We start from the raw sequence: 55,104 nt of genomic DNA, 5'->3' as shown, positions 1-55,104 counted from the left end.
CACGACCACCAGCGGCTGCGGCGGGCCTGGCACCGGGCCGCCGCGATGGACGGCCCCGCCGAGTCGCTCGCCGACGAGCTGGCGGCGGCCGCGGCGGCGGTGACCTCCTCCGGCGGCCACCCGGCGACCTTCCTCGCCTTCGAGCGGGCGGCCGAGCTGACCGAGCACGGCGACGTCAAGGCCGCGCGGCTGGCCGCGGCCGCCAATCGCGCCTGGCACGCGGGCCTGCCCCGCCGCGCCCGGTCGCTGCTCACCCGCCTGCAGTCGCTGACGATCTCCGAGGAGGTGCGCAGCCAGGCCGAGCTGATCCGCGGCAGCCTGGAGCTGCGCAGCGGGAAGACCGGCAGCGCCGGGGACGACCTGATGGCGGCGGCCGAGTCGCTGCTGGACAGGGACCGGGGGCAGGCCGTCCGGGTGCTCATCCGCGCGGGCGAGGCGAATTACCTGGCCGGCGACAACCTTCGCTACCTGGACATGGCACGGTGGGCCGCCACGCTGCGCCGCCCGGACGACCCGGCGGCCACCCAGCTGATGTTCGAGTACCTGGCCGGTACGGCGGCGACGTTCGACGGCCGTCACCGGGAGGCGGCCGATCCGCTCCGCCGGGTGCTGGAGCTCGCGCCCTCGGTGCGCACCCCCTCGGTGCTGGTGTGGGCGGGCGTGGCCAGCCTGTTGCTCGGCGACGACGCGCAGGCGGTGCGGCTGTGCGGCCGGGCGGTGGAGACGGCGCGCGCCCGCGGGGCGGTCTCCACCGTGCCGCAGGTCCTGGAGTTCATGATCCATGCCGAGCTCTGGATGGGCCGCTACGCCTCCATCACCGCCAGCGCCGTCGAGGGACTCCGGCTGGCCCAGGAGCGCGGGCGGCCCAACAGCGCGGGCCAGCACCTGGGGTGGCTGGCCCTCACCGCGGCCGTCGAGGGGGACGAGGAGACGTGCGCGATCAGGGCGGCGAGCGCCATCGAGCTGGCGGGCGCCCACGGGGTGTGCGTGGCGGGAGCCCTCGGCAACTGGGCACTGGCCCATCTCGACCTCGCGGCGGGCCGCCACGCCGACGCCACCAAGCGGCTGCGGGCCACGACCAGGGCGGACGGGACCAACGGCCACCTCGTCATACGGGTGATGTCCACCCCTCTGTTCGTCGAGGCCACCGCCCGCACCGGTGACCGGGAGCGGGCCAGGGAGGCGCTGCGGGTGCTCGACCGCTGGGTGGGCAGCACCCGCAGTCCCGACCGGCGCGCGCTGGCCACGCGCTGCCACGCGCTCCTGGCCGCCCCCGGCGACGCCGAGGAGTACTTCAGGGCCGCGCTCGACCTGCACCACCAGGGGTTCTCCGAGTTCGAGACGGCCCGCACCCAGCTGCTCTTCGGCAGCGCGCTGCGCAGGAACCGGCGTCCGGGCGCGGCCAGGGAGCACCTGCACAGCGCGCTGGAGACGTTCGAGCGCTCCGGCGCGCGGCTCTGGGCCGAGCAGGCCCGCGCCGAGCTGCGCGGGGCGGGAGAGGCCGTCCGGTCGCACCGCCCGAAGGCCACCGAGAAGCTCACCGCGCAGCAGTACCAGATCGCGCGCATCGTGGCGGACGGCGCCACCAACCGGGAGGTGGCGGCCCGGCTCTTCCTGAGCCCGAGGACCGTCGAGCACCACCTCAGGAACATCTTCGCCAAGCTCGACATCCGCTCCCGGGTGGAACTGGTGCGGTTGATGTCGTGATTCACCGGTGTTGACCGGTGCGATGGAGTACGGGTGATTTCACCGATGCACTCCGGGGCTGACAGGGAGAAAGTGGCGTCTGTCAGGAACCCGAGGGGTCACCCCGGTGCGCTGACCGTACCGCCGCCGTTCCCGGTGGCGGGCCGACGCGCGACGAACGGCCGTCAGCCTCGACCGCCGTATCGCCGTGGTTCCCCCCACAGGAACGGAGTACAGCAACGTGCAGCCGTACGGCACCACCCCCCAGGCCCCCGCGCCCAGGCGTTCCCGCCGGGCGACGACGGTCGCCACGCTGACCCTCGCACTCGCTCTGCTCGGCACCGGCGGGACGCTCGCGCCCGCCGCGCAGGCCGTCGCGGCCCCCGCCGCGCAGGCCGCCTCCGCCGGTCCCTACGACCGCGGCCCCGACCCGACCAACTCCAGCATCGAGGCGGCCAGAGGACCGTTCTCGATCTCGGAGACCACCGTCTCCTCGCTGCGGGTGAGCGGCTTCGGCGGAGGCACGATCTACTATCCGACGTCCACCAGCGAGGGGACGTTCGGCGGGATCGCCATCGCCCCCGGCTACACCGCGAGCAGGTCTACCATGGCCTGGCTCGCCTCGCGGCTGGCCTCCCACGGCTTCGTGGTCTTCAACATCGACACCCTCACCCGCTCCGACCAGCCCGCCAGCCGAGGACGGCAGCTGCTGGCCGCGCTCGACTACCTCACGCGGGAGAGCTCGGTCGCGAACCGGGTCGACGCGAGCAGGCTCGGCGTCGCCGGGCACTCGATGGGCGGCGGCGGCACGCTGGCCGCCGCCGACAGCCGGCCGCAGTTGCAGGCGGCCATCCCGCTGACCCCGTGGCACACGACCAAGAGCTGGTCGGGCGTGCGCGTCCCGACAATGATCATCGGCGCGGAGAACGACTCGGTCGCCTCGGTGGCCCTGCATTCCAAGCCGTTCTACAACAGCATCCCCTCCTCCTCGGAGAAGGCGTACCTGGAGCTCAACGGCGCCAGCCACTTCGCGCCCAACTCCTCCAACACGACGATCGCCAAGTACAGCGTCTCCTGGATGAAGCGCTTCATCGACGACGACACCCGCTACGAGCAGTTCCTGTGCCCGGCGCCCCAGGTCAGCCTGAGCATCTCCGAGTACCGGGACACCTGCCCGCACTCGTAGGACCGCGGGGCCGCCATCGGGCCACGACACCGGCCGCGGCCTCCGCCGCCGGCCGGTGGTTCCCGGCGACAGCCGGTGGCGCTCGGCGACATAGGCCAGCAAACCATCTGTTAAGCCAGCGAAAGGCTTGTTAAGCCCATAAAACCCCTGACCCGACGGCGGCCGCAGCATACGGCCGCCGTCGGCGTACCCCTCGAAGTTCCCCGGCGCCGCCGTCATATGACGGATTTTCTCCTGGTTTGATCAGTTACCGCCGCGGGGCAATAAGGTTTACGGTCTATGTCCAGGAACGCAATGAGACGTGACCCTAAGACCGTTCTGTGGCTTCTCGCGCTGAGCATCGTGGTCACCTTCACGGCCGGTGGGGCCACGGTGCTGAGCGGTCACCTCGAACCCGTTCCCGACAGGCCCGTGCCTCCTGACGCCGCCCCGCCCGGGATACCGGCGGTGCCCGCGACGCCGACCCCGCCGCCGCAACCCCAGGACCTTCGAGACACCGCCGCGCCCGCGAACTCCGCCGGTCCCACGCCCCCGTCACCGGCCCAGGAGCCGCTGCTGCTCGCCAACGGCCGGCAGCAGCCGCTGAAGGTGAGGGTTCCCCGGTCGGCCAAGGGCCGCTACACCGTCGCCCCCGGCGAGGCCCGGCCTCCCAGGGGGAAGGGCAAGGTGATCCGGTACGCGGTGGAGGTCGAGCGGGGCCTGCCGTTCGAGGTGGAGGAGTTCGCCGCCGAGGTGCACCGGATCCTCAACGACCCGCGCGGCTGGGGATACCGGTTCAAGCGGGTGGCCCGCGGCCCGGTGAGGATCAGGGTCTCGCTGAACAGCCCCGAGACGACCGACAGGCGGTGCCTGCCGATGCGGACCAACGGCATCCTCTCCTGCTGGAACGGCGGGCGCGCGGTCATCAACGCGGTCCGCTGGAACAGCGGGGCGACCGGCTACGGCCGCGACGTGGCCTCCTACCGCGAGTACGTCATCAGCCACGAGGTCGGCCACGGCCTCGGCCACGGCCACGTGCCCTGCCCGGGGCGCGGCCGGCGGGCGCCGGTGATGCTCCAGCAGACCAAGTCCCTGTACGGCTGCCGCCCCAACCCCTGGCCGTCCCCCCGGCGCTGACTCCCCCGTCTCCTCGCCGCCCCTCGCGGGCGGCTCCGGGAACCCGTCGCCCGCCGTCCGGGCCGGCCCGGACGGCGGGCGACGAACCCGTCCTCCGCGTCCGGCCGGGCCGGTGGACGACGCCCCCGAACGGCCGGACGCGGCGATCGAGTGTCGCCGGATCGTCCCCCCGTACGGCAAAGCAGTCGTGAGGATGGATTCACCGGGCCCTCCCGGGGCACCCGGTAGGCATGCGAGTAGTAGTCGTCGGCGCGACAGGAAACGTGGGCACGAGCGTGGTGTCCGCCCTCGCGGCCGATCAGGATGTCACATCCATCGTGGGCCTGGCCCGCAGGCAGCCGGACTGGAATCCGCCCAAGACCACCTGGCGGACCGCCGACGTCGCCGGCGGCGACCTGGCGCCACACCTGGAGGGAGCCGACGCGGTCGTCCACCTGGCGTGGCTGTTCCAGCCCACCCGTGCCCCGGTGACGACCTGGCGGAACAACGTCCTGGGCAGCATCAGGGTCTTCGAGGCCGCCGCGCGGGCGGGTGTCTCCGCGCTCGTGCACGCCTCCTCGGTGGGCGCCTACTCCTCCGCTCCCAAGGACCGGGCCGTCACCGAGGAGTGGCCGACCCACGGCTGGCCCGGTGCCGCCTACGGCCGGGAGAAGGCCTACGTGGAGCGGGTGCTCGACCTGTTCGAGCGTGACCACCCGGACATCAGGGTCGTACGGTTGCGGCCGGGGTTCATCTTCAAGCGGGAGGCGGCGGTCGGGCAGCGGCGCCTGTTCGGCGGGCCGTTCGTGCCGCAGCGGCTGGTACGGCCGAGCCTGATCCCGTTCGTGCCCGACACTCCCGGGCTCCGCTTCCAGACGGTCCACACCGACGACGTCGGCGAGGCCTACCGGCTGGCGGTCACCCGGCCGGTGTCGGGTGCCTTCAACATCGCCGCCGACCCGGTGATCGAGCCCTCGGTGCTGGCCGAACTGCTCGGTGCCCGGCTGGTTCCCGTCTCGGGCTGGGCGCTCAGGAGCACCGTCGCCGCGGCCTGGCACATGAGGCTGATCCCCGCCTCGCCGGGCCTGGTCGACCTGGTGCTCAGGATGCCGATCATGGACATCGGCCGCGCCCGCGCCGAGCTGGGCTGGCAGCCGCGCCACACGGCGGTGGAGGCGATGAAAGAGCTGTTCGAGGGACTGCGGGGCGCCGAGGGCGCCCAGGGCATGGACACCCCGCCGCTGTCGCCGAGCACCGGAGGGCCCGCGCGCCTGGGTGAGCTGGCCGGCGGCGTCGGCGGAAGGCCTTAGCGGCCCGGCGGCGTGACGGCCCCGCCCCCGGCCGGCCCCCCGGCCGGGGCCGTCACCGAGCGGCGGACGGCCGGCGAGGGACGGGGCCCGGCGCGAAGCCGGGGCTCGGAGGTCGGGGGCCGGGCTCGGGCGAACGGGGCCCGGGGCTCAGAGCTCGGGGAACGGGAACCCGGGCGGACATCGGACTCGTCAGGGAGGACGCGGGTATGGGCAGGATCCTCGTGGGCACGGCCTCGTGGACGCACCGGTCGCTGCTGGAGTCGGGCTGGTATCCCGCCGACGCCTCCACCCCGGCGAAACGCCTGGCCTACTACGCGACGAGGTTCCCGATCGCCGAGGTGGACGCCACCTACTACCACCCGCCGTCACAGAGCACCGTGGAGGCGTGGCGCGACCGTACGCCCGCGGACTTCACCTTCGACGTCAAGGCGTTCTCCCTGCTGACCGGGCATCCCACCCGGCCCGCCTCCCTCTACAAGGACCTGCGGGAGGACCTCGGCGCGCCCCCGCAGCGCAACCTCTACCCGAAGGACGTGCCGCGGGAGATCGCCGACGAGGTCTGGCGGCGGTTCCTCGGCGCGCTGGAACCGCTGCACGAGGCGGGCAAGCTGGGGGCGGTGCTCTTCCAGTTCCCGCCGTGGTTCCCGATCGGGGAGGGCAACAGGCGCTACATCCTGGAGTGCGCCCGGCGCTGCGCGCCGATGCGCGTCAGCGTCGAGTTCCGCAACCACACCTGGATGGACGAGGAGAACCGCGAGGACACCCTGGCCTTCCTCGCCGAGCACGATCTCGCGTACGTGGGGGTCGACATGCCCCAGGGGCACACCTCGTCAATCCCGCCGGTCCTGGCCGCGACCTCCGGCCTCGCCGTGCTGCGGCTGCACGGGCACTCCGACAAGTGGACCAGCAAGAACGTCGACGAGCGCTTCGCGTACATGTACTCGGAGGCGGAGCTCGCGCGGTGGGCGGCCAGGGTCCTGGAACTCGCGGAGGGTGCCGAGGTGACCCACGTGCTCTTCAACAACTGCTGCGCGGACAACTCCCAGCGCAACGCCGCCCGCTTCCGCGCCCTCGTCGGGCAGACCGGGGAGCGCGGGGAGACCAGGGAGCGCGGGGAGCGGGGTGGAGCCGACGAGCCGGGCGGGCAGCTCGCCCTGGACTACGCGCCGGGCGGGCAGGGTGGGGCGGGCAGGTCACGGAAGGACCGGATGGCCGGCTGACGGCCGACGCGGAAAAGGACCGGGACGCGGGGACCCGGAAAATGCCGGAGAGGGCCGGGACGGCCCGTCGCCGCGGAAGGCGTTATCTGACCCTGCGCCTCTCCCCGGTCATGGCGGCCCTGCGCTCCTCCGGGGTGGTTCCTCCCCAGACGCCGTACATCTGCTGGGTGTTCAACGCGTACTCCAGGCAGCGCCCGCGCACCGGGCACCGGCGGCACACCGCCCTGGCGCGCTCGTACTGCTCACGGCCCGGTCCCTCGTAGGACACGGGGAAGAAAAGCTCGGGGTCCTCGCTGAGGCAGGACGAGCGGCGGGACCAGTGGATGATCGGAATGACGTTGCTCTTAACAGGCATGGCGATCCAATTGGGAGTAGGAACGGCTCAGGTGTCGGCGGCTCAGGTTGAGGATCGCGTGCCCGCTGTAATGGCATTCATACCTTTTAAGCGGAAAAATCGGGCGACCTTGACCGAGGATTTCGTGCTGCCCTGATCGTCCTGGTCAGAGGGTGGCCCGGGGCGAACGGACTGTCTGCCCGCCGCATCGGGACACCGTCCCGATGCCGTCGCCCCCGTTCGCGACTCCTCTCCGCGCCGGACCGGAGCGCGGCCCGCTCCGGTCCGGCGGCGGCTGCTTACAGCTGCGCCCGCGTCCTCTCGTCGGGCACGCAGTGGGTCATCTTCAGGCCGGTCACGTCGCGCGGCCCGTTCTTGCCGAGTCGGGACATCCGCTCGCGGTCCTCCTCGCTCAGGTCCTGGCTGGCCAGCGGCTCCAGGTGGGAGACGTCGTCGGGGCCGATCCCGAGTCCCTCCCCGACCCTGAGCCCGAGGTCGTCCTCGACCATCAGGAAGTGCCAGACCATGCGCTCCTGGACGGCGCGGTCGGCCTGCGTCAGCATGCCGACGAAGTTGAGCACGAGGTCGTCGCGCTCCCACTCCTCCATCAGCAGGTAGCGCTGGCCCGCCTGGGTGTAGTCGTTGGTCCGCGGGATGCGCTTGCGGGTCAGCCGCCCCGAGACGACCGGCCCCTGCTCGTCGTGGGTGGGGTACCTCCCCTCCCTGAGCCCCCCGGTGATGGACGGCTCGTAGTTGACGTGCGGGTTCTCGCCCTGCCCGTCGACGTGGTAGGTCATCTGGCCGTCGCGCTGGTTGGTGCGCACCTCGGCGTTCTTGGCCTGGTTGACCGGCAGCTGCAGGTAGTTCGGGCCCACCCGGTGGCGCTGGGTGTCGCTGTAGGAGAACGTGCGGCCCACCAGCATCTTGTCGTCGGAGAAGTCGAGACCGTCGACCAGGACGCCGGTGCCGAAGGAGATCTGCTCGTTCTCGGCGAAGTTGTTGGCCACGTTGCGGTCCAGGACCATCCTGCCGACCGGCATGGGCGGGAACTCGTTCTCCGGCCACACCTTGGTGTCGTCCAGCGGGTCGAAGTCCAGCTCGGGGTGCTCGTCGTCGCTCATGATCTGCACGAGCAGCTCCCACTCGGGGTGGTCGCCCCGGTCGATCGCCTCGCGCAGGTCCTTGGTGGCGTGCCCGAGCTCCTGCCCCTGTACGGCGGCGGCGTCCTCGGCGGTCATGCTGCGCACGCCCTGCTTGGGCATCCAGTGGTACTTGACCAGGTGGGTCTCGCCCTGGTCGTTCACCCACTTGTAGGTGTTGACGCCGAACCGTCTACAAGTGACCGGTTGGGCCCGATACGTACTGGGGAAACACCACTGTGAGACCACATTTCATGGGCATGATCACGGGCAGCGCCAGTTTTCCGACCCCCCACCTCGGCTGAGGAGGGTCACTATGCGTAACCCCCTGAAGGGCACGATCACCACCTACGAGACCAAGCAGGGCACCAAGTACAGGGTGCAGATGCCCCCCGTCCTGGACCCAGTCTCCCACTCCCCGTTCAGGCCGACAAAATCCTTCGACAGCGAAGAAGACGCCGTCGCCTGGCAGATTGAGCAGAACCTCAAGCACGCACTCCACCAGTCTCTGCCGACCAATGCGACATTGGAAGAGGTCATCGAGTTCCGACTTGCCCAGTCGGGACTTAAGGAGTCCACCATCAGCGGGAACCGTAAGGCGCTACCCCACATCCCCCGCGCGCTCTTGAAGACCCCGCTGAGCAAGATTACTCAGGGAATGATCACCATCTGGGTCACCGAGGACTTAGTCCATCGCGACCTCAAGGCCAGCTCGATGCTCAATTACGTCTCCGTGGTCTCCGCCGCGTTCGGCTTCGCATCGGACAACGGCCTGCACGTGGGTAACCCGGTGAAGGCGGCCGGGGCTCGGCGCCTTATTCACCAGCTGGTCTTTAACGATGATGAGGATGAGATGGACGAGCTGGGCGAGGAGGACTGGTTCAGCCACCTCTTCGGACGCGGGCCGGTCTGGACCGCCAAGCAGCTCCGCATATTCCTGGATCAGGAGCACTATCCCCACCAGGGACTCCTGACCTTCATCGCCCTCCAAGGCACGCGCCGGGGAGAGAGCATCGGCTTGAAGTGGTCCAGCCTGGATGACCGGGGATTCGTGCGGTTGCGCGAGAACATCACCATGGGCCAGGGCCGCACGATCTACTCCCCCACCCCCAAGAGCGGCAAGCCCCGGCGCATGTGGCTCGACCCCATGACCAAATGGGTCCTGGAGCGCCACAGGCAGCAGCAGGAGCAGGAGAAAGCCCGCTACGACACCTGGGATGAGGGCGACTGGATTTTCACCCGCAGGCGTTGGCACCTTTCCAAGCCCGAGGCGCCCGGAGCCCACACGATGCCCAACACGGTGACCGCTCGGGTGGGCAGAGGGGCTGAGAAGCTCGGATTCCCCGTCATGGGCCCTCATGGGCTCCGTCGCTCCTGGGCGACGATTGCGGAGCGTGTGGGCGTTCCTAAGGCCGTACGGAGGGACATCCTGGGGCACTCCCCCGAGTCCATGACCGACCGATACACCCGCACCACCCGCGAGGAGATCCTGGCGGGCCTGGCGGCCGTGCGAGCCGAGATCTTCCCCGACTGGACCCCAGACATGTGACGGAGGTCACATCAGGGGTGTGCACGGTCTCCGACAAAGCGCACCTATATACATGTGGGGAAGGGGGGTAGGGGGGTTGGGGTTCCGCTCCGCTCCTACCGTCTAAGGAGTCCTCAAGACTCCTACTTAACTAGTTACCGGTAAGAGCCCCTTAGGGCTCTAGTACTAACTCCGTTAACGAGGGGCCTCCAGGCCCCCGAAGAGAGATTCACCCCCAGTACCGTCTCCGACTGCTGGGGGTGTTTCCATGCCTAGGGCTCCTAAGAAGTGCCTCCAAGCTGGCTGTCCAAAGCCAGCGACTAACGCAGGACGATGCCAGGCGCACTACGTGCCTTGGGCTCAGACAAGTCCCCGTAACCTCACGCGGCCGAGTAACGCCGCGACCCTGATGCGCAAGGCCCGTCATCGAGACCGAGAGCGCTGCTACGTCTGTGGCGGCCCCGGTCGGATCGTGGACCACGTCATCCCCGTCGCCGAAGGCGGCTCCTGGGATCTGACCAACCTCATGTGCATCTGCGACTACTGCCACAACACCAAGTCTCGAACGGAGGCCGCGCGAGGGAGGGCGCGTCACCTATGAGCGATGGAAATTACCCCTCGGGCAACTGCCCAGGCAGCAGTTGCGGCTCTTGTACCGCTCCTTGCCAGCCTCTTGATCAAGACTCCTTCGACACCCTCGTCGCTCGTGGCCCACTCGACTCCGACTACGTCGACCTCGCCGACGCCCAGTTCGACTCCGACACCGACGCGCTCAGCTGCGCCCGCTGGGACGACCCCTCGGCCGAGTGCGACGTCGAGTCCTGCATCGACAACTACTTCTGCTTCAACAAGTTCGCCGACCTCGAAGACGCCCCCTACGCCCCCGAGGGCGACGGCTACTTCTAAGCCGACTCCCAAGCCGACCTCGGCAAGCAAGGTCAGCGCCCTCCTCAAGGTGGCCGCTGGGGAGATAGGCACCTCCGGGGTGCCCAACAAGTACACCCGCTGGTACACCAACGACCTGAACATGGGGAGTTACTTCCTTCACGCGCCCTGGTGTGCCATCTACATCGCCTGGGTCGCCGAGCAGGTCGGTGTACGGGCCAAGGTCGGCACGGACGCCTACACGCCCACCTGGGCCTCCTGGTACGCGGCCAAGGGCCGCTGGGGCACCACGCCCCGGCCGGGGGCGATGGTCTTCTTCGACTGGGGCGGCGGCAAGAGCCGCAGCGGGATCGACCACGTGGGCATCGTCGAGAAGGTCCACAGCGACGGCTCGGTCACCTCGATCGAGGGCAACTCAAGCGGCCGGGTGCAGCGGGTCCATCGCACCAGCAGCATCGTCGGCTACGGATATTGGGCCTGAGTCCGCTACTCCCGGACTCAGTCCCTCAGTACATGGGCTGTCAGCAGGATCAACCGCGCCGTAGGGCCGGTGGGGCTGACATGGCGCACGCGAGGGCGGGTTCCGCGCGCCTCATACTTCTTTCTTCTTCCATCGGAGGACGCACATGGCAGTAGCAAGGGCCAGACGTACGGCCACCACCCCCAAGGCTGCGGCGGCGAAGACGCCGAAGACCGAGACCGAGGCCAAGCCCACTGACAAGAACGCCGCCATGAGCGTGAGCGACGTGCTCGCCGGCCGATACCGGCTCACCGGCAGGTGAGCTGATGGCGGGCAACGGGCCCCCTCCGAAAGAGAACGCGGTCCGCCGCAACGCTGTGGACCTGAGCCACCTGGAAGTGGACGAGGACGTCCCTGACAAGGTTAAGAAGCTGTTCAAGCGCGATGGCTACAGCGTCGCCACGCAGCGCTGGTGGGACACCTGGGTCGCCTCTGAGCAGTCCGAGGCGTTCCGCGCCACCGACTGGATGCGCCTTCAGATGCTCGCGCCTCTGGTGGAGGCGTACTTCCGCCGCCCCGGCCACAACGCTCTCGCCGAGATCCGGCAGAACGAGTCACTCCTGGGCGCCACGGTCACCGACCGCATGCGCCTGCGGATGAACAAGGCCGAGAAGAAGGACGACTCCAAGCCCGACAAGCTCCCCGAGAACGTCGCCGACATGGACCTGTACCGGCACCTCGGAGGCGCATGATCCGGGGTCATGCTAGCTCCTTCAATTCGGAGATCCGGCTCCCGCCTTAGTCAAGGTTCCCGTCTCCGGTCCTCGGGCACCCACGTAATCCCAGCGGAGCGAACCGCCCGAGTCATATATGAGCTTGAGTCCGGCCCTGTCATGGCATTGCCCGCCCGAAATTTTTAGCCATAGCACCAAATTTTTTGGGGTGGCCGACCTTAGTTTGAGTTCCCCTTCGCATTGTCCGTTGAGATATCTGATGGTTCCGACAAGCTCGTCGACACTCCCTCTCGTGATATTCACTTCAACCGGATAGTCCCTGGCTGCGTACTCGATACTACCCGTCCAAGTGCCAACGAAATGGTCTGACACATCAACAACTGTGGCCGAAGGCTTAGCTGAAGGCGTACCGCTGTTTTGATCAACGGGAGAGGACAGAGACTCGCTCGTGGCTGGGCTTGTCTTGGCTGCCTCGTTCGCGCGCTGCCTTTCGTCTGCTGCGAAAGAGAGCGCGCTCACGACTAGGGCTAGGACCGCAAGTATGACTGCCGAGACTGTAGCTGTCCACGCAAAGAGCTTACCGATATGCCTCTCATAGACCGGCTGTTTCTCACTGCTCAATTAGCACCTCACTGGCCGGGCTGCCGCATATTGGCGAAGCGATTTTTGTGTGCAGTCCTCCGAGTGCTCTCGGCTACCGACACGACAGTTCCCCCCTGTGAACGATAGGCCACCTTGGCTAGTTCCGCACGGGACTCAAAGACAGTAGAAGAGCGGCGCCCGCCAAGGGCGGCCTGATTCCAGAAGGGAGATGACCCCACTCCCTTGCAAAGTGGAAACCTCCCCGAGGGTGTTCCCCACCCGAGCCGCAGTCTGGGTTACCGGATCCTGCGCTGGGCCGAGACATACATCGTTCAGCCGGACGGCGAACACGCTGGCCAGCCGTGGCAGTTCACCGCTGAGCAAAAGCGGTGGATCTTGTGGTTGTACGCGATCGACGAGCGCGGCAAGTGGCTCTACGACACCGCGTGCCTGCGCCGGTCCAAGGGCTGGGGAAAGACCCCCGTCCTGGCCGCGCTCGCGATCATTGAGTTCATCGGCCCGTGCCGGTTCTCCCACTTCGACGAGAACGGCTACCCGGTCGGCAAGGCGGTTCGGCTGCCGCTGATCCAGATCGCCGCCACCTCGATCGACCAGACCGCCAACACCCGAGACATGGTGCGCGGCATGCTGGCCAACTCGCCGGCTGAGGTCGAGTACGACATTGAGATCGGCAAGGAGCGCATCCAGTTCCGCAACGGGCGCCCTGGGCGCATCGAGCCGGTCACCAGCTCCAGCAGGGGTCTGGAAGGCGCACGACCGACGTTCGTGGTTCTGGACGAGACCCACCACTGGGTGTCCTCCAACGGCGGCATCTCCGTCTTCGAGGTGCTCGACCGCAACGTGCGAAAGACCGCTGGCGCGGGCTCGCGCATCGTGGAGTCCACCAACGCCTTCAACCCCAACGAGGAGAGCGTCGCTCAGCGCACCTACGAGGCGTACCTGAAGAAGCCCAACGGGCGGCTGCTGTACGACTGCGTGGAGGCCGACTCCGACGAGATCGACCTCAAGGACCTCAAGGCCGTTGAGCTGGGCCTGCGGCAGGCGTACGGCGACTCGCACTGGGTGGACATCCCAGGGCTCCTAGAGGCGATCCAGGACCCGCGTACGACTCAGGCACAGGCGTACAGGTTCTACCTCAACAAGATCCAGGAAAGCGCCGACTCGTGGATGTCCAAGCCCGTCTGGGATGGGCTGCTGTCCAACGTCGACCCGATCAAGCCGGGCGATCAGATCAGCATCGGCTTCGACGGGAGCTTGTACTCCGACTCCACGGCGATCGTGGGCTGTCGCCTGCGGGATGGCAAATTGTTCCTCATTCACCTGGATGAGCAGCCGGACCCGAAGCTCTCCAAGTTCGCGGCCGACTGGCAGGTGGACACGCTGCTCGTGGATCGCAAGATGCGCGAGGCGTTCGCCACCTACCGCGTGATGTGGGTCTACGCCGACCCCAGCTACTGGCAGAACGTGGTGGGCACCTGGGCCTTGGACTTCAAGGAGAAGGACCCCGAGGGGCGAGACATCGTCTTCGAGTTCTCCCCGCAGCGCGCCACGCAGATGGCGCAGGCGGTCGAGCGCATGCACACGGCGGCGCATCTGGGCGAGGACATCTGCCACGACGGCAACCCCGACCTGGGCCGCCATGTGGCCAACGCGGTGACGTACGAGGTTCCTCAGGGGACCTTGATCCGCAAGGAGAGCAAGAAGTCCCGCAAGAAGATCGACGCCGCCATTGCGGCGATTCTCGCTTACGAGGCGAGGGCTGAGGCCATTGCTGACGGACGCATGAAGGTCCGGCGAAAAGCGCGTTTGCGTAGTTACTAGGGATTGGCCCCCTTTTTTGCCCCGATATATGAGTTCGGTAGCTAGGAGTGTGGCACTAAATGGTAAGCATCGGGGGCCGCCCTGAAACCCCGCTGGACTGGATCGTCTACCTGGAAGGCAAGCTGAACGCGCAGCGCTCAGCGGGCCAGAAGTACGTGGACTACTACGACTCCGAAAACAAGAACCTGCAATTCGCGCAGCAGAAGTTCTCGGAGATCTTCGGCGGGATGTTCACCGGCTGGAGGGACAACTTCTGCGCGCTGATCGTGGATTCGATCAGTGAGCGGCTGCGCGTCCAGGGCTTCCGCATGGGCCCTGACGAGCCCGCCGACAAGGACGCCACCGAGATCTGGCAGCGCAACTTCCTCGACGCCGACAGCAACAGCGCTCACATCGACGCCCTGGTGCAGGGCAGCTCGTACGTGACGGTGTGGGGCGACTCCGACGACCAGCCGCAGATGGTTCCCGAGAGCGCCCAAGACGTCGTGGTGCAGTACGAGCCCGGCTCTCGTCGCCGTCTGGCCGCCGCCATGAAGCAGTACACCGACGACTGGGGAAGCGAACACGTCACCCTGTGGACTCCTGAGCAGGTGTTCACCACCACCCGACTGGGTGATGGCATGAAGTGGCAGTCCCCGACGGACGTTAAGAATCCGCTCGGAGTTGTTCCGGTTGTCCCGTTGAACAATCGTTCCCGACTGCGTATGGCGCCATTCTCTGAATTGGCAGCGATCCTTCGCGTTCAGGACGCGATCAACAAAGTAAGCGCTGACGCGATCGTCGCCTCGGAGTTCGCAGCCTTTCCGCAACGGGTAATCAGCGGGGTCGAATCCCTGCCCGATGACGCGACCCCTGAGGAAGAGGCAGCCGCACGAGCGGATGCCGTGCGCGCCTACATTGACCGCATTCTCACCTTGGATAATCCCGAGGCGAAATGGGGGCAATTTCAGGCTGCCGATCTCAGCAATTATGTGACTCTCATCGACATGCTCGTCCAGCATATGGCGTCGCAGTCGAGAGTTCCATTCCATTACTTCCTGCTCAATGGCGGTCAGGCTCCCTCCGGGGAATCAATCACCGCCGCTGAAGCAGGGCTCGTGGCCAAGGCTCACGAGCGGATGCTGCATTTCGGGGAATCCTGGGAAGAGTCCATGCGGCTTGCATTCCTGGTCAAGGGCGACACGTCCAAGGCCAAGGCGTACAACGCCGAAACGATTTGGTCCGACCCCGAATACCGCAGCAAGGCCGCACTGGCTGACTCCCTGCTGAAGATGAAGGAACTCGGTGTTCCCATCAAGCAGCTCCAGGAGGAGTACGGCTACACCCCGACCCAGATTCTCCGCTTCGAAGCGATGCGTGAAGAGGAGATGAAGGAGACCAAGCGCCTGGAGGAGAAGTACGGCCTGGCCCCGGTTGTGGGCCTGGACGGCAAGCCTGTCCCCCAGGGTGCCAGCCAGTCGCCGGCTCGCGGTGAGGCCAAGCCGAAGACGGCTCAGGACAAGGTCGCCTCGGTCGAGCGCCAAAAGCGCGCCGCATAGCAATTCCCCTTTTTCGATGGGCCTCAGCCGACATGGCTGGGGCCTTTTGTATGCCCCAATCCGACATGGAGAGGTCCCGTAAGACGATGGATACCCCTACGCCCAGCGAAGCCACCAGCACCACCCCCGCAAGCACTCCGACCGATGCCCCGGCTGCCCCGCAGACCGAGGAGAAGGACTGGAAGGCAGAGGCAGAGAAGTGGCAGCACTTCTCCCGCCTGCACGAGGGCAACTGGAAGAAGGTTTCCGCCGAGGCTGATTCACTGCGCAAGGCCCAGATGACTGACTCGGAGAAGGCCATCGCCGAGGCGGAGGGACGTGGCCGTAAGGCCGCGCTGGAGTCCATCGCAACCGAGCGCGCGCAGCTCAAGCTGGAGACGGCAGCGGCCAAGGCCGGGGTGGATATCACTCCGGTTCTGGAAGTGCTGGACGTCTCCAAGTTCATCAGCGAGGGCGAAGTCAACAACGACGCGATCGGCGACTTCGTCACTCAGTTCTCCGCCCAGTTCGCGAAGCCGAAGGAGCCGAAGTTCCCCCAGGGATTGGGGATCGGCCCGCAGAGCAGCCAGACCAAACCGGGTCAGCTTACCCGCGCTGACCTGGGACGAATGTCTGCGGCGGAAATCGTCGAGGCCGATGCCAAGGGCCTCTTCGACGACATCAAAAACGGGCTCGCCTGAGCCTCTCTCCATGCCCACATACATAAGATTGGTAGAATTGCATGGCTCTCATCCCCGGTACTAACGGTGTGGTCAACCCCGGCTTTGTGCCGGAGATCTACTCCGCCAACCTCCAGGTCAAGCTGGAGGGATCTCTGGTTCTGGCCTCGGCCGTCGTGTGTAACCGCGACTTCGAAGGCGAGGTGCGCAACCAGGGCGACACCGTCTCCATCCCGATGGAGATCCTGGACCCCACCATCACCCCGTACCACCTTCAGAACGGCCTGGCGGCTCCGCAGGAGCTGACCCTGCTCGACACCGACCTGAAGATCACCCAGGCCGACAGCTTCAACTTCCGCGTCGAGGACATCTCGGCCGTGCAGAACGCGGTCAAGGGTCTGGTGGCCAAGGGCCAGGAGCGCGCCTCGCGCAAGCTGGCTGAGGCGGCCGACCTGTTCGTCTCCTCCGCCATCACCTCCGCTGAGACGGTGGCCGACAGCCGGGGCAAGCTGGTCGCCAAGATTGTCCGTAACAACCCGGACAAGGCTTACGAGACCATCGTGGCCGCCAACCTGGTCCTGGACAGCAACGACGTCCCCCAGAACGGCCGCTACATCGTCGTCTCCCCCAAGGTCCGCTCCGAGCTGCTGCTGGACGAGCGGTTCATCTCCGCCGACAAGTACGGCGCGGGCTCGGTCATCACCAACGGTGAGGTGGGCCGCATCCTCAACATGACGGTCTACATGACCACGGTCATGCGCGGCCGGGAGATGCTCATCGGCCACCAGATGGCCGTCACCTTCGCGAACCAGATCGTGAAGACGGAGCAGTACCGCCCCGAGAAGTACTTCAGCGACGCCGTCAAGGGCCTGCACGTCTATGGCGCCCGCGTGATTCGCCCGGAGGCGCTGGTCACCGTCCTTCCGGACCCGACCCCCTGATCAATGCCCGCTTGGTGAGCCCCCGGCATGACGCCGGGGGCTTGCCCCGTGCTGCTCGAAAGGGGGCCGCATGTTGATGACGGTCACGGACATCGAGGCCCGCACCGGGCAGATCTTCGAAGACGAACGGCTCACCCAGGTCCAGTCATTCATCACCGACATCACCGCTCTGGTCGAGACCTTCCTTCGACGCAGCTACGCAACCACTCAGGCCCCGGCCTCGGTGAAGGCGATCGCCTGCCTGGAGGTCATCCGGACGCTCAACACCGACCCCGGTGTGGCAGCCGACAGGGTCGGCGACCTGTCTACGACTTATGCCTACGCAGGCGCGGTGACGACGCTCTCCCCAGCGGCCAAGGAGTCTCTTCGACCCTTCCGCAAGCGCGGGGGGCTGGGCTCGGTCCAGGTCATCAGCCACCTCGTTCCGGAGGAGCAGGCGTGATCCTGGACAAGGCCAACGAGACCATCAAGGTCTTTCACACCGAGTGGGTTCCCGATGGCTACGGCGGCGGCAAGAGCCCGGTGGCCACCGCGGATTACACCGAGTTCAAGGCGTTCATCATGCCGACCGGCTTTGCCGGAGCCGGGTGGGCGGCCAACCAGCGATTCGCCTCCCAAGGGTGGGCCGACACCGCCCGCATCACCCTGGTCATCAAGTGGAAGCCCGAGCTGGCCCAGCTGGACCAGTGGTCACGCGTCGAAGCCCAGGGCCAGCTGTGGACGGTCGTCCAACAGCCGCGCCGCTGGACCAACCGCCGCATCAGCTACATCACGGTCCTGTGTGAGCTGCTGGGGGACGCCTCGTGAGCTACTGGGTCAACCCCGACATCGCCGAGATAGTCGCCGGCCTACCCGGCGTCCACGCCGAGGTCATCGAGACGGCGCATCGCGGAGCGAAGATTCTGCGCAACACCATCAACTCCCAGACCGGAGCGATGGCGGGCAGCGTCTTCTCCGAGGCCATGGGGAGTAAGGACGCCTTCTTCGGTCTCAGCGACGAAGGCGCGCTCGGCTACAACTACGGCCACCACAACAACCGGTCGGATCAGTACGTCCCCGGCAGTCACGTCATCGCCAAGACGATCGGCAGGATGTGATGATCCCCGATCCGGAAAAGGCCATCATCGCCGCGCTGACGCACTACATGCCGGACCTGGTCACCGATGGCGTTCCCCGCATCCACAGCCAGCCTCCCAAGGAGTGGGCACGCCAGAGCTTCCTCGTGGTGCGTGCCACGGGAGGGGGCGCGAGCAGGTATCCGCACCTGTTCGCGGTCTGCTACTTCGAGGTGGAGGCGTTCGCCTTCGAACGCGGAGATGCCTCCCTGCTCGCTCGTCGAGCCGGGGCCGCACTGTCCAAGGCCAGCCGCGAGAGCTTCCGCTACGAGACCCCTGATGAGGCTGGCTACCTGTTCGGCCACCGCGAGGTCAACGCACCCTCGCGCGTCTATGACGGCCTCTCCTCCAAGCACGGCGACACCTACATGAGCCAGGGGACCTACCAGATCTCCGTCCGGGCGCTGCGCTAACACCCCTTCCTTCTTTCTTTCTTTCTGCACATAGGAGATAGGCAATGCCCCCGACGTACCTGACCAAGGACCCCGTCCTCGTTCCGGCGACCGGATACGTTTTCGTCGCCGCCGAGGGCACGCCGAAGCCCACCCTGCCGCTGGACATTCTCAACCTGCGCACCCTGCGTGAGAGCGTCGGCAGCGCCTGGTCCAGCATCGGCAACACCTCGCTGGAGAACGGCATCACCCACGAGTCCGAGGGTGACGAGCCCGAAGTGCTGGGGACCTGGCAGAACCCGGCGCTGCGCACCACCAGCCCGGCGAAGATCTACACGGTCACCCTGGCGCTGGCGGACTTCAACCTGGAGACCTACAAGCTGTACTACGGCGGCGGCGGCGTCTCGGCGGATGGCTCCTTCATCATCCCGTCCGTCCCCTCCTCCACCACCAAGGCCATGCTCATCGTCGCGGTCGACGGTGACCGGCATGTGGTCGAGTACTACGAGCGGGTCTCCCTCATCGGTGCCGAGGGCGTCACCTACGACCCGGCCGCGCTGAGCGAGATGCCGGTGAAGGCGACCATCCTGGGCGGCTCGGCCGGCCTGGGTGAGATCTCCCCGGTCATGTGGGGCAAGTCGGTCGAGATCTCTCCCCCGACCCTGACCGCTGTTGCCCCGGCGACCGCCGCGCCCGGCGCCACGATCCAGCTCACCGGCACGAACCTGGACGCTCCCCTCACCGTCTGGTTCGGCGTCTACGAGGGCACCGGCGTGAAGACCACCCCGACCGGTACCCAGGTCACCGTCACCGTCCCGACTCCCGTGGAGTCCGGCGACCTGGCGGTGGACGTGAAGGTCGAGACGAACTTCGGCGAGACCACCTCCCGCCCGTTCACCATCGACCAGACCTGATCCACCTGTCTTACTCATGCCCTCATACATGAGTTTGGTAGCGAAAACCCCCCGCTGAGAGTGCTTGGGAATGGCGCTCTCGGCGGGGCTCCCATTCCCACGTTCCCGCTGCTTGTGAAGGAATCCCCATGGCTGTTCTGAAGTACGAAGACCTGGTTGACGACGTCAAGCGTGAGCTGGCCGCCAAGGGCCTTGAGTTCCACGCCAAGGACGGCGAGACCGTCACCCTTCGCCCGGTCCTGCTCCTCGGTAAGGAGGAGCTCAAGGTGGTCACCACCCTGCTCAACGTCGTCAGCGACGAAGGCGCCGACACCTTCGCCCGCATCGAGGCGATGGACGCGATGCTGATCGCCTCCGCTGACAAGAAGAAGTCCCTGAAGAACTCCCTGGACGACCTTCCGCCGCAGATCCGCACCCGCGTTTTCGACGCCTGGATGAAGGCCGGCAACGGAGACGCCCTGGGGGAAGCCTCAGCCTGATCGAGCTGATTGACCAGTACGGGGATGAGCTGGCCGCTGACTTCCAGCGGATCTACCACACCGATATCCGCGACGTCTCGCGCGGCCGACTCTCTCCCAAGCTGGCGCTGGCATGGATCAGGCAGCTCCCCATCGACTCGGCCTACGTCACGGCAGTCCGCGGTGGCCACCAGTACGCGGGTTGGGACCGGCAGACGTTCGTGCTGGCCGACCTCTACGACGCCATCAACGCCCTGACCTACCTCTTCCAGGTGTCGAACTCCGACAAGCCGAAGAAGGTCGAGCCCTTCCCCGCCTATCCGCGCCCCGGTGCTCCGGCTGCGGAGCAGGCCCCCAAGAAGCCCACCCCATTGCTTGCCCGCCTGCGGGGTGAGGACGCCCCGGCGCCTGTGATCGGGCCTGGCCAGCGGAAGGTTCCCCTTCCCCCGTCCGCCCCCTAAGGGGGCGGACCCGGAGGAATCCATGGCGGGAAGTCCCGCACGTAAGGAAGTCGGCCGCGTCGGCGTCAAGGTCGTTCCGGACACCAGTGAGTTCGGCGACAAGGTCAAGGCCGAGCTGGCGAAGTGGTCCAACAAGACCATCGACATCAAGGTCAACGCCGACCTGGCGAAGTTCGACGCCGACCTCAAGAAGGCTCTGCGCGACCGCGAACTCAAGGTCAAGGTCACCCTCGACTCCGGCAAGGCCGGTGCGTCGCTGAAGACGTTCCTGCGCGAGCGCAACGTGGACGTCAAGCTCCAGCTCGACACCGCGAACGCCTCCGCTCGCATCGCCGAGGTCACCAAGAAGGACAGCAAGCAGGTCAACGTCAACGCCGACGTCGCAGTGGCGAAGACGAAGATCAAGGAGATCACCAAGCCGGAGACCAAGAAGGTCCGGGTCGATGTTGACCGTTCGGGCCTGACGGCGCTGTCCGGCTCCCTGCGTGGAGTTGGTGGCCTCGCGGTCGGTGTCCTGGCCGGAGTCTCCGCAGCGGTCGGCCAGACCATGCAGTCCTTCGGCACGCTCGGCGAGAGCGCCCAGGGCGCCTTCTCCGGCATGACGCGGGCCGGCGGATTGGCCAGCAACGCACTCGGCTCGGTCGGCTCCGCCGTCGCTGGCGTCGCGGCGACCCTGGCCCAGATGGCGGGCACGGTCGTCATCCTCACCGCCGTCGTCGCTGCGCTGGGAGCGATGGTCACCGCCGCCGTGGCGGCTGCCGCTGCGATCGCCTCGGTCGTCATCGGAGTGGCCGCGCTGACAGCGGTACCGCTCATCTTCGCCGCGATCGCGGCCTCGACCATCAAGCACAACAAGGAACTGAAGGAAGACTTCAAGGCCCTAGGCCAGACGATCACCACCACTTTGGGGCAGGTCGCCAAGCCGATGGTTGACGCCCTGTCCGGGGCGGTCAACAAGATGAACGCAGCCCTTCAAAAGGGGACGCCGCTCTACAACGGGCTGAGTGCGGCCTTCGCCTCCTCGGCATCGGCACTGACGCCGCTGACGCAGGGACTGCTCAGCTTCGTCACGAACGCGCTGGGCGGGCTGAACGTCGCTCTGAGCAACCTGAACTCCTCGGGCTTCTTCACCTCGATCTCCGCCAGTCTCGGTGTGCTCGGAACGGCCTTCGGTCTGTTCTTCGCCAGCTTGTCGAACTGGGCTCCGGTACTCCAGGAAGGGTTCGCCTCGATCGCCGGGGCGGCGCTCAAGCTCGCCCCCTCGATCGCCAACCTGGTCGGGTCCTTCGCCTCATTCGCGCCCGGCGTGATCGACACCTTGGCAAACGCCTTCAAGAAGCTGTTCGACGCCTTCTCCAACAACAGCGCCGTCTACGGCCAGGCCGCTCAGTCGTTTGCCAATGCGCTGGAGGAGATGGCACCTGCCCTGGAGCAGGTCGCCCGCGCCTTCGCCAAGATGGCGCCCCAGGTGCTTTCGACTTTGGCCGCTGCGGTCAGTGCGCTGGGAGAGCAGCTGTCGGACTCGGCAGCCATCGACGGCATCACCAACCTCACCACGGCGCTGATCAACTTCGCCTCGTCGGCGGCCTCGGCCGCCCTGGGCATGGCCGACTACATCGGCGATGCCGCCGAGTCGACGGCCGAATTCGGCGACATCATCACGGGCACCCTGAAGACCACGGCCACCGTCTCCGCCGAGCACCTGAAGGGCCTGGTCGACCAGGCAGACTCCACCCAGGAAGCAGCCCTCAACCTCCAGCGCCAGCTCGGGCTCACCCTCGCAGCCATCATCGGCGAAAGCGTCGGCAAGATGCGCGAGCTGAACACCTCGTGGCAGACGAGCATCGACGGCCTGGTGGAGACCGGGAACGCCGGGTCCGCCAAGCTCAACGAGGGCTTCAAGGAGCAGTTCACCGGCCTGATCAACACCGTCACCGCCAAGGGCGGCGAGGCGGACAAGGCATGGCAAGCCTCGATGCAGAAGCTGATCGCCACGACTGCGGCGTCCAAGGACCCGCTGGCCATGAGCATGAGCACGAACATGCAGAGCATCCTCACGGCCATCCAGACCAAGAGCCCCGAGGCCATCGCCCAGGTCACGAACATGCTCAAGGGGATGGAGGACAAGACCCAGGCCAGCCAGATCGCCCAGCTCATGGGCATCAAGCTGGACGAGACCAATGCCAAGATCGCCGCTGGTGTGACGTCTGCTCAGTCGAACTTCGCCAAGCTCCCCAAGGTCATGCAGGACATCATCAACTCCGCGAAGACCCCGCAGGAGATCGGGGACAAGCTCTCGGCGATGAACACCATCATCGGGGCGAAGGCCACCGAAGGTGCGGCGGCGTTCAAGAAGCTGCCCGATGGCATGAGCCAGGCGGTGCTGAGCGAGAACGTCTCGACCGGGATCACCTCGATCATGAGCAAGATCACTACTGCGGTCACCACTGGGGTTACCACGGCGAAGACCGCTTTCGCCACGCTGCCCAAGGCGATGTCCTCGGCCGTCGTCTCGGACGGCACGATCGTCGCTGGCATGACGAGCCAGATGACCAAGGTCACTGCGGCTATCAAGACGGGAGCCACCCAGGCGACCACCGCCTTCAAGCAGCTACCCACCCAGATGGCCGCTGCGGCGCGGGCCGACAAGACCCCCGACGCGGTCAAGGCCAACATGACGAAGGTCACCAGCAACATCAGGTCTGGAGTCACCACGTCGGTGGCGCAGTTCAAGTCGCTGGCGTCACAGGCTGCTTCGGCCGGCCAACTGTCCGGGTTCGTCTCGGCGGTGTCTGGGGCGATGGCTCGGGCGCGTGGTGCGGTCTCCTCGGCTGTGGCGGCAATGATCGCTTCGCTGTCCAGCCTGAACCGGACCTTCGCCGGTCCGACCGTCTCCGCACCCAAGGTGTCTGCCTCGAAGGTGGCGGCCAGCTCTCTTTCGACGGAGATGGAGCCGACGCTCCAGATGGTGTCCTTGGCTGCCATCGAGCCGGTGACGGCGAGCATGACGGCGAACGAATCCGCGGTGGCTTCACTGGCCCAAGGCATCACCACCTACGCCCGAAACCTGAGGGTCCGAGACGCCGTGGACACCCCCAAGGCGACCGCGCAGAAGGTCTACAACATCACCGTCAACGCCGCCCCGAACATCCCCACCGAGGAGCAGCTCCGTAAGCAGCTCTCCTACGCCGACACCCTCTACCAGTAACCCGCTCCCCGAACTGGGGCCCCGGCCACACCCTCCCGGCCGGGGCCTCTCTTTTCGCTGCCTTCAGGAGGTTTGTCTGTGCTGTTTCAACCCACCGTCGTGCAGCTACGGGGGGTGGACGGGAGCGTCTACACCCTGGCCGATGCCTCCGCCAGCTCAGCCGGTGCGACCATCTACCTACGCGATGGCGCCAAGGGCCTGGACGCCCCGACCTACGACGTGATGGCCGATGAGTACCCCGGCATCGACGGTGGGTTCGTCCGCTTCGCCCGCGCCACCATGCGGGAGATCTTCCTGCCTGTCACCATCACCGGCGCCTCCCGCTACGAGATGCTCGCCCTCAAGCGAGCCTTCATCGCCTCGCTCAACCCCAAGAAGGGCCTGGTCCAGCTCCAGACGACGGAGTACACCCTTCCCCAGGGCGGCTCCGCGCTGGTGGCAGAGCCCACCCGCTCCATCACCTGCTTCTACGCCGGAGGTATGGAGGGTGGCGAGGGCAGCGATAACGGCGTCCACTGGGCAACCTACGGGCTGCTCCTGCGAGCCCCCTCCCCCTACTTCCAGCACCTGACCCGCACCTCGGCCAGCTCCACCACCCCCGAACTGGGCGGCAACCTGGACGTGACCAACCCCGGCGAGGTCGAAGCCCAGCCGCGCTTCGAGATCCGAGGCCCATTGGCCTCCCGCTTCTCGCTGGTGCTGAGGAACGACGCCGGAGTGGTGGTCAAGGAGCTGCGCTTCGCCAGCGCCTTCACTATCGCCCCCAACCAAATCCTGGTCATCGACACCGCCAAGGGCGCGCAGTCGATCCGCCTCTACACCGCCTCGGTCTTCGGCGGCCCCTGGTCGCCCACCCTCGGCGACTCCATGTGGTGGGCCTTCGACATCGCCTCGCAGATGTGGGCGCTGGAACCCGGCGTCAACCACGTCGCGATGCAGGTCGACTCGACGACCGGCACCACCCCCGACCTGAACGTCTCCTTCCTGCCCGCCTACCTGGGAATCTGATATGCGCAACTTCCAGATCTTCGTCCGGGAGTCGCTGTTCCCCCGCTCCAAGGCGGAGGGAGGCGACGGCCTCGCCCCCCTCGCCATCGTCGGCGGACTCGACACCTACACCGCCTTCGACGCGATCCAGCGCCACAACGCCATCGGCTCGTGGAAACTCACGGTTCCCGCAGGCAGCCCGCAGTCGAAGATGCTCATCCCCGGCCGGGGCATCGTCGTCATCCAGGAGGGCGAGACCGACCCCATCTTCTCCGGGCCCATCCGCCAGCTCAGGAAGCGCTGGGATCCCGAGGCCGCTGGGGCGGGCACGGTCGACGTGTCCGGCGTGGATGACAACTACCTGCTCGCTGAGCGGCTGGCTTGGACCAACCCGGCCGCTGACATCCACCTGGCCTCAGCCGTCCAGTACTGGCAGGCCAACCCGACCTGGCCCAACGTCGCCGAAGTGCTCCGCCAGCTGTTTTTGGCCAATACCCAAGGCAACGCGGCCCGCAAGCTGGATCGGCTGTTCATCCCCCACGTCGACACCACTACCGACTTCCTCGACGATGACGTCTCCCGTGTCACCCGGCTTCGCTATGACCAGGTCGACCAGCTGGTGTCGTTGCTGACCGCCGTCTACGGATTTCGCATCCATTTCAGCTGGCACGCCGACCCGGCCTCGGTCGCCTCCAATGGCGACCCGGCCGCCACCGGTCCAGGCATCTTGCTCAAGCTGGAGCCGATCGCCGACCTGTCCGGCGAGATCCAGTTCGGGGCGGAGATGGGCAACCTTCGCGGCTACGACTACATGGTGCAGGCGCCCGAGGCGACCCGCATCGTGGTCGCCACCCAAAACCGCACCTGGCGCGAGTTCGAGCGGGTACCCACCTACTCCCCCACCGGGACCGTCTCCGGCTATACCGAGAACTGGGCGGAGAAGTCCGGCCCCGAGCGCTGGTACGGCTACTTCAAGAACGACGAGTACGACCCCGAGTGGTGGGGAGTGCCGGCCGATACCCCGGCCGACAAGCAGCACACTCTGGCCTGGGCAACCGCTGGTTTCACCGCCACCGAAACGGAGTGGGGGGTCACCGCGGAACGCTACAAGGACCGCCGCGACATCACCTGGCAGTGGCTCCCGGACCCCGCCAAGCAGGCGGGCTGGGCTCTGGACCCTCCGGTCTGGTCGGCACAGTACCGCGCCATCCAAGACGAGGTGGATGCCTTCAACCTCGACTCGGGCCCGGCCGCGTCCATCTCCATCGATCCGATCGAGACCGACACCACGATGTACGGCCGGGACTACGGCCTGGGCGATGTGGTCCGCGTCCACATCGACGGCGAGGTGCGCGACGAGATCGTCCGCGAGGCGCGGCTGACCTCCAGCGCCGAAGACGGCCCGAGGGTCAAGCCGACCATCGGCACCTACGGCACCGGCGAGACCCCTTTCCTGTACGCCTCCATCCGCAACCTGTGGGGCCGCGTCAACGGCGTCGAAGCACGCGAGAACCTCGTCCAGCTGGAAGAGGTCCCCGTTTCGGACTTTCTCATCAAGAAGGCGGCGTAAATGGCGATCAACAACGCTGCGATTGACCAGGACCCCGGCACGTTCTGTCTGTCGTACACCTCCGGTGGCGTGGTCATGCCGCTGCCCAACCGGGTCCACCATGTGAACTTCACCTGTTCGGTGACGCACAACGTGGTGCTGCAACTCGACGGCGCCACCATCACCTCCTCCTACCTCTACAGCGGCGGCTCGACGGTGCGGTCCATCCGTCTGCCCGTCCCCAACGACGGCCGCCGTCATCAGGTCAAGGTCGTCGACCGGGGGATCAACGGCACCCCCGGTGCCCAGTCCGCCTCCATTGAGGTGTGGTCCGACTGTGCCGGAGTGGTCTCCCACCTCGTGCAGGCCATCACGCAGAACCCGGCCACGAACGAGCAGTACGTGGACGTGTCGGTCTCCAACACCGGCGGGGTCTCGCAGGCGTACACCAACCGGCTGCTGCTCGACGGTGTGACGGTGGGCACGGAGATCGTGCTCAACCCCGGCGCGAGCGCAGTGCGGCGCATCACCATCCCGGCCGATGGCAAGCAGCATGTCATCAAGGGCGAAGTGAAGATCGGCTCCTACTTCGCCAACGACCCGTGCCTTTGGTACGTCGTCCAGGCCAACGCCGCTCCCCCGCCGCCCCCGGACCCCTCGGACAACGCCACCCAGTTCAAGGTTGGTGAGACCGTCATCATCCAGTCCGCCACCACCAGCTCCCCGCTGGCCACCGATGGCAGCGAGTGGGTGCTGCTGGAGGCCAGCCCGAGGAACGCCAACACCTGGACCCCGGTGGGATCTGAGGGAGGCATGATCATGCCTCAGACGGACGGTACCTGGTCCTCCACCATCGAGACCAACGCCGCGAAGTACCCGGTGGGATCACAGTGGGACCTTCGGGCCCGACGTTTTCGCGACTACCAAGCCTCCGAGGAAGTCCTCCACTACTTCGACATGATCGCCGGAACGGTAACGCCGGTCACGCTGCCCACCCCGGTCATCACCGGCCCGGTCAACCACAGCCAGCAGGGCGGCACCTGGCTGAAGATCTACGGCACCGGAAAGCCCGGCGCGAGGCTGGAGTTCCGAACCCAGCGGGTCACCGCCTGGGGACAGGCCGACTACACGCCCAAGCCGACCACGGTCGGTTCCAACGGCAAGTGGTCGACGCTCGTCTACGCCAAGAAGCGAGACGACGTCCACAACTACAAGGTGCTCGGCTACAGCTGCCGCGCCTCTCAGAACGGGCTCTACTCCGCCTGGTCCAACCGACTCGACGTCACCTGGCGCAACCCCCGCCGTTGAGAGAGGAGCTGACGTTGCCAGTCCACGACGACACCGATCCCAACATGGGCGGGGTGTTCATCGGCACCCACCAGATCTACGCCCAGTTGCTGGAGATGAAGTACGACCTGAAGGCCGTGATGGTCAAGATCGACCGTGTGGGTGAGACCCAGGGCGATCACGAGTCCCGCATCCGGGGCCTGGAGAAGTGGAAGTACGGCATCTCCGTCTCGGTGGTCGGCTCCTTGAGCGCGCTCGCCCTGGCCATCATCAAGATGCTCAACCCCTGATCACGAAGTAACCCCCCTCGGGGCCCTGCCGGAAACGGCGGGGCCCTTTGTCGTTTGGAGGACCATTGACCACCGCTGCGAAGGTCATCGCAGAGGCTCGGGCGGACCTGGGCATGCGTGAGAGCCCCGCAGGGTCCAACCTCGTGCCCATCACCCGCGAGTTCGGCCGGATTCCCGGCTACCCCGGTGGCGGCTACGGCTACCCCTGGTGCGCCGCCGCGACGTCGGTGTGGTGCAAGGCGGCCGGACTCAAGCCGAACACCGACTATCCCCACACCGCTGGCGTCCTGTCTCAGTACTCGTGGGCCAAGGCCCATAAGAGGTGGTTCACCACCCCGGCTGTGGGTGACCTCGTCGTCTACACCACGGGCGGCGCGGCTGGCATCTACCACGTCGAGCTGGTCGAGAAGGTCACCGCCAGCTCCATCACGACCATCGGCGGCAACACCTCGGGCAGCGCCGCCAACGGTGTCCAGGGCAACGGCGACGGCTGCTACCGCAAGACCCTCAGCCGCTCCAACGCCCGCATCTACGGCTACGTGCGGCCCCGCTACGCGGCGGCCCCGGCCACCCCCAAGCCGCCTACTCCTCCCAAGCCCACCACGCCCAAGCCCACCCCGAACTGGACGGAGACCCTCGTGGAAAACCTGCCGACCCTGACCAAGGGGTGCGAGAAGACCCCGGCGCTCAAGCGCCACATCAAGACCGCGAACAAGCTCCTGGACGCCCGCGGATTCCCGGTCGGCGAGGGCGTTGACGACCAGACGTTCGGTGAGCCCATGGCCATCCAGGTTCGCGCGCTCCAGAAGTTCCGTGGCCTGAAGGCGGACGGCGTCATCGACCGCGACACGTGGGTTGCCCTGCACTGATGGACCCCAACGACCTCCAAGCCCGGCTGCAAGCGCTCGCCGCCCAACGGACGCATTCGCCGGCCTCCCCTCCGGCGCCCGCTCCGGCCCCGGCACCGCAGCCCTACTACCCACCCCCGGTCGAGATCCCGCAGGAGCCCGAGCCTGAGCCCGAGTGGCCTACGTGGGTTTCCCGGCAGCTGCTGAGCGAGGAGGTCGAGCCGCTCGTGGCGGCCGACGCCGACCCCTTCTTCGAGCAGTACTTCACCCCACAGGCCGACCCCCAGACCGCGACCTACGAGCCCTACATCGAGCCGTACGACCAGCTCGACGACCTTCTCGACGACCAAGAGGACGCAGGACACGTGAAGATCACCCCCACCGCCAACGCCGCCTACCGTGCCAAGCGAACCGGCCTCCAGGGCCTCATCGCCTCCGTACTGATCGCCATCGGCGGTGTCCTGGTCTCCCTCCAGACCAGCGCCGACATCGACTGGAAGCTGGTGGGCCTGTCGGTCGGCCAGGCCGTGCTGACCGCCGTCATCACCTACCTCCACAACGACAACTCCTCCGCCTCCGAGTGACCCTGTAGCAAGAAAGAAGTAAGTGCCGGCCCCCGCTCACACGGGGGCCGTTTCCATCTCCACCCCCGAAGGAGAAAGCACCGTGGCGGGGACGTACCGCTTCAACATTGACCAGGGCACGACCGTTCGGCGTACCCTCCGCTGGCTCCGAGACGGGCAGACGATAGACCTCACGGGCGCGACCGCCCGCATGGAGATCCGGGACAAGCCCGGAGGCGCCCTCATCCACCGGCTCGACACCACCAACGGCGGCCTCACCCTCGACGCGGCCACCGGCAAGATCCTGATCCACATCGCCCCCGAGGTCTCCTCGGCCTGGACCGTCTCCAAGGCCGTCTACGACCTCGAAGTGGTCGAAGCCTCCGGCGTGGTTACCCGCCTGATCCAAGGCCCCATCGCCATCTCCCCGGAGGTGACGACCGGTGGCTGATGTCGTTGAGATCTCCAATGACTCCCAGGTCACCGTCACCGACACCAGCACCGAGCTGCTGATCGAAGCTGTGGGCCCCACCATCACGGTGGAAGTCGGCTACCTGCCTTTCGGTGGCGGTGCGCCTGGCCCTCCTGGGCCTCCCGGTCAGACAGGGCCGCAAGGCCCTCCCGGAAACACCATCGCTCTGGCCCAGAGCACGCCGAGTGCCTCATGGGTGCTCACCCACAACCTCGGCCACAAGCCACAGGTCTCGATCCTCGATGCCTCCGGAGTCGTGGTCCACACCGATGTGACCCACCTCGACGACAACACCCTCTCTGTCGTCTTCGCCCAGCCGCAGGCTGGCACCGCCCTTCTGACATAAGGAACAGCCTTGGCAGTCAAGTTCGGCAACGGAATCGACCTGGACAACCAGCGGGCCGTCAACGTTGCAGACCCCAGCAACCCCACCGATGCGGTCAACAAGCAGTACGCCGACGCGCTGGTGCGCGGCCTGTCGTGGAAGCTGGCGGTCCGCGTCGCCACGACGACCAACGGCGCTCTGGCGACGGCCTACGCCAACGGCCAGACGCTCGACGGTATTGTCCTGGCCACGGGTGACCGAATCCTGCTGAAGAACCAGACGACCGGCTCTGAGAACGGCATCTACGTCGTCTCCCCCTCGGGTGCGCCCACACGAGCGCTCGACGCTGACACCAGCGCTGAGATCGCAGGTGCGACCGTCACCGTACTTCAGGGCACCACCAACGCCGACAAGGTGTTTCGCCTCGTCACCGACAACGTCAACCTCGGCGTGACGGCCCTGTCCTTCACCGAGGTTGGCGGCGGCGCATCGGGAACCACCTACGTGGCCGGTAGCGGCCTGAACGAGGCCCCGGCCGGCACGTTCAACGTGGGTGCTGGTGCTGGACTCACGGTTGCGGCCGATGACATCTCTCTGGCCTCCACCGTTGCCGGTAACGGCCTCACCTTCGCAACCGGCGTCGTCAACGTCGTCGGCGGCACGGGCATCACGGTCACCGCTGACGCCGTCGCCATCGACACCTCCGTGGTGGCCCGGAAGCTGTCGGCCAACGTCGGCAACGGCTCCGCCACTGCGGTCGTGGTGACCCACAGCCTCGGCACCCGCGACGTGGCGGTGACGGTGTTCGACAACACCGCGCCCTATGCGGAGATCTTCACCGACGTGGAGCGTACCGACCTCAACACGGTCACGCTCAGGTTCGCGACGGCTCCGGCCGCTAGCCAGTACCGAGTGGTGGTGGTCGGCTGATGCGGCTGGCTCACAACGGCCTCGACTCCATCGCCACTTCCCGTTTCCGGGGCGGGGTGCTGCTCAATGAGATGACAGCCCCCGCTACTCCCGCAGCGGGCCAGGTGGCGCTGTACGCCAAGTCAGATGGGCTGCTCTACACGAAGGACGATCTGGGGGTAGAGACCACCTTCGCAACCAGTGACCACACCCACGCCTTCCTGGAGAACACCGGCCAGGTGCTGGGCACGCTCAACACGACCTATTTCGCCACCGGATCGATCACCTGCTACCGCCGCAACGGGTGGGTGTTCGTCATGGCCAACACTTCACTCGGGTCCACCTTGCCCACCACCCTCGACGGTACGAGGGTCGGCACTACCCCGTTGAACTACCGACCTATGTTGACCATCCCCTTCTCGGGGTACTTCGGAGGCGACACCTTCCTGTACATGAACATCGCCACCAACGGCGACATCACCGTCAACGACTCCCACAACGAGACGACAACGGCCGCTGGCGACAACCTGACATGCACCGTCGCGTTCCCCGCCGCATGACGGAAGCCCCCGGCTCCGGCCGGGGGTGCTCGTCGTCTGTACGCCTTCTATAATCTGGAGCCCCGCCTTACCTCATCCGTGGGATGACGGAACAAGGCAGGTACATAGGTGGGAGGCGTGGACTGTGGCTGGTCAGCCTGAGAAGAGGATGGCCTTCACCGTTGACCTGGGTGCGTACGGCAAGTGCGCGGTTGTCCACGTCACGGGAGATTTGGACTGGGTCACATCTCCCTCGTTGATAGTCATGGTTGAGCATCTCTGGGACTTCCTCAATGAGGGGTGCCTAATCTTGAACCTCACCCCGATGCTCTTCTGCGACTCGACGGGAGTCAGCGCGCTGATCACAGTTTTTAGAGGATGCCGTGAGCGCGGAATCCGTCTAATCCTGGCCGGTACTCCCCGGTTCCTACTGCGCATGCTCACCACCACGGGCCTGATCGAGCTGTTTGAGGTGCATGACACATTGGATCAAGTGTTGAGCAATGTGGACGGCTGGGAGCCTGAACCTGACACCCGTATCCCTCCTTTCGCTGTTGAGGCATGACACCGGCCGCGCGGCCGGGGGCTCTGCGTGTTCCTCGAATACGTCATCTCCCGACCGGCGTACGTGAATTAGGTGACGTACGACGGCCCCGGCCCGACGCGTGCACAGCCGGGCCTTCGCCGTTTGGCGTTGAGCCCCTTGGCTGCCCCTCTCCTCGCCCTCCACGACGAAGAGGGACGGTGACGTGGGCGTTGTTCACCTACAGCCAGGGGTGTTGAGGCCCCCGATAGAGCGCGGTCACTGGGCGTGGACCGTCCTTGGGAAGGAATGCTCTACCGGGGGAGCTTTCAGCCCGCCAGGTGCGACGCGGGCTGGAGGTCATCGAGGCGCACAAGGAGCTGGGTGGCCAGAGCCCTCCCAATGCGGTCGTCGGACAGCGTCAACTCGACCCCTTCCGCGAGGGGGAGAGCCAGCTCCCCAAGGGGCACATACAGGTTCGCCAGGACGCCGTAGGGCGCGTAGCCGCCCACGGTGTAGATAGCCGCAGCCTTGCGAAGGTGGGGGCACTGCTCGATCGCCTCGGGGATGCAACCCCGGCAGGTGGGTGGAGCGTTGGTGTATCCCTGATCCGCTGACTTGCCGTCATCGGAGAGCAGCCACGACCACCGCCCGTCTTGATCGAGTGCCGGCCTACTGCACATCTGGCAGAGCCCCAGGTCGATGTGCTGCCACTGGCGGCGGGCATGAATCTTAGGGAAGATGGGGCGGCCCCGGTTGTTGGTCTTCTGTCGAGCTCGCAGGATCCCATAGCCCCAGTCACCTGGGCGAGGGCTCGCATGCCGCAACCGGGGCCCGGTGGGGTGATTCACGAACAGGACATGCTGCGCTACGGCTTCGCCCTCATGGGCGACGACGGCCGGGACGCGAAGCTGTGTCGACGCCGCAGCCCTCACGCCGCGCTTCCTCGCCGTGCGGCAAGGATCAGGTTCGCCGCCTGTTGGGCCTCGCGCACCGTCTCAAGACCGGTGCGGTTGCGGATGGTCACGAAGTAGCAGCCGGAGCGGGGCCCGATGCGCACCGTGGCATCACGCCAGCCCTGTGAGCTGGCCACGATCAACTCAGGCGAGTACCACCTGCGCGGGCTGATGGGGTGAGGGCCAACCAGGTTCAAGCTGATCGACTGGGCGAGGCAAGAGCTGACGCCGTGGTTGCCCAGTAGCCGCTGCACGGCGGCCAGCGCCCCCCACTGCACGCCCGCCGCCTCTTCGGTGGTCTCTTCTTCCATGTGCGCCAAATGCGCCCCCGGCGCCTCCAAATCGGTAACTGTCATACGCCCAGATAACCAATGAGAAGGAGACGCTGGGGAGTGGCACGGGGGGTGGCAAATTCAGCTGACGGGTACCACGTAGACGCGGGCGAACCAGTGACCAATCTGGGCACTGTGCAAATGCCCGGTCACTCCCCTGTCGCCTTCGACGCCCATGACCACGTGAACATGCGGCTTGCCATCAACGATCTCGCCGGTGCCGGTCATTTCACCGGTCATGTCGTATTCGGTGATGTTGTCCGCTGTTGGGTCTTTTGCGGGCATTGTGGAGACGACGAACGAATCCACAGCCCCGATCAGGGAGACGATGGCACCGTTCACGATGCCCAGCTCCTTGGCTTGCCGGCCGATCTCGGAGACGAGTTCGCCTTCCTGGATCTCGATCACGTGCATGGGTCTTCTCCCTGAATTCCAAGGCCGATGGTGCGGATAGTCTCGCGCACCGGCTCGGTTCTCAGAGCACGAATCAGGGCGGCCTTCGCAGCCTCGCCACCCCTCTTTTGGAGCATGACGGCAGCGCACCAGCGCGCCCCCGCATCGCGGGAGTTGGTCAGCTCGCCGATGAGTTCGTCTGTCTGGGTGCCGACGCGGGAGGCGACGGCGGACAGGTAGAGCTGGCGAACCTCGGCGTCCCGGAGCATGGCGGCCGTAGCCAGTTCGCTCAGTTCCAAGTCCTGTGACTTGGCGATGATCCCTGCCGCGTTGACGCGGAGAACAGGGGTTGCCCCGTCATGCATCCACTTCACGAGGCGGTAGATGGTCGGCCGGTCTCGCACCGCGAGGCCGGACAGGTGCATGTCGGTTCGGTAGGTGGTCTGGATGGTGCGCAAGGGCTCGGCGTCGCCTCCGCTGACGGAGGCGAAGATCTCGCTGGCATCTACCTTGTGCTGTGCGGGAACGAGCGGGGCAATTCCCAGGGCCACCGCGTCGACCAGAAACGTACGGCGCTTCACTAACTCTGCCTCCAACAACGACAGTGGTACTTGCAGCACTGTCGCGAGGTGGCGCCGCCAGAATGGACCAGGGGTGACCTTGTCATTCTCCCATTTGGAGACGGTTTCACGCGTTACGGTCGTCCTGCCCGACACGGCGGCGAGGTGTTGCGCCAGTTCGGTTTGCGACAGGTGCAACCCTAACCGTAGCTCCTGAATCAGCGGCCCGACCGACATGAGGGCATCGTAAACCGTGTTCGACTTCTCACGGTGAGAAGCCGCCTCGATATTTTCCCAGTTGGAGAGCTACCACCCGCCGCCCATGGTCACGTAAGTCCCGATCGGCGCGGTTACCTCCCCCCACTCGAACTCCTCCACGACGATCCCGACCTTGCCGATCTCCTCATAGATATGGATGTCCTTCACGAGGACGGACACCTCGTAGTTGATAGGGGTCGTCCACAACACCACCTCGTCACCCTCGGCCAGGTCTTCAACCTTCTTCAGCTCATACATATGTGCCACTTCTTCGTAATCTGCCGGAGACCCCACTCACCAGGCGAAAGGCCCGGTGAGCGGGGAAACCGTTACGCCGGATTTAGCCCAGGCGCCGCGCGGTATTGTTGATGATCAAGTTGGTCTCCCTTACCGTGAGGGTAAGGGACCTGGCTGCTAACCCCAGTCAGGTCCCGCCCCGCGAGCTACCGGAGGCTGACGGTCACACCCCCGGAGAACAGCGAGTCGCGCAGCACGATGGCCGAGAGCCTCGCCCTCTTGGGCATGTCGAACAGCAGCAGGCCATCGACCGAGTTACCGGGGTTGATCTTCTCCAGGAAAGAGTTGGCGTCCTTGATGAAGATGGCCGCCCCGGTGTCCGCGTCGTACTCCCGGCCCCTGGAGTCGATGAGCTTCTGGTTACCGCCTGAGAAGGTCTGTGCCTCATCCCCGACGTTCTTCACGTTGACGTGGATGATCACGTACTCACCCTGAGCATCCGAGCCAAACAACTCGCTACCGACCCGTGCGACACCCTTCTCGACCTTGGTGATCTTGAAGGAGAACTTGCCGTCGCGCACCGTGTCACCGACACGCGGCAGTTCCGGCTTCGGCTCCGGCTCCGGCTTGGGCTCCTCCTGAGGAGCCTTGGTACCGGGGACAGCTTCGGCGGATACAACCGGCACGCTAGGCGCGGTGGATCTGAAGGAGTCCGCGAGGGGAGTGGGCCGGTCGTCAGACGCGCCCACGATGCGACCGACGATACCCAGACCGATGACGGCTACCACGACGATCAAACAGCCCTTCAAGCAGCCGTTCGACTGCTTCTGCTGGATGATCACAGGCTGCTGATACTGCGGCGGGTACTGCGGGTGCTGCTGGTACTGCGGGTGAGGCTGATTAGGTTGGTGAGGCTGATGGTTCTGCATGCACTTCTCCCAGGTGCTCAAGCTTGACGATCAAGCGATTCTTCTATGTCAGATGGTGCTTGGGTATCCCGCGCTGATCTCGATAAGGAGACCGCTACGCAGGCGATGGACCGCCCAGCCTCGGTCGAAGTCGTCGCCGAAGTAGCGGCCGTGCTCAACCTCGCCGAGGTTGCCGTCCCGGTCCCTCGGTGTGCGCCAGGAGACGAACTGGCCCCTGTAGATGGCGAACACGTACCCGGACCGGCAGCCCACGCCGGGGACGTAATGCAGGACCCTCCCTCCGTTGTTGAGCACGTCGCCGAACTGCAAGGTCTTCATGGGCGGTTCCTTTCGATGGGGACTTACAGACCGCGATGGCGATCTCCCCGCTCGACCGGACCGAGGCCCGGTGAGCAGAGGGACCGTCACGCGGCGACGAGCTGGTCCAGCTCGACGGCCACCGCGGATTCCGTCACGACCTCCTCGGGCTCCTCAACCCAGGTAAAGAGGGTTGCCGGGCGGCCACCCTCGGACCGCAGCTTGGAGGTGAACACGGAGTCGCAGGCGTCGGTGATGGCGCGAATCTCGGCGGCCCTGACCTTCTGGAACTTGCGGGCAACCTCGGTGCTGGTCACGCCCTCCGGCCCGGCCTCCTGAATGAAGGCCAGGATGCGCGCCGGGATGTCGTCGCCGGACGCCGACGTCTCAGGCAGCGTGTACGTGACCGTCTCGACCATGTAGGTGACGAGCGCCAGCGCCGCATCGAAGTCCGCGACCGTGATCTCTGTGCGCTTGTCGGCCAGGGCGTACAGCCCGGCCAGGCGGATCATGTAGGCCATGGCCCGCTCGGTGTACTGCCCGAGGGCCTCATTGCCGTTCGTCATCGCGTCGCAGATCTCGCGGTGCTTGGCCTCGAAGACCTTGGCCACGTCCTTCGGAACGCTCAAGTCCGTGACCTCTTGGGCGAAGTTGACCATGCTGCGGAACCGGTTGCCCAGACGCTCGATGACCTTGTCTGGGTTCGCCGAGGAGAACACCGGGAGCTTCTTGCTCTGGATCACCCAGACGGGGAAGAACCTGTTGTACGTGCCGCCCGTCGCATCCCGGCTGCCCGAGATCGCACCCCAGTTCATCGGCTGCACATGTCCGACGATCGCCACATGCGGCTTGTGGATCTGGAGATCAACCTGGCTGGTGCGGTGGCCGATGGTCGAGCCGTCCCACGCCTTACGGAGGTACCCGCCGATCTTGGTGTCCCGCTTGGCATTCGCGATGAACTCATCCATCTCCTCGGAGATGAACAGCATGGGAGCCGACACGCCCCGGATGGCGCGCTCCGCCAGCTCGTTGGCGAAACCCAGCCCCGTGGCCGGGAGGTTGTATGAGACGTTGTTCTGGAAGAAGGACCCCAGCCCGGACTCCACAACCTTCATCGCAATTCCGGTAGCTGTTCCCTTACGGCCGACACCGGTCGGGCCCACCAGAACCGGCCAGAAGCTCAAGGGCATACTCCCCTTGCCCGTGCCGACACCGGGCAAGCCGCCCACCGCCGCACTGAATGCCCCGATGAACGTGACGAGCACGCCAACCTTGGAACCTTCGGTGTACTTGTCGATCTCTTCGACCATCTTGCCGAACGGACCGTTGAACATGTCCTCGCCAGCGACCGGCATCTCATTCGTCAATGTGCTCATAGCAATCTCCTTTACGAAGTAAGTCGAGTCCTTAGAGGCTCGGCAAGGGGCACCCATTCGGGCGCCCCAAGCCCAACCGCTACTCAGGCAGGTGAATGTGGAGCCAGTGATGTGGCCCACTTTCTCAAATGAACTGAGGTCGATATCAACCCTGAAGACCTCGTAGATGTACTCGCTCATGCACATGTCGTCCGCGATCTCGTATCCTTCATCACCGCCGAACTTTGCCAGGAACGCATTCCAAGTTTCGGGCACTCGTCGATGCTGAATTCGTAGTCGTCGGGCATCGTGATGACGATGACCAGCGGAGTGGCCCCGTCATTCGGCATAAACCAGTCGCAGACCAGCGAAGTAACTTTCATTTCAGGCCGCCATCTCTTCCTCGTCGTGCTCCGCACCGATGATGAAGACATCAACGTCGAGGCCCAGGCGATTTCCGTGGATCTCCTCATAGGCGCTTACCACCGCGCTACGGATCACCCGCTCCCACTCATGTCCGGGCAGGACCCGAAGCTGGTCGGTGATGATGTCCGCCACCCTTTCGCTCAGATCGGCACCGCTCACTTTCAGGTAGGTCTGCTGGACATTCTTTGCGCGGGTGATTGCGTCGTTCATTTCGTTTCTCCAACCGTGGTGATTTCGTCGAACAGGCCATTCAGGTAGCACATACCGCAGTCGGTGAAGCCATTTCCGGGCCTCTCCTCGTACAGCTTGGTTCCGCATCTCTCACACATTCGCCCGCCCTTTCAGGCGGATCGGAAGACGTTGCCGGTGGCGGAGATCCAGTGGTCGGCCTCCCATGTGGCGGTGTCCACCTGGACACGGAAGCCGGGCGGCACATTGGCCAGCTCCGGGTAGCAGTCCTCAGCGACTGACCAGGCGTATTCCTCGATCGAGTCGTAACGGCCGCAGTAGGCGTCCCGCCAGCTGCGGACGCACTCATCAAGGCTCTCGACCCCGCCGATGTAGGAGAGGTATTCAGCGAATGCGTCACGCTCGTCTTCGAGAATCTCAAGAAGCGCTTCATGCGCTTCCCAGATCGAACCGAGGTCCTGGTACTCGGAGAACGTGATTCCGAAATCGCACTCGGAGGCGCTGACCAGGAGTTCCTCGGCACCCTTGGTGACCGCTTTCACCTTGGCCTCGAAATCGTCAAGGTCCGTGCACGTGTCAAGGTCAACCCAGTCGCCGACCAGCTGGCCGTTGGTGTATGCGGCGAGGTTCCAGAAGTGGACAGTGATGGTGGATTCGTGAGTACGCATCTCTGATTCCCTTTCGTGTATGTGAGCGAATTGCTCGGTAAGGTGGCCCGAGGGCCACCAGGCCCAACATTCCGTTCATGGGCATTTGTGGCTGAATACGTTGTTCACCATGCATTCGAGGTAATCGCCGTCATCGAGTCCGTGTAGAAGTCGCTGACACTTGGGGCATTCGAATATGCCGCCGAATGTGTCGCTGTATACGACGTCCTTGATTCGGTTGAGCACGATGCTCAGTGCTTCGCTCTCACTCATCGCTCACGCACCCTTGCTCTGCTCGGTCCAGACAACCCAGGTCACGGCCTGGACGACTTGCGGGAGTTCCCCGAGGCGCTGCGCGGCCTCTCGGTAAACGTGTGCCATAAGTGCATAGCGTCCTCTCGCACCCAGGCCACGTGACTTCTGCCCATACCTTTCACCCACGGCAATGTCGTGAGCATGGCGATCAATGCAGATCGCGTCAGGGTCGGTGGGGTCGAGAATGCACCGGTAGAAATGACCGGTCTTGATGTCCATTGGTAGCACTTGCTCTGGCTGCTCACCCGACATAATCCTTTCCGCCTTACGAATGGCGTCGGAGAAATGCCCCGAAGCCTTTCCGGCATCGAATGCGCGATTAGCGAGCACGATGTTCTCGCCCCATCGCTTGTTAGCGGAGAGTGCGGCGATAACGCCCGCACCCTTGACTACGTGACCGTCAGACATCATTTCCGCAAGCTGATGCGCGGTCGGATACCAGTTCCTGCCACGCGCCAACTGATCGCATGTGGCCGAATCCCAAACCCGGATGATGTTGTTCACATAAAGCTCGCGGGTCTCGGCATTTGCCTGAATCGAAATGGTCATATCTCCCACACTCCTAAATTCCCACACTCTTGTTTACGGGCATAGAAAGGCCATTAGGCCGCGTCGAATCCCAGGTAGTAGTTGTCCTGATCCGCGTACCACTGCTCGATCTGAGCGAATGCCGACCACACATCGTGGGCCGTACCGATGAACCGAACACGCTCGCCATAGACGATGTATGCCTCGTGAGTTTCCCAGACAGTAGACCCAACCTGCTCTTCCCGACGCATTGTCACGCCCTTTGTCTCGCCATTCCCGTCCTTCATGGCCAATCCATCGCGGTGAGGATATGCGCCATAGGTGAAATCAAGCATTGAACCTCCAGTTGTGATCTGGGAACCGCATTCCATGATGTGATTCCTAGACCACCGCCGAAGCGGTGATGTTCTTCTACGCCTGTGCATAACGTCCCGACAGGCAGCCCGTATGAAGATCAAGCACACTCACCATTCGCATTGGAGAGGCGTTTGATCCGTCCGCTATTGAGTTCTCAAGAAGGGTTTGAGGGCCTGCCCGCTTGGGGCTCACCAGCGCCTCCCGCAGGAGGCTTGAAGGGATAAGGCGATGTTCCGCCCGCCAGCTCCCGGAGGGGCTGGACTTGGTACTACTTTACCACACTCTTGTTTGCGGCTGATTGGCCGTTCGGGTGATGATCACTCCCCCACGCTCTGGCAGGTTCTTCGTGATCCCCGGTGGCCGTTCGCCACGCCCCTCACCTGGTCAGCCTCCCCGGTGTACTGGGTTGGTCCCCTGGTAGGGGCGCCTCCTCCGTGCTCCCCCCGGTGGTGCTGGGCGGTGCTCGGTGGTGACAGGACAGACATTACGGCACTGAGTTACCAATCTCAAGACGAGGTTGCTCTGTTCCCACACTCCTATTGCCCCTGAGCTGCGGATACTCCCCTTAAAGAATCATGGTGAGCCTGCTCAAAGGCTCGCCTCCGCCTCCTCCCCCGGTGCTCTCTCCCCCCGTGCGCACACAGACAGCACCATGCACACACAGGACTCAGCGCACGTTGCGCGCGTGCGACCACGCACACACACAGCTGAGCAATAAGGCTCAGCACGCGCGCTCTCATGGGCAGGCAGGCAGAGAGGAAGTGATGGGTGAGTAAGGCAGTGAGCTAGTGAGACAGAGGCAGTGAGGCATGAGGCACTGCGGAGAAAGAAGTAAAGAAGTCCATGATCAGCGCTCTTACTTCTCTCTCACCGTGCCGGGGCACGGATGGATCAAGGAAGGAGAGTGATCAAGGGGTGGGGGGATACCTAAGATCATGATGCACGCGAGCCCGGAGGGTCTGCCTCTTCCGAATAAGTACAAGTCTGGGCTCGCGTTGCGTGACCCTTCGTGGGCTCAAAACATGAGATCAACGAAAGGTCTCAAAGCAAAGAAATCCCCGCCCAGAAGGCCCTTTTGAGCCTGCGGCCGGGTGTTCGGAGGTCCACAGTAGCCAGGTGTCGGCGACCGCGAAACTCCTCCTCGCAAGAAGGGCCCGCGAAGCGCGGGAACGCACACGCAACAGCAGTCTTCACGGCTTCAAGCCCTGATATTGCTCGGCGGCGAGACAAGCAGGTCCCCAACGCGGCTAAAAATTGGTTTAGACCAATTCTCGCAACCAGATTCTCGCAACCAGATTAAACCGCGTTTTCCGCCCCAAAAGTAGATTGGTTTAGACCTCTTTCATGGCGCTGACCTGCGGGAACGTCCACTTAGCGCTGTGTGCAGATTCCTATTGGCGAACCGTCGGTACAGTCCAAAGACAGAGGGGCGAACCAGCCTCATTCAACGATCAAGGACGTTGCCTCCAATGGGCACGTCGGTAATTCAGGCGGCACCTGAGGTGCCTTTACCCGGAGGTATGATCATGTGCCGTCCCAACAACAACCGACTCCCACTCCGTTGGGCCATCATTCTTGCGGTTAGCGCTGCCGTGGGCATCGGACTCGGCTTCGCAGGCGGCCTGGTCGTGGGGGTGGGCCTTGGCTTCGTCTGCGCGGGGTTTCTCCACACGATTCTGCCGAGCTAGTCCTCCCAGAACGACAAAATCCCCGCTCAGAGAGCCCTTCTGGGGCCGTGAGCGGGGTGTCTGAGGGACCGCGGTGAGGAATCAGCCGGCGACCCTGAAAATGCCTCCCGCAGAGGGGGTTCAGGGAGGTCTACAGCCCTCGAAAGTCTCCACCAGGTGGAGCAGCGCTACCGTGCTGGCGCCGAGCGCCGCGTGCCTCTCCTGTTCGCCTTCGGGGAGCCGGTAGCCGTAGCTCTCCAGCACCTCCCGCACGTCGTGCATGAGCCCGTAGGTGAATCTTGGGTCGTCGTCCATCGAGCACCTCCGGCCGTGAGGCCGGCTAAGCAACGGCAGTAGTGGTCACGTTGTCAGATACCCAGAACTTGGAGACGAAGCTCGTGCCGGTCTGGTTCACCGAGACGATGGGGGCGTTGACGATCGGTACGAGGCAGGGGTAGTTCACGGGGCTCGGCCAGGGGAAGCCGAGCTGGTGGTCGACGAGGTACAGCCAGCCTGTGGAGAGCCGGATTCGGCTGATGACGGCTCGCTCGTCCTGGTGCAGGAGTTCGGACTCTGCCTCTGGGGCCGTCAGGTCGAAGTCGGGCATCGCGGCGGCTGCGTCGAAGGCTAGGTCGAAGCCTTCTGTCTTCTCCATGGGCACCCAGACGGTGATGTAGTTGAACTCGCCTTCGCTGAAGGTTCGGAGATAGCGGCCTTGGAAGAAGGGGATCGCGAAGTAGATCTGATTTGGATCTACGGGAACCCCGACGGGCACCATGTATTCGTAGATATAGCCGTCCGCGTACCCCTGTCGCAGGACGTGGACGCCCGAGGCCGTGTGCGTGAGCACCTCGATGTCGCCTAGGGGGTGGAGGGCATCTGCCGGGCCGTGCGCGAGGGGGGCGCCTGAGGCTCCGGAGCCAGAACTGACTTGCATGAAGGTAAGTTTTACCAAAGGTTGTTGCCTAATTCAGTCTCGCGATGGTCACACCGAGCAAAGCGAAAGGCAAGATTAAGGAGATCCAGTAAAAAGGATCTCGGTAATAAGTAGATCAGCTTTTACCTTCGAGTAGGTTGGGCTGGCCGGCCTGCTTCCAGGCTCGTTCGATGTGGAAGCCCACTCTCCCGTGTGCGTTGACTTCCATGTTGTTGGCCAGTGCCCAGGCCCTGGCTTGGGCGTTGGGGCTGTGCTGCCCCTTCGGGAGCTTCTTGCGGGGGGTTCGGCCGTTGGCGGTCGGTGCGGTGCGGGTAGTGGAGCCCTTCTCGATGGCCTCCCACGCCTCGGTGAAGACCTTCTGGTGGTCATCACAAAGGTCGTTCTCCTTGAGTTCCCCCTTGGGGTTGGTCCACTCGTTGTGGTGGGTAGCCTCGGTGTCGCCCTCGTGCCAGTCGCAGATCACCACCAGTTTGGTAGCCATGCGCGTCCCTTAGAAAGAAGTAAGAAGTCGGGTTGTCCGGTCGGTGATCCGACCGGGGAGGATCGTACCAACCTTCACCCTGGGTTGTCGTCGGGGCCATCTCGGCTGCGGGGAGTGTTCGGTTGCACTGGCAGCTGTGGCGCTGGTCACAGTGGCTGCGGATCTCCACTGGTGTGGGACCTCGCTGCGGGCGGGCTTTTCGAAGCCTTCTCGAAGTTGCCGGAGATCATTCTTGATGATTTCTTTACATTCTTTGGCCATCGTAGACGTTTCAATATTTTGTGCACGAAATATGTTTTGGTAGACCGGTGTTGTGTCATCGCATCATCCGACATCTAGCGAGGGATACAGGATGTCCGAGATCGCGCCTAAACCTGTAGGCGTTGAGGCCCGGAGAGAGCTTCACGACTATGCCAAGCTGCTAAACGATCTAAGCGGCAGCAGGTCTGTGTTGTATGTGATGCGGCGGCAGATGGCGGCCGGGGCGTATCGGGAGATGGCGGACAAGGTCCACATCAGCCTGTACCTGCTGTACCAGATCTACGACTGGCTCTTGGTCCACCAGGCCGAGCTGGTGCAGGACATCTTGGTGCCGTTCCACTGCCCGCGCTGTGATCTGCGGATTCATCCACCGGAGCCGGTGGAGGCATAAAAAAAGCGCCCTCGGCCCGAAGGCCGAGGGCTAGTCACCTCAGGTATGTGTCTAGTCATCTCCGGTAGTTATCTACAGAACGCGATTCGGTTCCCCCAGGGCATCAGCAGCCCTTGTAGTCTCACCTGAACGAGAGGGATCGCCCCTCTCAAGGTGATCTAGGAGGTTGGTCAGCCTATGAGTGCGTCTAGGTCGAGTCAGGAGACGGGGGACTAGGAGACCGGTGGCCAGTGTCGGGAGTTCGCTCCTGGCGGCTGGCAGTGGCGGCATCATTCTCTTCCTGCTTTATCGGCTTCTTGCTATCTTGGGGGCCTGGTTGCTGTTCAAACAGGCCGGTTACGTCGAAAATGCAGATATAGAGATCGAGATCCGCCCCACAGGGATCAAAGTTCGTCGGAGCATGAATAGCGCTGAAGTGGAAGTCTCACGGGACGATCAGGCTGCAACCTAATTGCCCCAGAAGAACCCAAAAACTTACACATACCCAACCGCCTGTATCTGCGACGGACCCAAGCAAGTCTGCGGGCCAAACAAGAAACCACTAATTAGCGAACCCCCCTCATAGAGAGGGGGGTTCTTCCTGTCACAGGCTCTGCGGGGTCACTACGTGGGCCACACCGGCACCGCGGATTAGCTTCATGCAGGACGAGCAGGGCTCGTCGGTGACGTAGAGGGTGGCTCCCACGCGGTCGTCTCTGTCGGCGTCCAAGAGTGCGTTGGCTTCGGCGTGGACAGACCTGCAATCGCTGTAGCCAGGGCAGACATCGTCCCCGCGCAGCGCCTTGCCGACTCGCTCACACGGCGCAGTGAGGCAGCCAGGGGCGCCAGGCGGTACGCCGTTGTACCCGGTGCCGGCTGTTCGGTGGTCGGGGCGAACGAGGACCGCGCCAACGCGACGGCGAGAGCAGTCCCCCCGGAGAGAGACTGCTCGGGCGATGCCAAGGAAGTACTCATCCCAGCTGGGCCGCTCATGGGAGCGGATCTGGATGTTTCGGGGGTGCTTCTCATCGAAGACATGGGTCTCCTCGAAGTGGTCGAGCAAGGGGCTCCCTAGAGGAAGACGACGAGGCCCATGAGGACGACGCCAATGATGATGCAGGCCACGGAGATGAAGAGGAAGATGGCGTCCTCGATCTTCACAGGAGGCTCTCCAGCTCGCGCAGGCGGGCGGAGACGATGGCCATGGCCGTGTAGTCGCCTGCCTTGGTGAGGCGCTCCAGGAGCTTCCTGGCCTTGACAATGCGGTTCTCGATGCGGGTCTTCAGGCCGTTGTCGGCCGACCTGGCGTGCTCCAGCGAGGCTCGCAGGGTGTCGTTCGTCTTGCGGAGCTGGCTGATCTCCTCGTCGAGCTTGATGAGGCGGTAGGCGGCGTCGAGGTTGGCGTTGGACCCGCGCAGGCGGGTGTGCTGGGGGTAGTCGGCCATGAGCTTCTCCAGGTTGATGACGGTGAGCTTGCCGAATGGGATGTCGGCGTTCAGGCGGTTTGGGCAGTAGGTCGTGTGCTCGACCGTGGGGTTGATGAAGGGGAGGAAGTCGAGGTCGCGGACGTCGAGTTCGAAGGCCCCGTTGGGTCGCTGGACGACGTGAAGGTCCATCAGTACGGAAGCTCCGATCGGTCGGTGTTCTCCCACATGGCGTCGGTGAGGGCGTCGCCGAGCTGGCGGTGGAGGTCGGTGGCGGCCTCGATGCTGAGCGGGGTGATGTGGTGGCTGGTGGTGCCGTAGAGGTGGTGGCTGGTGCGGACGACGATCACGAACTCCTTCTCGAAGCCGTGGAAGGCCACCTCGGCGTTGGTGCGGCGGTGGGTGGCGCCCATGGCGTCCTTCACACGAAGCTCCTGACGAAGAAGGCGATGGCGGCGATGAGGGCTGTGGTGCCGAGGACGGCGAAGAGGACGGCGTAGATGGCGGCGACGATGCGGTTGAACTGGTTCATGGGGTTGCCTCTCGGGGAGCTACCAGACTCTTGTTAGGCGGCACGACGAATGACGTCGTTGCCGATGAGGCCCTCGAAGTCCTGGAAGGACCCTGGGGCGATGGTCTTGAGGTGGGTCAGGATCTGGGCTGACATCTCCTGGATCTCCGCGTCGGCGGCGACGTGGAACCTCTTCGAGATCACCTCTCTCCAAGCGCGCAGGTTGCCGGTGACGACCATGTCCACGGGCTGGGCGTTGAGGAGGAAGGCGCGGGCGGCCTCTCTGGCCTTCTTGCGGGGCACGCCCTGGGCAGCCAGCTCGTTCCGCACCTGTACGTACAGATCGACCGCCTGGGCGTGGAAGGCGTGCAGGTCGCCCTCCATGTCGGTCCCCCGCAGGGCGGGCGGGATGACGGGCTCGCGGCCCGTCTCGTCCACGTAGCGCTGGCTCTGCACGGAGAAGGACAGGTGCCGGTGGCGGGTCAGCTCCGCCAGCAGGGTCCGGCTGACGCCCCGGATGAGGAACGTCGCCGAGGAGTGCTCCAGCACCGAGAAGTGCTGGTGCTCGATGATGTTGGCGAGGTAGCCACGGTTGTGGGCGGTGGCCGGGTTCTTGCGCCCCCAGGCTTCGTAGCACTGCCGGCCTGCGGCCTCCGCGAGCCGGTCGGCGGAGGTGGCCCATGCGTCGGACTGGAAGCCGGTGGCTTCCTCGAAGGCGCCGCTGTTGAAGTGGGTGGTGGCGATGAGTGTGACGTTCACGTTGATCTCCTAGTAGTCGGCGCCGTAGTCGGGCAGAGAGCCCCAACTGCGCTTTCCGAGTGCCACGTCCGTGGTGAAGTCGATGCCTCGGATCTGTGTGCGGAGGCATTCGCCGATCGACAGGGCCAGTTCCTTGGCCTGCTTCTTCGGCAGGCTGGCTACGACCTCGTCATGGACGGGCAGGCGCAAGTAAGAAGTAAGTCCGGCCCGGTCGCACTTGATCAGCCCTCGGGCTGTCACATCGCGGGACGCGGACTGGATGGCGTAGTTGATCGCGCTGTAGGCGCGGTCGGAGTCCACGTACAGGCGGCGGCCTGTGATCGTGGTGATGTAGCCCGCCTTGCCCGCTTCGCGAGTCATCTCCTTGGCGAGCTTGGCGACGCCGGGGTACGCCTTGTTGAATCCGGCGATGGTCTGCTTGGCGACTGCGGGGGTGACCTTGCCCTGCTCCACGAGGGCCTTCCAGCCCCCGCCGAAACACACCAAAAAGTTCGCCATCTTGCCGATCTTTCGGCTCACGCCTGCGGCGTCGGCGGTGATCTGGTGCAGGTCTTCGTTGTTGGCGAAGGCCCGGTGCATGCGCTCGTCGCCGCTGAGCGCGGCGGCCATGCGCAGCTCTTGGCCCTGGTAGTCGATCGACCCGGAGACCTCTTCCTCGTCGGCGAGGAAGCAGCGGCGGATCATCCAGTCCGAGGACGGGAGGGTCTGGGCCGGGATGCCGGTGATGGACATGCGGCCCGTGCGGGCTTGGAGCGTGTTGATGTTGGCGTGGCAGCGGCCGTCCTCGTCCGCGTTGTCCAGGAAGGACTCCGGCCACGTGCCCGCCCATTTGCCGGCCTTCTTGTACTCCTTGATCGCCCTGGCGAAGTACATGCCGCCTTCGGCCAGGTGCTCCAGGAGGTCGTCATCGACCTTGGCCTTGCCGGTGGGGGTCTGGAGGAACTCCGTGTGCCCCATGTAGACGAGGGCTTCGAAGACCTGGTCGGTCGAGCCGGGGTTGAACTCCTCGACGTCGATGAAGCCGAGCTTTTCGACCTCGCGCTCGATCTCCATCAGCCAGTACTCCTCCTCCTGTCGGAGGCGGGTAGCCAGCTCGGTGGTGTAGGTCCGGTCCAGCAGGTAGCCGCGTTTGGAGATGTCGGAGCAGATGCGGGCGATCTCGTGCTCATAGCCAACGAGGTGTTGGGCTGAGGAGGGAATCTTCGGTGTGAGCGTCTTGGCCAGGACCCAGGCCAAGATCGGGTCCATGAGCGAGTACATCTGGTAGATCTCGTCGTCGAGCGAGACCGACTCGAAGTACTGCTCCTTGGTGACCTTGAGGTCCTTGCACTGCTGTCCGACGCTGCCCTTGATGTCCTTGGCGGCCACCGGGTCGACGTAGACCTCGGTCAGCTCCTCCAAGGTGTGTCCGGGGCCGCCTTCCTTGCGGGCGCGGGAGTCGACCAGGCGGCTGATGATCCCGGTGTCGATGGTCTTTGGGAACAACTCCCCGAGGGGAACCCCCAGGTGGCGGTCAGCCACCTGGAGGTCGAATGACGCGTTGTGGATGTAGAGCTTCTTCGCGTGGCGCAACGTGGTCGCGGCGTACCACTGGATGCGGGGGTGCCGCTCAACGGGGAGGTACCAGGACTGGTCCCCCGCGCTGAACTGGGCGGTGCGCATCCGGAAGCCCGGCTTGTAGACGGCCAGGCTCGTGGTCTCCGAGTCGTAGCCGAACTCGGTGTTGCGTGAGGCCCACTCCGCGAACGGTGCGAGGTCGGCTTCGGTTTCCACGACGTGGCCATGGACAGTGCGGCCCGCGAGCCGCATCTCGTGGGTTCGCACTACCAGACTCCTATATGTGGGCGTGGATCAGTTCCGGACGAAGATGGCCTTGCACTGGTCCGGGTCGCCCTTCTGGAGCGGGCAGAAGTATCCGGCCCAGGGGCCCTTGGTGCCGTTGCCGGTGCGGTAGGTCATCTCGCCGTGGGCGCAGCTCTTGCCCTGCTGGCCGGGCGGGGTGGAGGTGGCCGGGCGGGAAGGCGCCGTCCCGGCGCTGGCGGCCGGGCGGGGGGCGGTGCCGGAGTCCAGCGTCTTGGCGAACTTGGCCACCTTGGCGGTCAGCTCCAGCAGGGCCTTGGCCTCGTTGAGGGTGGCTTCGGCCTCCTGCACGGAGTTGCTGTGAAAGACGGTCCAGGGGGCGTCGAAGCCGCTGCCGTACTTGATGGTGGTGGTGACCTTGGCCTCAGAGCTGTTGTTGACGGTGATGGTGCTCTCCTTGCTCGGTGCGGTGGTGGGGAGGGTGTTGGTGGGCTGTACGGCGGTCTGGGCCTCGTCGGCGGGCGGCGCAGCGGCGGGTGCTGCGGTGGCCCAGGGGTCGGTGTCGAAGGCGCTCATGGCGTTACCAATCTCTTGTATGTGGGGTTGCTCAAGTCGTTATTGATGAATGGTTTTCAGGTCCCCAAATTAGGGAGATATCCCGTTACTCTGATTCGGTGGAACTAGTGGCCTTAGTTGTTGGCCTGATCGGCTTGATCATGACTGCCGTGCAGACCTACTACGCGCGGCAGCAGGACAAACGCGCACGGGACACCCAGAAAACGCGGCGCGCAGATCCGGGGCCAGTGGGGACCGCTCCTTCCTCAAGGCAGGGGGGGACCTACCCCCAGTTCCCGCCCGCAAGATCAAGGATTAGTGCCCGCGACGTACTCGCATGGGTTGGGCCGATCCTTTTTTGGCTTGCTGTGGCCTACCTACTCGTCAAGTACGGGATCATCCAGGTTTGGGCTACCGGCTTTTAACGATGCACTATCGAATGGGGCATGCGCCGTTGGCGCATTCCTCGTCGATACCGTCTTCGACGTGGGCCAGGCCGGTGGAGGTCACCCAGTCGAGGTAGTCCTGCTCGGTGATCCGCTCGTAGGGCGCGAGGGCGTAGCCCTGCTCGGGGAAGATCGTGAAGCCCTTGAGCTTGTTGGCGAAGTGCCAGATGGTGTCGGCCATGTCCTGCGGCGAGTACCGCTCGGGGTCGACGTTGGCCGTGAAGGACACCGCGTTGTCGGCGTACTCCGCCTGCACCAGCTCCTGGACGGACAGCAGCTGCTTCAGCGTCAGCTCGTCGGCGGACTCGACGATGGAGGCGGGCCAGCCTGCGGCCTCTACCCGCTCCACGACGGACTCCTTGGAGGGGATTTCCACGACGACGGTGTTGGCCGCCATCGGGTCGTCTACGACGTTGTAGCCCAGCTGGATGTAGCGGGAGACCTGGGCGAACTGGTCGGGGTCGATGGTGGAGAAGCGGATTCGCCGGATGTAGTAGCGGGCGAAGATGGGGTGGATGCCCTCGGTGGTGCCGGGGAGCTTGGCGATCGAGCCGGTGGGGGCGATGGTCGTGACCTTGACCGGCTCGGGGATGCGGAGCTGGAAGGCGTACTTGCGGGCCTCGTCTCGGATCGCATCACGGAGCAGGTTGAGGAGCTTCTTGGGGAACAGCCACTGGGGGGCTTCGGAGTAGCGGATGCCCATGAGGGCCAGTGCTTCCTGCACACCGAACAGGCCCACACCGATCCTGCGGTTCTTGGCGAGGATCGCCGCCTGGTTCGGGTCGTTGACGTCCCCGAAGGTGGCGCGGATGAGGAAGCGGGTCATCAGCCGGGCGGCCTTGACGGCCCCGTCGATGTCGAAGGCGTCGCCTGCGTGGTCGGGGGCGAACGCCGCCAAATTCACATGGCCCAAGTTGCAGTTTTCGAACTCCTCCAAGGCGATCTCACCGCAGGGGTTGGTCGCGAAGACCTCGCCGGTCTCGCCCACCTGGCTCAGGTCGCGGTTCCAGATGCCGGGCTCGCCGTTGGTGAGCATGCCCTTGGAGATCCTGTCGAGTACGGCCTGGGCGTGGGCCTTGTCTTCCTCGCCGGCCTCCCCCGAGATGGCGTCCACGAAGGCGTTGTCGATGACCACCGAGATGTTGCTTGTCCAGTGGTTGCCGGTGGCCTTGCAGTCGATGAAGTCGAAGATCTGCTCGTCGTCCCAGGGGAGCATCGCCATTCGGGCGCTGCGGCGGTTGCCTCCGGCGACGACGCACTGGGCGATGGCGTGGTCAATATCCATGGCGTCCAGCGGAGTGACGGCCTCGCCCTTGCGGTTGTTGAGCACGGTGGAGACCTCGTGCAGCATCCGGGCCAGAGGTGCTGGCCCCGAGGCGGTGCCGCCGAACGTCTTCAACCTCGCGCCAGCGGGGCGGACGTTGGAGACGTCGAAGATGCGGTCGGTGTGCTGGGTGCTGGGCCGCATGTAGGCGTCGAGCAGCTCGGAAAGAGCGTCCGACCATCCCTCGCGGGAGTCATCGACGACCATGGGCCAGTCCCACTCATGGGAGTAGTCCTCGCTCAGCAGGCCCGCGTCCTTCATGGCGGCGTAGTCGGCGTGGCCGGGGTCGCACACGATGTGGACGGTCAGGTCGTGCCGCACTTCGCCGTAGGTGTCGAGGTAGGTCGAGGCGTAGTTGCTGCCGACTCCCCCGCCTTCCATGAGGCGCAAGAACGTGAACTCGAAGTGCTCACTGAAGCGCTCGGTCCAGCCGGAGGTGTGGCAGTTGAACAGGTACTGGCGTCCGCGGATTCCACTGGCCCACAGGTGCCGGCCTGCGGGCAGGATCTGGAAGGACTCCATCATCTTGCGCAGTTCGTAGCTCTCGGCGACGTCGCGGTGCTTGTAGTCGACCAGCCCAAGGTTGCCTTCGACGACGCGAAGGACGGTCTCAGGCCAGACCTCCTTGCTGCCATCGGCCTTGGTGCGGCTGTAGGTCCTGGTGTAGACAGCTTCGCCGGTCGGGCCGAAGGTGAAGTTGGTCAAGGGTTAGCCCTGCTTCCTGGTGGTGTAGTTGGATTCGGCGTTGGAGATGGCCCGGCGTCCGCCCGGCCCTTCGTGCGGGGTGCTCACCTTGTTCAGGTGCCTGTTCAGCTCGCGGGTGACCGCAGCCACGGCTCTGTCCACGCTCCAGCGGTCAGGCTCGGGCAGTCCCAGGTCTTCGGGGCCGTAGGCGGCCAGGATGTGGTCGTGGGCCTTGTCGGAGACTCGGTTGAGGGCTTCGCGGATGTCGGCGAGGTTGGCCCACAGGCCCTTGTGATGTACGGCGGTGCCGTGCTCGGTGTCCTTGCCGGGGGTCGTCCAGGAGTCGGGGTTGTAGTAGTGCTCGCGCAGCAGCGCCCGGACCTCCATGGGCGTGTAGATCGCCTGTGCGCTGTTCATCTGGTAGGCGTAGCTCTGCTCGCCGCAGTACTTCGAGGCCCGCTGAGAAAGAAGTAGGTGGAGGACTTCGTATTCGGTCCGGCCGTGCTCGGAGGCCCGGTTGAGCTTGTTCTCGAAGGTCTTCCACTCCTCCAGGGCCCGGACGGTGATCTCGGAGGAGACATCTTCGGCTTGCATGGCGGGGTATCGCTGGGCGAACTTGCGTCCGACGTTGGTCGCTACCCGTAGGAGCAGGTCGGTGTGCTCGCTGCTGATCACGCTGCTACCAATCTCATATATCTGGGCATGGGTCATCACGCGGCCTTGAACTTGCCGCTGGGGGCGCGCTTGAGGGCGCCGTAGCGCTCGCCTTCGACCACGAAGGAGCCATCGGAGAAGATGTCCACCGGGTACGGGCTGACGTCGTACTTGCCGACGTAGAGGATGCCGAAGCCCTGCTGCCAGTTGGCGACCGCCCCGGCTCCGAGGTACTGGGTTTTGCGGACGTCCATGAGGTTGCCCACCTCGAATCCCCACCTGCGGATGGCCTTGCCGCCGAACCACTGGGAGGTGTGCCGTCGCACGCCGAGGCGGTGGGTGTGTCCCATGACGATGTTGACCCCGGCCTTGGCGGCGTGGTTGTAGGCGCTGGTCCCGGCGATCTGGGACATGCCCTTGATCTCGTGTCCGTGGACGAGAACGGTGTCGGGGCCCACCTTGTGGAAGGAGGGTGTGAGGGTCACTCCGAAGCCGTCGAAGTCGAGCAGCTTGCTGAAGTGGAAGCTGTCGGCGAACTCGGCCAGAGCGGGCGCCGTCTGCTCCAGGTATACCCTCGGGCGCTCGTCATGGTTTCCTTCCAGGACGCCGACCGGGCCGCTGTAGACCTTGCGCAGCGGCTCCAGCAGGTTCTTCTTGCCGTACTCGCTGTGCTTGACGACCTGCTGCTCGAACTCGTTGCGGGTGCCCCGGCTCCACCGCGATGGCGTCGGGTAGTCCATGAAGTCGCCGATCTGGTAGACCGCGTCAGGCTGGTACGCGCCGATGAAGCTGATGACGTTCTTGAGGGCGCGCTTGTCCTCGAAGGGCAGCTGAGTATCGGAGATGATCACGATGCGCTGAGTTAGTCCCACAAGCCCTCCCGAGCCAGTTGATCGACGTTGTTGCAGTACATCCACGTCCACACACCCGTGGACTTGTCCCAGATGTGTTCGGCGGTGAGCTTGGCTGCGGTGTGGAACGAGCACCCCGGCTCGCACCACAGGCCGCTTTCCTGGCGCCTCTTGTGTCGGCGCAGCGCCGCGTAGCGCGCTCGCGTCTGGAGGCTCACTCGTCGTCGTCCTCGTCGTCGCCTGCGGCGAGGATCTCCCGCTCCTCTTCGGTGAGCTTGTCCTCATCCCAGATGAAGCCGACGTTCAGCCAGAGGTCGTAGCTGTTGGGCAGCTCGGGGTCCTTGAAGACCATGAACCGGCCGCCCTGGACCTCGTCGTGGCCGGTGGAGAGTGCCTCGCCGATGAGGCGGGCGAGCATGCCTTCGATGGTTTTGGCGCTGGGGAGGATCAGGCCCTCGTCGGTGTGGTAGCACCAGCCCTTGGCCTGGAACAGCCCGGACAGTTCGGTGGGATCGAGTTCCCATTCGCCGGACAGGTTCATCTGTTTCCCCTTCGGTCTGCGTGCATGAGGACGAGGCCGGCGAGTTTGACCGCCTCGTCGTGGGCGAAGCCGTTGACGGTCAGCTCCACGTAGGCGCTCCAGACGTCCTCGGCCGCCTGCTCGATGTGCTCGGGCGCCATCAGGGGCCCATCAGGATGTCGTGGGCGGAGCGGTAGGCCGGGGGAAGCGGCGCGGGCGCTGGGGGCTGCGGGGCCTGGGAGGCGACGCCCGAGAACGCCTTGTTGAGTGCGGCCTTGAGGTGGATGAGCTTGTAGCGCAGCATCACGTTGTAGGCGATGCCGTCCTCAACCTCTTCGAGGGCGTAGTCGACGATCTCCATGACGCTCTGCCGCTCGAACTTCTGGTTCGCGCCTTCCTCGTACTGGGCTCGGCCGACCGTGAGGATGCGGTTCTGGACTGCAATGACGGCGGACATGATCTCGTTGGCGAGTTCTTCGCTGGTCATGAGCTACCAATCTCTTGTTTGAGTGGAAAAAAGGGGTCAGGCTCCGAGCTTGGCTCGCAGCCCATCTCTGCCATGGGCGGCGAAGTAAGAAGTAACGTCGCCACCGGTCATCGGGATGGGGCGGACGTTGTCCAGGCCATCTGCGATCTTGGCCACCAGTTCGCGGCCGGGCTCGTCGTCGTCGTGTAGGGCGTACACGGAGTCGAACTGGACCAGGAGCCTCTTCCAGATGGGCTCCCATGCCTTGGCGCCGGGGATGCCGACGACGGGTAGGCCGCACTGCTTGGCGATGATGCGATCGAACTCGCCTTCGGTCACGCAGATGTTGCGGGTGCCCAGTTGCAGTGCCTCGGTGCCGTAGAGGCGGGGGATGTCGCCAGCGAGCGAGCGGTACTTGGGTCCGTCGCCGTCGCCGAGCCGCCGAAAGCGGATCGCTACGCACTCGCCGTCAGGCGTGAGGTAGGGGATGGCCAGGTGGCCTCTGACGTGCTCGTGTCCGGGCTCAGGAGAACGGACGACGCCGATTCGATGGCTTGCGATGGACTCCTCGCTCAGGAGCCGCTCCGGGCCCGTCAGGTAGGCCAAAGCCTCGTCGTCGAGCTGGTCGTGGTACGCCCTGGAGGTCAGCTCCATAAACCTCCTGGAGGATGCGCTGGGGACTATCGCCTTCATCTAGTTGGACCCTCCGTAGCAGGGTGTAGGCGTTGCCTGTGGCGGGGCAGGCCAAGCAGTTGAACGCCTCGTATCGCACGGAGGCGGATGCGTTGGTGTCGGCGTGGAAGGGGCACTTCATCGACTTCCATCGGCCTCCCTCTTCCACGTGGGGGACGTTCGCGCCGAAGTGCTGGAGTAGCGGGGTGATGGGAAGATCCATGGCTACCAAACTCATGTATCGGTGCGTGCGGAAAGGGCCTTGCCGAACGCGAGCATCATGGCGGGGTTGGCGGGCTTCGGCTCGCGCGGCGCCGGGCGGTTGAGGTTCTTGGGCGGGGTGGAGGTGTAGTACTTCATCGTTTTCTCCTTCGGCGGGTGTTGATGTTGGCTTCCTCGCTGGCGTAGCGCTCCCCAAGGACCCGAAGGGCTGGTGGGTTCTCCAGGTACTCGGCAGCGGCCCGCAGAACCTCGGGCCTGTCTCTGGCTGCGGTGAGCAGCCGTCCGTTGCACATCCGGCATGCGAGTCCGCGCACCAGGCCGGTCTTGTGGTCGTGGTCCACGCTCAGGCGTTGCTTGCGAGTTCCCAGGCAGATGGCGCAGACGCCGCCTTGGGCGGAGAAGAGGGTGTCGTACTCCCCCGGCAGCAACCCGTAGGTCTTGCCGACGCGCGCCCGGTGGGTGGCGTCGCTTCTCGACTTCTTCTGACATGACAGGCAGATCCGGCCGCGAGGCCCGGAGTAGAAGCGTTCGTCGCGGTTGCGCTCGCATCGCTCACAGCGCTTCATAGAAGTCCCGCTTGAAGTCGTCCCAGACCTCGTCTGGCAGCGTGCCTGGGCCGGTCGCGGGTGTCTGCATGTCGGTGATGAGCATGCGGTCCAGGTCCGCCTCCAGCTCGACCATCAGGTCTCCGGAGGCCGAGGCCATGCCTGAGCGGTTCTTCAGGACGTATACGCCCATGGCC

69 protein-coding genes and 1 pseudogene (2 of these 70 only partly in view) are annotated in these 55,104 nt (G+C 65.2%); 36 read left to right on the top strand and 34 right to left on the bottom strand.

The annotated features are described in order from the left end of the window. The 5 genes from ACVCAG_RS31165 to ACVCAG_RS31145 form a co-directional block, all read left to right on the top strand. Positions 1-1,707, top strand: the 3' portion of a protein-coding gene (locus ACVCAG_RS31165) for an AAA family ATPase (protein ID WP_447190956.1). 1,098 nt of this gene lie to the left of the window's left edge; only the last 1,707 of its 2,805 coding nucleotides appear in the window; the start codon falls outside the window, past its left edge; it ends in the stop codon at positions 1,705-1,707. Between the two features lie 220 nt (positions 1,708-1,927). After that, positions 1,928-2,872: a bis(hydroxyethyl) terephthalate hydrolase gene (bdeA, locus tag ACVCAG_RS31160; RefSeq protein WP_440087590.1), complete on the top strand. Its 945-nt coding sequence runs from the start codon at positions 1,928-1,930 to the stop codon at positions 2,870-2,872. A 294-nt stretch (positions 2,873-3,166) separates the two neighbouring features. After that, positions 3,167-3,988 (top strand): DUF3152 domain-containing protein, encoded by an 822-nt coding sequence (locus ACVCAG_RS31155; protein WP_447190955.1) that lies wholly within the window; start codon positions 3,167-3,169, stop codon positions 3,986-3,988. Between the two features lie 230 nt (positions 3,989-4,218). Beyond that, on the top strand, positions 4,219-5,277 hold the full coding sequence (locus ACVCAG_RS31150; RefSeq protein WP_440087488.1) for an NAD-dependent epimerase/dehydratase family protein: 1,059 nt from the start codon (positions 4,219-4,221) through the stop codon (positions 5,275-5,277). Positions 5,278-5,483: 206 nt separating this feature from the next. Next, positions 5,484-6,497: a DUF72 domain-containing protein gene (locus tag ACVCAG_RS31145; RefSeq protein ID WP_440087487.1), complete on the top strand. Its 1,014-nt coding sequence runs from the start codon at positions 5,484-5,486 to the stop codon at positions 6,495-6,497. Positions 6,498-6,579: 82 nt separating this feature from the next. On the opposite strand, the gene ACVCAG_RS31140 is transcribed toward ACVCAG_RS31145, so the two are convergent. Further along, positions 6,580-6,852: a WhiB family transcriptional regulator gene (locus tag ACVCAG_RS31140; RefSeq protein WP_362686321.1), complete on the bottom strand. Its 273-nt coding sequence runs from the start codon at positions 6,850-6,852 to the stop codon at positions 6,580-6,582. A gap of 278 nt (positions 6,853-7,130) precedes the next feature. After that, positions 7,131-8,219 (bottom strand): catalase, encoded by a 1,089-nt coding sequence (locus ACVCAG_RS31135; protein ID WP_447190954.1) that lies wholly within the window; start codon positions 8,217-8,219, stop codon positions 7,131-7,133. 67 nt (positions 8,220-8,286) lie between these two features. Here ACVCAG_RS31135 and ACVCAG_RS31130 point away from each other — a divergent pair, with 67 nt between their 5' ends. From ACVCAG_RS31130 to ACVCAG_RS30990, 29 genes are all read left to right on the top strand, one after another. Beyond that, entirely contained in the window at positions 8,287-9,519 is a 1,233-nt protein-coding gene (locus tag ACVCAG_RS31130; RefSeq protein WP_447190953.1) for a tyrosine-type recombinase/integrase, read from the top strand. Between the two features lie 247 nt (positions 9,520-9,766). Continuing rightward, positions 9,767-10,099 (top strand): HNH endonuclease, encoded by a 333-nt coding sequence (locus tag ACVCAG_RS31125; protein ID WP_447190952.1) that lies wholly within the window; start codon positions 9,767-9,769, stop codon positions 10,097-10,099. Beyond that, the gene (locus tag ACVCAG_RS31120) at positions 10,096-10,404 is read left to right on the top strand and encodes a hypothetical protein (RefSeq protein WP_447190951.1); all 309 of its coding nucleotides are present in this window, start codon (positions 10,096-10,098) and stop codon (positions 10,402-10,404) included. Before ACVCAG_RS31125 ends, ACVCAG_RS31120 begins: the two co-directional genes overlap by 4 nt. 49 nt (positions 10,405-10,453) lie before the next feature. Then, entirely contained in the window at positions 10,454-10,864 is a 411-nt protein-coding gene (locus ACVCAG_RS31115; RefSeq protein ID WP_447190950.1) for a CHAP domain-containing protein, read from the top strand. A gap of 145 nt (positions 10,865-11,009) precedes the next feature. Next, complete coding sequence (locus tag ACVCAG_RS31110; RefSeq protein ID WP_447190949.1) at positions 11,010-11,165, top strand: hypothetical protein; 156 nt, start codon at positions 11,010-11,012, stop codon at positions 11,163-11,165. A gap of 4 nt (positions 11,166-11,169) precedes the next feature. Further along, positions 11,170-11,595, top strand: a complete 426-nt coding sequence (locus tag ACVCAG_RS31105; protein ID WP_447190948.1) for a phage terminase small subunit — start codon at positions 11,170-11,172, stop codon at positions 11,593-11,595. A gap of 966 nt (positions 11,596-12,561) precedes the next feature. After that, positions 12,562-14,001 (top strand): terminase TerL endonuclease subunit, encoded by a 1,440-nt coding sequence (locus tag ACVCAG_RS31100; protein WP_447190947.1) that lies wholly within the window; start codon positions 12,562-12,564, stop codon positions 13,999-14,001. A 59-nt stretch (positions 14,002-14,060) separates the two neighbouring features. Continuing rightward, a complete protein-coding gene (locus ACVCAG_RS31095; protein WP_447190946.1) occupies positions 14,061-15,539 on the top strand; it encodes a phage portal protein in 1,479 nt (492 codons plus the stop codon). A gap of 86 nt (positions 15,540-15,625) precedes the next feature. Beyond that, positions 15,626-16,219 (top strand): hypothetical protein, encoded by a 594-nt coding sequence (locus tag ACVCAG_RS31090; RefSeq protein WP_447190945.1) that lies wholly within the window; start codon positions 15,626-15,628, stop codon positions 16,217-16,219. Positions 16,220-16,260: 41 nt separating this feature from the next. Further along, positions 16,261-17,139, top strand: a complete 879-nt coding sequence (locus ACVCAG_RS31085; protein WP_447190944.1) for a phage capsid protein — start codon at positions 16,261-16,263, stop codon at positions 17,137-17,139. 70 nt (positions 17,140-17,209) lie between these two features. After that, positions 17,210-17,581, top strand: a complete 372-nt coding sequence (locus ACVCAG_RS31080; protein ID WP_447190943.1) for a hypothetical protein — start codon at positions 17,210-17,212, stop codon at positions 17,579-17,581. Continuing rightward, a complete protein-coding gene (locus ACVCAG_RS31075; protein WP_447190942.1) occupies positions 17,578-17,946 on the top strand; it encodes a hypothetical protein in 369 nt (122 codons plus the stop codon). Before ACVCAG_RS31080 ends, ACVCAG_RS31075 begins: the two co-directional genes overlap by 4 nt. Beyond that, complete coding sequence (locus tag ACVCAG_RS31070; RefSeq protein ID WP_447190941.1) at positions 17,943-18,236, top strand: DUF5403 family protein; 294 nt, start codon at positions 17,943-17,945, stop codon at positions 18,234-18,236. Before ACVCAG_RS31075 ends, ACVCAG_RS31070 begins: the two co-directional genes overlap by 4 nt. Then, complete coding sequence (locus tag ACVCAG_RS31065; RefSeq protein ID WP_447190940.1) at positions 18,236-18,667, top strand: hypothetical protein; 432 nt, start codon at positions 18,236-18,238, stop codon at positions 18,665-18,667. The genes ACVCAG_RS31070 and ACVCAG_RS31065 overlap by 1 nt, the downstream gene beginning before the upstream one ends. A gap of 44 nt (positions 18,668-18,711) precedes the next feature. Then, positions 18,712-19,560 (top strand): phage tail tube protein, encoded by an 849-nt coding sequence (locus tag ACVCAG_RS31060; RefSeq protein ID WP_447190939.1) that lies wholly within the window; start codon positions 18,712-18,714, stop codon positions 19,558-19,560. A gap of 128 nt (positions 19,561-19,688) precedes the next feature. Next, the gene (locus ACVCAG_RS31055; RefSeq protein WP_447190938.1) at positions 19,689-20,039 is read left to right on the top strand and encodes a hypothetical protein; all 351 of its coding nucleotides are present in this window, start codon (positions 19,689-19,691) and stop codon (positions 20,037-20,039) included. A 200-nt stretch (positions 20,040-20,239) separates the two neighbouring features. Beyond that, positions 20,240-20,479, top strand: a complete 240-nt coding sequence (locus ACVCAG_RS31050; protein WP_447190937.1) for a hypothetical protein — start codon at positions 20,240-20,242, stop codon at positions 20,477-20,479. Between the two features lie 22 nt (positions 20,480-20,501). Next, complete coding sequence (locus ACVCAG_RS31045) at positions 20,502-23,687, top strand: hypothetical protein (RefSeq protein WP_447190936.1); 3,186 nt, start codon at positions 20,502-20,504, stop codon at positions 23,685-23,687. Between the two features lie 78 nt (positions 23,688-23,765). Continuing rightward, a complete protein-coding gene (locus ACVCAG_RS31040; protein WP_447190935.1) occupies positions 23,766-24,695 on the top strand; it encodes a hypothetical protein in 930 nt (309 codons plus the stop codon). Between the two features lies 1 nt (position 24,696). Next, the gene (locus tag ACVCAG_RS31035; RefSeq protein WP_447190934.1) at positions 24,697-26,244 is read left to right on the top strand and encodes a Gp37-like protein; all 1,548 of its coding nucleotides are present in this window, start codon (positions 24,697-24,699) and stop codon (positions 26,242-26,244) included. Continuing rightward, entirely contained in the window at positions 26,245-27,531 is a 1,287-nt protein-coding gene (locus tag ACVCAG_RS31030) for a hypothetical protein (RefSeq protein WP_447190933.1), read from the top strand. A 14-nt stretch (positions 27,532-27,545) separates the two neighbouring features. Then, positions 27,546-27,800 (top strand): hypothetical protein, encoded by a 255-nt coding sequence (locus tag ACVCAG_RS31025; RefSeq protein WP_447190932.1) that lies wholly within the window; start codon positions 27,546-27,548, stop codon positions 27,798-27,800. A gap of 65 nt (positions 27,801-27,865) precedes the next feature. Then, entirely contained in the window at positions 27,866-28,669 is an 804-nt protein-coding gene (locus ACVCAG_RS31020) for a peptidoglycan-binding protein (protein ID WP_447190931.1), read from the top strand. Next, positions 28,669-29,232 (top strand): hypothetical protein, encoded by a 564-nt coding sequence (locus tag ACVCAG_RS31015; RefSeq protein WP_447190930.1) that lies wholly within the window; start codon positions 28,669-28,671, stop codon positions 29,230-29,232. The genes ACVCAG_RS31020 and ACVCAG_RS31015 overlap by 1 nt, the downstream gene beginning before the upstream one ends. Before the next feature lie 82 nt (positions 29,233-29,314). Further along, positions 29,315-29,662, top strand: coding sequence for a hypothetical protein (locus ACVCAG_RS31010; RefSeq protein ID WP_447190929.1), 348 nt, complete (start codon positions 29,315-29,317; stop codon positions 29,660-29,662). Continuing rightward, on the top strand, positions 29,655-30,029 hold the full coding sequence (locus ACVCAG_RS31005; RefSeq protein WP_447190928.1) for a hypothetical protein: 375 nt from the start codon (positions 29,655-29,657) through the stop codon (positions 30,027-30,029). Before ACVCAG_RS31010 ends, ACVCAG_RS31005 begins: the two co-directional genes overlap by 8 nt. Positions 30,030-30,038: 9 nt before the next feature. Beyond that, complete coding sequence (locus ACVCAG_RS31000) at positions 30,039-30,938, top strand: hypothetical protein (protein WP_447190927.1); 900 nt, start codon at positions 30,039-30,041, stop codon at positions 30,936-30,938. Next, positions 30,938-31,477, top strand: coding sequence for a hypothetical protein (locus ACVCAG_RS30995; RefSeq protein WP_447190926.1), 540 nt, complete (start codon positions 30,938-30,940; stop codon positions 31,475-31,477). Before ACVCAG_RS31000 ends, ACVCAG_RS30995 begins: the two co-directional genes overlap by 1 nt. Before the next feature lie 124 nt (positions 31,478-31,601). Further along, on the top strand, positions 31,602-32,021 hold the full coding sequence (locus ACVCAG_RS30990) for an STAS domain-containing protein (RefSeq protein WP_447190925.1): 420 nt from the start codon (positions 31,602-31,604) through the stop codon (positions 32,019-32,021). 287 nt (positions 32,022-32,308) lie between these two features. On the opposite strand, the gene ACVCAG_RS30985 is transcribed toward ACVCAG_RS30990, so the two are convergent. The 15 genes from ACVCAG_RS30985 to ACVCAG_RS30915 all read right to left on the bottom strand — a co-directional run bounded on the left by ACVCAG_RS30985 (position 32,309) and on the right by ACVCAG_RS30915 (position 42,843). After that, positions 32,309-32,914, bottom strand: coding sequence for a hypothetical protein (locus tag ACVCAG_RS30985; RefSeq protein WP_447190924.1), 606 nt, complete (start codon positions 32,912-32,914; stop codon positions 32,309-32,311). Next, positions 32,911-33,291, bottom strand: a complete 381-nt coding sequence (locus tag ACVCAG_RS30980; RefSeq protein ID WP_447190923.1) for a hypothetical protein — start codon at positions 33,289-33,291, stop codon at positions 32,911-32,913. Before ACVCAG_RS30980 ends, ACVCAG_RS30985 begins: the two co-directional genes overlap by 4 nt. Before the next feature lie 57 nt (positions 33,292-33,348). After that, positions 33,349-33,681, bottom strand: a complete 333-nt coding sequence (locus ACVCAG_RS30975) for a PCC domain-containing protein (RefSeq protein ID WP_447190922.1) — start codon at positions 33,679-33,681, stop codon at positions 33,349-33,351. Further along, positions 33,672-34,457 carry a helix-turn-helix domain-containing protein gene (locus ACVCAG_RS30970; RefSeq protein ID WP_447190921.1) on the bottom strand — a complete coding sequence of 262 codons (786 nt, stop codon included), beginning with the start codon at positions 34,455-34,457 and terminating at the stop codon, positions 33,672-33,674. The genes ACVCAG_RS30975 and ACVCAG_RS30970 overlap by 10 nt, the downstream gene beginning before the upstream one ends. Positions 34,458-34,526: 69 nt before the next feature. Continuing rightward, positions 34,527-34,736, bottom strand: a complete 210-nt coding sequence (locus ACVCAG_RS30965; RefSeq protein WP_447190920.1) for a hypothetical protein — start codon at positions 34,734-34,736, stop codon at positions 34,527-34,529. A gap of 185 nt (positions 34,737-34,921) precedes the next feature. Continuing rightward, positions 34,922-35,557 (bottom strand): DUF4352 domain-containing protein, encoded by a 636-nt coding sequence (locus ACVCAG_RS30960; protein ID WP_447190919.1) that lies wholly within the window; start codon positions 35,555-35,557, stop codon positions 34,922-34,924. Between the two features lie 135 nt (positions 35,558-35,692). Beyond that, entirely contained in the window at positions 35,693-35,962 is a 270-nt protein-coding gene (locus ACVCAG_RS30955; protein WP_447190918.1) for a hypothetical protein, read from the bottom strand. A gap of 86 nt (positions 35,963-36,048) precedes the next feature. Beyond that, positions 36,049-37,317, bottom strand: a complete 1,269-nt coding sequence (locus ACVCAG_RS30950) for a DUF3987 domain-containing protein (RefSeq protein WP_447190917.1) — start codon at positions 37,315-37,317, stop codon at positions 36,049-36,051. Positions 37,318-37,680: 363 nt separating this feature from the next. Continuing rightward, complete coding sequence (locus ACVCAG_RS30945; protein WP_447190916.1) at positions 37,681-37,932, bottom strand: hypothetical protein; 252 nt, start codon at positions 37,930-37,932, stop codon at positions 37,681-37,683. Positions 37,933-38,063: 131 nt separating this feature from the next. Further along, positions 38,064-38,579 carry an antirestriction protein ArdA gene (locus tag ACVCAG_RS30940; protein WP_447190915.1) on the bottom strand — a complete coding sequence of 172 codons (516 nt, stop codon included), beginning with the start codon at positions 38,577-38,579 and terminating at the stop codon, positions 38,064-38,066. A 255-nt stretch (positions 38,580-38,834) separates the two neighbouring features. Next, a complete protein-coding gene (locus tag ACVCAG_RS30935) occupies positions 38,835-39,422 on the bottom strand; it encodes a DUF7178 family protein (RefSeq protein WP_447190914.1) in 588 nt (195 codons plus the stop codon). Between the two features lie 53 nt (positions 39,423-39,475). After that, positions 39,476-39,736 carry a hypothetical protein gene (locus ACVCAG_RS30930; RefSeq protein ID WP_447190913.1) on the bottom strand — a complete coding sequence of 87 codons (261 nt, stop codon included), beginning with the start codon at positions 39,734-39,736 and terminating at the stop codon, positions 39,476-39,478. A gap of 1,830 nt (positions 39,737-41,566) precedes the next feature. Then, positions 41,567-41,740 (bottom strand): hypothetical protein, encoded by a 174-nt coding sequence (locus ACVCAG_RS30925; RefSeq protein ID WP_447190912.1) that lies wholly within the window; start codon positions 41,738-41,740, stop codon positions 41,567-41,569. Positions 41,741-41,765: 25 nt separating this feature from the next. After that, positions 41,766-42,362 (bottom strand): hypothetical protein, encoded by a 597-nt coding sequence (locus ACVCAG_RS30920; RefSeq protein ID WP_447190911.1) that lies wholly within the window; start codon positions 42,360-42,362, stop codon positions 41,766-41,768. A gap of 115 nt (positions 42,363-42,477) precedes the next feature. Next, entirely contained in the window at positions 42,478-42,843 is a 366-nt protein-coding gene (locus ACVCAG_RS30915; protein ID WP_447190910.1) for a hypothetical protein, read from the bottom strand. A 352-nt stretch (positions 42,844-43,195) separates the two neighbouring features. Between ACVCAG_RS30915 and ACVCAG_RS30910 the strand changes: the two genes are divergently transcribed. Continuing rightward, positions 43,196-43,495, top strand: coding sequence for a hypothetical protein (locus ACVCAG_RS30910; protein WP_447190909.1), 300 nt, complete (start codon positions 43,196-43,198; stop codon positions 43,493-43,495). A 223-nt stretch (positions 43,496-43,718) separates the two neighbouring features. Further along, the gene (locus ACVCAG_RS30905) at positions 43,719-43,946 is read left to right on the top strand and encodes a hypothetical protein (protein ID WP_447190908.1); all 228 of its coding nucleotides are present in this window, start codon (positions 43,719-43,721) and stop codon (positions 43,944-43,946) included. Positions 43,947-44,078: 132 nt separating this feature from the next. Here the strand turns inward: ACVCAG_RS30905 and ACVCAG_RS30900 are convergent, their stop codons facing one another. From ACVCAG_RS30900 to ACVCAG_RS30820, 17 genes and pseudogenes are all read right to left on the bottom strand, one after another. Further along, positions 44,079-44,537 carry a deoxycytidylate deaminase gene (locus ACVCAG_RS30900; protein ID WP_447190907.1) on the bottom strand — a complete coding sequence of 153 codons (459 nt, stop codon included), beginning with the start codon at positions 44,535-44,537 and terminating at the stop codon, positions 44,079-44,081. Positions 44,538-44,631: 94 nt separating this feature from the next. Continuing rightward, positions 44,632-45,090 (bottom strand): hypothetical protein, encoded by a 459-nt coding sequence (locus ACVCAG_RS30895; RefSeq protein WP_447190906.1) that lies wholly within the window; start codon positions 45,088-45,090, stop codon positions 44,632-44,634. Beyond that, complete coding sequence (locus ACVCAG_RS30890) at positions 45,090-45,323, bottom strand: hypothetical protein (protein ID WP_447190905.1); 234 nt, start codon at positions 45,321-45,323, stop codon at positions 45,090-45,092. Before ACVCAG_RS30890 ends, ACVCAG_RS30895 begins: the two co-directional genes overlap by 1 nt. A gap of 140 nt (positions 45,324-45,463) precedes the next feature. Then, entirely contained in the window at positions 45,464-46,168 is a 705-nt protein-coding gene (gene thyX / locus ACVCAG_RS30885; protein ID WP_447190904.1) for an FAD-dependent thymidylate synthase, read from the bottom strand. 9 nt (positions 46,169-46,177) lie between these two features. Next, entirely contained in the window at positions 46,178-47,992 is a 1,815-nt protein-coding gene (locus ACVCAG_RS30880; RefSeq protein ID WP_447190903.1) for a DNA polymerase, read from the bottom strand. A gap of 27 nt (positions 47,993-48,019) precedes the next feature. Continuing rightward, positions 48,020-48,544 carry a hypothetical protein gene (locus tag ACVCAG_RS30875; protein ID WP_447190902.1) on the bottom strand — a complete coding sequence of 175 codons (525 nt, stop codon included), beginning with the start codon at positions 48,542-48,544 and terminating at the stop codon, positions 48,020-48,022. Between the two features lie 411 nt (positions 48,545-48,955). Further along, positions 48,956-50,998 carry a ribonucleoside-triphosphate reductase, adenosylcobalamin-dependent gene (nrdJ, locus tag ACVCAG_RS30870; RefSeq protein WP_447190901.1) on the bottom strand — a complete coding sequence of 681 codons (2,043 nt, stop codon included), beginning with the start codon at positions 50,996-50,998 and terminating at the stop codon, positions 48,956-48,958. A 3-nt stretch (positions 50,999-51,001) separates the two neighbouring features. Beyond that, positions 51,002-51,652: a hypothetical protein gene (locus tag ACVCAG_RS30865; RefSeq protein WP_447190900.1), complete on the bottom strand. Its 651-nt coding sequence runs from the start codon at positions 51,650-51,652 to the stop codon at positions 51,002-51,004. Between the two features lie 35 nt (positions 51,653-51,687). Next, entirely contained in the window at positions 51,688-52,503 is an 816-nt protein-coding gene (locus ACVCAG_RS30860; RefSeq protein ID WP_447190899.1) for a metallophosphoesterase, read from the bottom strand. A gap of 193 nt (positions 52,504-52,696) precedes the next feature. Continuing rightward, entirely contained in the window at positions 52,697-53,023 is a 327-nt protein-coding gene (locus ACVCAG_RS30855; protein ID WP_447190898.1) for a hypothetical protein, read from the bottom strand. After that, a complete protein-coding gene (locus tag ACVCAG_RS30850; RefSeq protein ID WP_447190897.1) occupies positions 53,020-53,163 on the bottom strand; it encodes a hypothetical protein in 144 nt (47 codons plus the stop codon). The genes ACVCAG_RS30855 and ACVCAG_RS30850 overlap by 4 nt, the downstream gene beginning before the upstream one ends. Then, positions 53,163-53,489, bottom strand: a complete 327-nt coding sequence (locus tag ACVCAG_RS30845; protein WP_447190896.1) for a hypothetical protein — start codon at positions 53,487-53,489, stop codon at positions 53,163-53,165. Before ACVCAG_RS30845 ends, ACVCAG_RS30850 begins: the two co-directional genes overlap by 1 nt. A 36-nt stretch (positions 53,490-53,525) precedes the next feature. Further along, positions 53,526-54,161 (bottom strand): hypothetical protein, encoded by a 636-nt coding sequence (locus tag ACVCAG_RS30840; protein ID WP_447190980.1) that lies wholly within the window; start codon positions 54,159-54,161, stop codon positions 53,526-53,528. A 16-nt stretch (positions 54,162-54,177) separates the two neighbouring features. Beyond that, positions 54,178-54,363 (bottom strand): annotated as a pseudogene (locus tag ACVCAG_RS30835) (CHC2 zinc finger domain-containing protein); the annotation flags it as partial. An 11-nt stretch (positions 54,364-54,374) separates the two neighbouring features. Then, a complete protein-coding gene (locus tag ACVCAG_RS30830; RefSeq protein WP_447190895.1) occupies positions 54,375-54,500 on the bottom strand; it encodes a hypothetical protein in 126 nt (41 codons plus the stop codon). Beyond that, positions 54,497-54,928, bottom strand: coding sequence for an endonuclease VII domain-containing protein (locus ACVCAG_RS30825; RefSeq protein WP_447190894.1), 432 nt, complete (start codon positions 54,926-54,928; stop codon positions 54,497-54,499). Before ACVCAG_RS30825 ends, ACVCAG_RS30830 begins: the two co-directional genes overlap by 4 nt. Then, positions 54,915-55,104: the 3' portion of an AAA family ATPase gene (locus ACVCAG_RS30820; RefSeq protein ID WP_447190893.1), read on the bottom strand. Its footprint extends 626 nt past the window's final position; 190 of the gene's 816 nt are visible here — the last part of the coding sequence; the start codon falls outside the window, past its right edge; it ends in the stop codon at positions 54,915-54,917. The genes ACVCAG_RS30825 and ACVCAG_RS30820 overlap by 14 nt, the downstream gene beginning before the upstream one ends.

It is taken from the genome of Streptosporangium sp. G12 (assembly GCF_052983175.1).
The sequence above is the reverse complement of the archived record's forward strand: the minus strand, read 5'-3'. Positions and strand labels throughout refer to the sequence as shown.

Bases quoted from the DNA above. Each gene is read 5' to 3' on its own strand.
- ACVCAG_RS30895 (WP_447190906.1), bottom strand. From the start codon at position 45,090: ATGGACCTTCACGTCGTCCAGCGACCCAACGGGGCCTTCGAACTCGAC.
- ACVCAG_RS30925 (WP_447190912.1), bottom strand. From the start codon at position 41,740: ATGGACGACGACCCAAGATTCACCTACGGGCTCATGCACGACGTGCGG.
- ACVCAG_RS31105 (WP_447190948.1), top strand. From the start codon at position 11,170: ATGGCGGGCAACGGGCCCCCTCCGAAAGAGAACGCGGTCCGCCGCAAC.
- ACVCAG_RS31155 (WP_447190955.1), top strand. From the start codon at position 3,167: ATGAGACGTGACCCTAAGACCGTTCTGTGGCTTCTCGCGCTGAGCATC.
- ACVCAG_RS30935 (WP_447190914.1), bottom strand. From the start codon at position 39,422: ATGACCATTTCGATTCAGGCAAATGCCGAGACCCGCGAGCTTTATGTG.
- ACVCAG_RS30855 (WP_447190898.1), bottom strand. From the start codon at position 53,023: ATGAACCTGTCCGGCGAATGGGAACTCGATCCCACCGAACTGTCCGGG.
- ACVCAG_RS31065 (WP_447190940.1), top strand. From the start codon at position 18,236: ATGATCCCCGATCCGGAAAAGGCCATCATCGCCGCGCTGACGCACTAC.
- ACVCAG_RS31150 (WP_440087488.1), top strand. From the start codon at position 4,219: ATGCGAGTAGTAGTCGTCGGCGCGACAGGAAACGTGGGCACGAGCGTG.
- ACVCAG_RS31060 (WP_447190939.1), top strand. From the start codon at position 18,712: ATGCCCCCGACGTACCTGACCAAGGACCCCGTCCTCGTTCCGGCGACC.
- ACVCAG_RS31015 (WP_447190930.1), top strand. From the start codon at position 28,669: ATGGACCCCAACGACCTCCAAGCCCGGCTGCAAGCGCTCGCCGCCCAA.
- ACVCAG_RS30920 (WP_447190911.1), bottom strand. From the start codon at position 42,362: ATGCAAGTCAGTTCTGGCTCCGGAGCCTCAGGCGCCCCCCTCGCGCAC.
- ACVCAG_RS30975 (WP_447190922.1), bottom strand. From the start codon at position 33,681: ATGCACGTGATCGAGATCCAGGAAGGCGAACTCGTCTCCGAGATCGGC.
- ACVCAG_RS30850 (WP_447190897.1), bottom strand. From the start codon at position 53,163: ATGGCGCCCGAGCACATCGAGCAGGCGGCCGAGGACGTCTGGAGCGCC.
- ACVCAG_RS30965 (WP_447190920.1), bottom strand. From the start codon at position 34,736: ATGTATGAGCTGAAGAAGGTTGAAGACCTGGCCGAGGGTGACGAGGTG.
- ACVCAG_RS31110 (WP_447190949.1), top strand. From the start codon at position 11,010: ATGGCAGTAGCAAGGGCCAGACGTACGGCCACCACCCCCAAGGCTGCG.
- ACVCAG_RS31090 (WP_447190945.1), top strand. From the start codon at position 15,626: ATGGATACCCCTACGCCCAGCGAAGCCACCAGCACCACCCCCGCAAGC.
- ACVCAG_RS31140 (WP_362686321.1), bottom strand. From the start codon at position 6,852: ATGCCTGTTAAGAGCAACGTCATTCCGATCATCCACTGGTCCCGCCGC.
- ACVCAG_RS31125 (WP_447190952.1), top strand. From the start codon at position 9,767: ATGCCTAGGGCTCCTAAGAAGTGCCTCCAAGCTGGCTGTCCAAAGCCA.
- ACVCAG_RS30970 (WP_447190921.1), bottom strand. From the start codon at position 34,457: ATGTCGGTCGGGCCGCTGATTCAGGAGCTACGGTTAGGGTTGCACCTG.
- ACVCAG_RS30930 (WP_447190913.1), bottom strand. From the start codon at position 39,736: ATGCTTGATTTCACCTATGGCGCATATCCTCACCGCGATGGATTGGCC.
- ACVCAG_RS31055 (WP_447190938.1), top strand. From the start codon at position 19,689: ATGGCTGTTCTGAAGTACGAAGACCTGGTTGACGACGTCAAGCGTGAG.
- ACVCAG_RS30825 (WP_447190894.1), bottom strand. From the start codon at position 54,928: ATGAAGCGCTGTGAGCGATGCGAGCGCAACCGCGACGAACGCTTCTAC.
- ACVCAG_RS31130 (WP_447190953.1), top strand. From the start codon at position 8,287: ATGCGTAACCCCCTGAAGGGCACGATCACCACCTACGAGACCAAGCAG.
- ACVCAG_RS30845 (WP_447190896.1), bottom strand. From the start codon at position 53,489: ATGACCAGCGAAGAACTCGCCAACGAGATCATGTCCGCCGTCATTGCA.
- ACVCAG_RS31080 (WP_447190943.1), top strand. From the start codon at position 17,210: ATGTTGATGACGGTCACGGACATCGAGGCCCGCACCGGGCAGATCTTC.
- ACVCAG_RS30830 (WP_447190895.1), bottom strand. From the start codon at position 54,500: ATGAAGTACTACACCTCCACCCCGCCCAAGAACCTCAACCGCCCGGCG.
- ACVCAG_RS31120 (WP_447190951.1), top strand. From the start codon at position 10,096: ATGAGCGATGGAAATTACCCCTCGGGCAACTGCCCAGGCAGCAGTTGC.
- ACVCAG_RS30940 (WP_447190915.1), bottom strand. From the start codon at position 38,579: ATGCGTACTCACGAATCCACCATCACTGTCCACTTCTGGAACCTCGCC.
- ACVCAG_RS30955 (WP_447190918.1), bottom strand. From the start codon at position 35,962: ATGAAGACCTTGCAGTTCGGCGACGTGCTCAACAACGGAGGGAGGGTC.
- ACVCAG_RS31145 (WP_440087487.1), top strand. From the start codon at position 5,484: ATGGGCAGGATCCTCGTGGGCACGGCCTCGTGGACGCACCGGTCGCTG.
- ACVCAG_RS30910 (WP_447190909.1), top strand. From the start codon at position 43,196: ATGTCCGAGATCGCGCCTAAACCTGTAGGCGTTGAGGCCCGGAGAGAG.
- ACVCAG_RS30980 (WP_447190923.1), bottom strand. From the start codon at position 33,291: ATGACAGTTACCGATTTGGAGGCGCCGGGGGCGCATTTGGCGCACATG.
- ACVCAG_RS31085 (WP_447190944.1), top strand. From the start codon at position 16,261: ATGGCTCTCATCCCCGGTACTAACGGTGTGGTCAACCCCGGCTTTGTG.
- ACVCAG_RS31095 (WP_447190946.1), top strand. From the start codon at position 14,061: ATGGTAAGCATCGGGGGCCGCCCTGAAACCCCGCTGGACTGGATCGTC.
- ACVCAG_RS30840 (WP_447190980.1), bottom strand. From the start codon at position 54,161: ATGAAGGCGATAGTCCCCAGCGCATCCTCCAGGAGGTTTATGGAGCTG.
- ACVCAG_RS31035 (WP_447190934.1), top strand. From the start codon at position 24,697: ATGCGCAACTTCCAGATCTTCGTCCGGGAGTCGCTGTTCCCCCGCTCC.
- ACVCAG_RS30995 (WP_447190926.1), top strand. From the start codon at position 30,938: ATGCGGCTGGCTCACAACGGCCTCGACTCCATCGCCACTTCCCGTTTC.
- ACVCAG_RS30945 (WP_447190916.1), bottom strand. From the start codon at position 37,932: ATGAACGACGCAATCACCCGCGCAAAGAATGTCCAGCAGACCTACCTG.
- ACVCAG_RS30875 (WP_447190902.1), bottom strand. From the start codon at position 48,544: ATGAGCGCCTTCGACACCGACCCCTGGGCCACCGCAGCACCCGCCGCT.
- ACVCAG_RS31045 (WP_447190936.1), top strand. From the start codon at position 20,502: ATGGCGGGAAGTCCCGCACGTAAGGAAGTCGGCCGCGTCGGCGTCAAG.
- ACVCAG_RS30950 (WP_447190917.1), bottom strand. From the start codon at position 37,317: ATGAGCACATTGACGAATGAGATGCCGGTCGCTGGCGAGGACATGTTC.
- ACVCAG_RS30915 (WP_447190910.1), bottom strand. From the start codon at position 42,843: ATGGCTACCAAACTGGTGGTGATCTGCGACTGGCACGAGGGCGACACC.
- ACVCAG_RS31030 (WP_447190933.1), top strand. From the start codon at position 26,245: ATGGCGATCAACAACGCTGCGATTGACCAGGACCCCGGCACGTTCTGT.